This window comes from Corynebacterium phoceense (genome assembly GCF_900092335.1).
GTDB classification, from domain to species: domain Bacteria; phylum Actinomycetota; class Actinomycetes; order Mycobacteriales; family Mycobacteriaceae; genus Corynebacterium; species Corynebacterium phoceense.
Window position 1 is genome coordinate 1,057,663 of the sequence record NZ_LT596208.1, and the last position, 56,886, is coordinate 1,114,548.

Consider the following 56,886-nt stretch of genomic DNA (forward strand, 5'->3'; position numbering starts at 1 on the left):
GCGCCGACGCCCGGCAAGAGCACCGGGCCGCCCAGGGCGTCGAGGACCGGCGGCTGCGCGAGGGTCGCGCCGACGACGACACCGACGTTGCCGGGGCGTCCAACAGCCGCGTGCGGCGCGTTATACGTTGCCGCCTCGTCGACCATGCGCTGGGCGATGGTGCGGCCGTCCGCGTCCGTGATGGACTGCAGCTCGACAGCCTCCGGGTTCGACGTCGCGGCGAGGACGAAGACGCCGCCGCCCACACGCTCGGCCGTCTCGAAGACCGGTGCCAGCGCGCCAATGCCGAGATACGGCGAGACCGTCACCGAATCTGCGCGCAGCGGCGAGGTCTCCCCCAGCCACGCATCCGCGTAGCCGGCCATGGTGCTGCCGATGTCGCCGCGTTTGGCGTCCGCAATCGTGAGGCAGCCCGCGTCGCGCAGGTCCGCGAGCGCGCGCTCGAGAACCGCGAAGCCCTGCGAGCCGAAGCGCTCGAAGAACGCGACCTGCGGCTTGACCACCGCAGCCGTCTCGGCAAACGCCTCGACACACGTCTGCGTGAACGTGCGAAGGCCATCGACGGTGTTGTCGAGGCCCCAGGCCTCGAGCAGGTGAGCGTGTGGGTCAATGCCCACGCACAGACGCCCACGATCGCGGCCGGCGGCGACGAGACGCTCACCGAACGTCGCATCGCTCCGCGTCACCGCGCTGTGCTCGGTGACGGAGTTATTTGGCTGGGGCATGCTCGAGCTCCTGGAGGGAACGCACGGTGAGGTTGCCCTGGCGCAGGGCCTCGATGCCCTGGACCGCGGCCGTAACACCCTGGACCGTGGTCACGCACGGGATGCCAGCCTTGACGGCAGCCGTACGAATCTCGTAGCCGTCGTGGCGAGCGCCTGCCGAACCGGCCGGGGTGTTGAGCACCAGGTCGATGTCGCCGGAGAGGATCTGGTCACGAATGGTGGCCTTGCCCTCGGGGTTCTCGGAGACCTTGACCGCGACCTCGCACTCGACGCCGTTGCGGCGCAGCATCTGGGCGGTACCGCGGGTGGCGACGATTTCGAAGCCCATGAGCGCCAGGCGCTGAATCGGGAAAATGAGCATGCGCTTGTCGTGGTTGGCGACGGAGACGAAGATGGTGCCCTCGGTGGGCAGCGCACCGAACGCGGCGAGCTCGCCCTTGGCGTAAGCCGCGCCGAAGTTGCTGGCCAAGCCCATGACCTCGCCGGTGGACTTCATCTCCGGGCTGAGCAGCGTATCGAGCGGCTGGCCATCCGGGCGACGGAAGCGGTTGAACGGCAGGACGGCTTCCTTGACCGCGATGGGGTGATCGAGCGGCAGCGAGCCGCCGTCGTAGTTCTCCGGCAGCACGCCCTCGGCACGCAGCTCCTTGATGGAGGCGCCCATCATGATGCGCGCGGCGGCCTTCGCCATCTGCACGCCCGTCGCCTTGGAGACGAATGGCACGGTGCGCGAAGCACGCGGGTTGGCCTCGATGACATAGAGGATGTCGTCCTTGAGCGCGTACTGGACGTTCATGAGGCCCTTGACGCCAATGCCGTGGGCCAACTTGCGCGTGGACTCGCGGACGTTCTCAATGTCCTCCGGGCCGAGCGTCATCGGTGGAAGCGCACAGGAAGAGTCGCCGGAGTGAATGCCGGCTTCCTCGATGTGCTCCATAACGCCGCCCAGGTAGACCTCGTCGCCGTCGCACAGCGCGTCGACGTCAATCTCGATGGCGTTATCGAGGAAGCGGTCGACGAGCACCGGGTGGTCCGAGGTGATCTCGGTGGCGCGGTCGATGTAATCCTGCAGGGAGGCCTCGTCGTAGACGATCTCCATGCCGCGGCCGCCCAGGACGTAGGACGGACGCACGAGCACCGGGTAGCCGATTTCCGCGGCGACAGCCTTGGCCTCGTCGAAGGAGGTGGCGGTGCCGAACGCCGGTGCCGGGAGCTCCGCACGGCTAAGCACCTGGCCAAACTCGCCACGATCCTCGGCGAGGTTGATGGCGTCGGCCGTGGTGCCGACAACCGGGACGCCAGCCTCGGTGAGCTTCTCCGCGAGGCCCAGCGGGGTCTGTCCGCCGAGCTGGACGATGACGCCCGCGACGGTGCCGGAGGTAGCCTCGGCGTTGTAGACCTCCATGACGTCTTCGAAGGTCAGCGGCTCGAAGTAGAGGCGGTCGGCCGTGTCGTAGTCGGTGGAGACGGTCTCCGGGTTGCAGTTGACCATGACGGTCTCGTAGCCCGCGCGGGAGAGCTCGAGGGCTGCGTGGACACAGGAGTAGTCGAACTCAATGCCCTGGCCGATGCGGTTCGGGCCGGAGCCCAAGATGATGACCTTTTCGCGGTCGCGCTGCTCGGCAACTTCGGACTCTGCATTCGGGTCGAGCTCGTAGGCCGAGTAGTGGTACGGCGTCTGCGCCTCGAACTCGCCGGCACACGTATCAACCGTCTTGTAGACCGGGCGAATGCCCAGCGACCAACGCAGGCGGCGCACGCCGTCCTCGCCCGCGAACTCGGGGCGCACGGCGGCAATCTGAGCGTCAGACAGGCCCATGTACTTGGCCTCGCGCAGGAGGTCTTCGTCGAGCACGGGGGCATCGGCAAGCCGCTCGCGGAAGTCGACGAGGGCTTTGAGCTCGGCAAGGAACCACGGGTCAATCATGGAGTGCTCGAAGACCTGCTCGACGGTCGCGCCCAGGCGCAGGGCGAGCTCGACGTCGTACATGCGGCCCTCGGTCGGGGTCTCGAGGTCCTTGAGAACGGCCTCGACGTCGGTGGCGCGGTCGCCCGCGAAGTACTCGTCCGGTCGGGTCCAGAAGCCAGCCATCTTGGTTTCCATGGAACGCATGACCTTGTTGAGGCCCGCAATGTAGTTGCGGCCGATACCCATGGCCTCGCCCACGGACTTCATGGTGGTGGTGAGCGTGTCGTCCGCACCCGGGAACTTCTCGAAGGCGAAGCGCGGAGACTTAACGATGACGTAGTCGAGGGTCGGCTCGAAGGCGGCCGGGGTCACGCCGGTGATGTCGTTGGTGACCTCGTCGAGGGTGTAGCCGATGGCGAGCTTGGCAGCGAGCTTCGCGATCGGGAAACCGGTGGCCTTGGACGCCAGCGCGGAGGAACGGGACACGCGCGGGTTCATCTCGATGACGATGATGCGGCCGTCGTTCGGGTTCACGGCGAACTGGATGTTGCAGCCGCCGGTATCGACGCCGACGGCGCGAATGATGGCGATGCCGAGGTCACGCATCTTCTGGTACTCGCGGTCCGTGAGGGTAAGCGCCGGGGCGACCGTGACGGAGTCGCCGGTGTGAACGCCCAGGGCGTCGACGTTTTCGATGGACGCGATGACGACCACGTTGTCGTCACCATCGCGCATAAGCTCGAGCTCGAATTCCTTCCAGCCGAGAATGGACTCCTCGATGAGCACGTTGGCTTCCGGCGAGGCGGCCAAGCCACCGCCGGCGATGCGGTCGAGGTCTTCGTTGTTAAACGCCAGACCGGAGCCCAAGCCACCCATGGTAAACGACGGGCGGACGACGACGGGCAAGCCCAGTTCCTTGACGGTCTCGTGGACTTCGTCCATGTTGTGGCACACGCGGGAGCGCGCGGACTCGCCGCCGACGGAGGCCACGATGTCCTTGAACATCTGGCGGTCCTCGCCGCGCTCGATGGCCGGAATGTCCGCGCCGATGAGCTCGATGCCGTACTTCTCAAGGATGCCAGCACGGTCGAGCTGGATGGCCGCGTTGAGCGCCGTCTGGCCGCCCAAGGTGGCGAGCACGGCGTCGATCTTGTGGCCCTCTTCGATTTCCTTCTGGAAGACCTTCTCGATGTAGGCCGGATCGATGGGCTCGATGTAGGTGTGGTCCGCGAACTCCGGGTCGGTCATGATGGTGGCCGGGTTGGAGTTGATGAGCGTAACGCGCAGGCCTTCTTCTTTGAGGACGCGGCAGGCCTGGGTGCCGGAGTAGTCAAACTCGCAGGCCTGACCAATAACGATCGGGCCAGAACCGATGACCAGGACGTGGTTGATGTCGTTGCGCTTAGGCATGAATTTCTTTCTCTTCCCTTTTCCTGGTTGCTTACTTGTGGTCGTCCATAAGCTGGATGAACTGGTCAAACAGCGGGTTGGCGTCGTGCGGGCCGGCGGCGGATTCCGGGTGGTACTGCACGGAGAAGGCCATGCCGGACTTGAGCGCCACACCCTCAACGACGTCGTCGTTGAGGCAGGTGTGCGTCACGAGAGCCGGGCCGAAGTCGGTGTCGAACTCGGCGCCGCCGGCGGGCTTGCCCTCGCCAGCCGGGTTTTCGAGCGCGAAGCCGTGGTTCTGTGCGGTGATATCGATCTTGCCCGTGAGGTGGTTCTTCACCGGCACGTTGATGCCGCGGTGGCCAAACTTGAGCTTGTACGTGTTCAGCCCAAGTGCGCGGCCCAGAATCTGGTTACCGAAGCAGATGCCGAAGAACGGGGTGCCAGACGCGAGGATGTCGCGGGTGATGGCGACCATCTTGTCTGCGGTGGCTGGGTCACCCGGGCCGTTGGAGACGAACACGCCGTCTGGGTTGTACTGCTTGATGTCCTCGTAGGGCGTATTCGCCGGAACGACGACGGTTTCGATGCCGCGCTTGGCGAAGTTATTCGGCGTCGAGGTCTTAATGCCCATGTCATAGGCGACGACGGTGAACTTCTTCTCCCCCTCCGCCGGGACGGTGTAGGGCTCAGTGGTGGAGACGTCCTCGGCCAGGTCGAGGCCCGCCATAGACGGCTGTGCCTTGACCTCGGCGAGCAGCTCCTCGACGGGGCGCTCGGCAGCCTCGCCGGAGAAGACGCCGGCGGCGATGGAGCCGAAGTTGCGCAGATGGCGCACAAGAGCGCGGGTGTCGATGCCGCGGATGCCGACGATGCCCTGCTTCTCCATCTCCTCAGGCAGCGAGCGCGCCGCACGCCAGTTAGAGACGCGGTGTGCAAGGTCGCGGATAACGAGGCCGGCGACCCAAATCTTCGAGCCGTGCGACTCGTCGTCCTCGTCGTTCCAACCGGTGTTGCCAATCTGCGGCGACGTCGCGACCACGATCTGGCGGTGGTAGGACGGGTCGGTCATGGTCTCCTGGTAACCGGTCATGCCGGTGGTGAACACTGCTTCGCCGAGCGTGGTTCCGGTCTTGCCAAAGCCGAAGCCGCGGAAGACCTTGCCATCGGCAAGAACGAGCACGGCGGGGATAGGAGCAGAAGTCAAGGTTTCATCCTTTGATATTGCGTTCTGTGATGTAGATCGGGTTGTGCTATTCATTATGGTCTGGTTCCGCCTACTCGGCAGCAGATTCGTCAGCAGCCACGTCGTACGTGAGCGTGCCGCGCAGGAAGGTGTGCGTGACGCGGGCGTTGAAGTCCTCGCCGGCGTACGGGTTGTTCTCGGCCTTGGACGCGAGGTGCTCGACGTCCGAGGTCCAGGCGCGCTGCGGGTCGACGATGGTAAGGTTTGCCGGCTCGCCCACCGCGATCGGGCGACCGTGGCCCGGCAGACGGGTGATTTCGGCCGGGCGCTCGGACATGACGCGAGCGACGAAGCGCCAGTCGGCCAGGCCAGACTCGACGAAGACCTTCGCGATGACGGCGAGCGAGGACTCGAGGCCCAGCATGCCGGGCTTGGCGTGCTCGAACTCCACGCACTTGTCTTCCGAGCCGTGCGGCGCGTGGTCCGTGGCGACGCAGTCGATGGTGCCGTCGAGCAGCGCATCGCGCAGTGCGAGGGCATCATGCTCCTCGCGCAACGGCGGGTTGACGCGGAAGAGTCCGTCGTAGTCGGCGATCTTCTCGTCGGTGAGCATGAGGTGGTGCGGGGTGACCTCGGCGGTGAGCGGAATGTCCTGGCCCTTCGCCCACTTGAGCAGCTCCACCGTACCCGTCGTCGAAGCGTGGCAGATGTGCATGCGATTGCCGTAGTCGCGTGCAAGCAGCGCGTCGCGCGCCACGATGGATTCCTCGGCGACGCGCGGCCAGCCACGCAGGCCCAGGCGTGCGGCGACCTCGCCCTCGTGGGCGACAGCCCCCTCGGTCATACGGGAATCCTCGGCGTGCTGCGCGAGCAGGACGTCCTGGCCCTTGGCGTACTCGAGGGCGCGACGCATGATCTGCGGGTCCTGGACGCACTTGCCGTCGTCGGAGAACATGCGGACCTTGGCGTCCGAGTTCTTCATCATGCCGAACTCGGTAATGGTCTTGCCCTCGAGGCCCTTCGTGATGGAGCCCACCGGGTGGACGTCGCACACGCCGAGCGCCTGGCCCTTGGCCCACACAGACTCGGCGATGATGGGCTGATCCATCACCGGCATGGTGTTCGCCATGGTAAACACGGCCGTGAAGCCGCCCTTTGCCGCGGCGCGAGAGCCGGTCTCGATGGTCTCGGTATCCTCGCGGCCCGGCTCGCGCAGGTGCACGTGCATGTCCACGAGGCCCGGCAGAAGCACGTGGCCCTCGCCGTCCACGACGCGGTCTGCACTCGCGTCCGCGTCGGCGTTCACGGACTCGATGAAACCGTCACGCACGAGCACGTTGACGGGCTCGCCCTCGCCGTACGGGCGGACGTTGGTGATAAGCAGCGTGCCGGCGGCGGGTGCGGACAGGCGACCGGTCGCCGGGAAGTTCTCAGGTGAAGTCATAATCTACTGAACGTCTTTCTGTACTCGAACCGGTTAGAATCCAGCATTCTCGCCGTTGGCCAGGAGGGTAAACAGGACGGCCATGCGCACGTGCACGCCGTTGTTGACCTGCTGCAAAACAGCGGAGCGCGGTTGATCCGCGACCGCGTAGTTGATCTCCATGCCGCGCAGCATGGGACCTGGGTGCATGACGATGGCGTGGTCCTGCATCTTCTTCGCACGGTCCTTGGACAGGCCGTAAAGCGCCGCGTATTCGCGGTGGGACGGGAAGAAGCCGCCGTTCATGCGCTCGGCTTGGACGCGCAGCATCATGACCACGTCGGCATCGACAAGCTCGGCGTCGAAGTCATAGGAGACGCGCACCGGCCACTTCTCCACGCCAAACGGCATAAGCGTAGGCGGGGCGACGAGGGTGACCTCGGCGCCGAGCGTGGTGAGCAGGTCGACGTTGGACCGCACGACGCGGGAGTGGAGGCAATCGCCCACGATTTTGACGCGCAAGCCTCGGAAGGAGGCGGCATCGGAAAGCCCGAGACGCTGGCGCATGGTGGTGGCGTCGAGCAGTGCCTGCGTGGGGTGCTGGTGCGCGCCGTCGCCGGCATTGATGACGGACGGGCCGTCGCCATTGGGGGCGACCCAGCCAGCGAGCTGCTTTGCTGCGCCCGAGGACGGGTGGCGAATGATGATGGCGTCCGTGCCAATCGCCGAAATAGTCAAGCCGGTGTCCTTGAGAGACTCGCCTTTCTTCACCGACGAGCTCGCCGCGGAGATATTGATGACGTCCGCGGACATCCACTTGCCGGCCGTCTCGAAGGAAGAACGGGTACGCGTGGAGTTCTCATAGAACAGGGTGTAAACCGTGCGCCCGCGCAGGGTGGGCAGCTTCTTCACTTCGCGGCCATTAATGGCCTCGCGGAAGCGGTCGGCCTCGTCCATGAGCCCCAGGATCTCGTCTGCCGTGAGATCCGCGATATCGATGAGGTGCTTCATTTACTTGTCCTCTTCTGCTTTGCGCGTTAAAACAACCGCATCGCGGCCGTCAATGGCCTCGATGAAGACGGTGACATCCTCGTCGCGGGCCGTGGGAATATTCTTGCCCACGTAATCGGCGCGGATGGGCACCTCGCGGTGGCCACGGTCAACGAGGCAGGCGAGTTGGATGATGTCCGGGCGTCCAATGTCGCGCAGGGCATCGAGTGCTGCGCGGATGGTGCGTCCCGAATACAACACGTCATCGACAAGGATGACCGTGGCGTTATTAATGCCGCCGTCGGGGATCAGCGTGGGGCGCAACGCGCGGTGCGGCTTGCCGCGGAGATCGTCGCGGTACAAGGTGATATCGAGTGCCCCGGCCGGAATTTCCACCCCCGAGAATTCCTTGATTTTTTCAGCCAGGCGCTCCGCCAACGGCACGCCACCAGAGGGAATGCCAAGTAGCACGACACGTGGTGCGTCGGCCGAATCGAGCGCCGTCTTTTCAATGATCTGGTGCGCGATGCGTGCAACGGTGCGCGCGACATCATCCGAGCTGAGCAGCTCAGTTGCGTCCGCGGTAGCGTTATCAACACTCATCGTGACCTCCTTCCCCGCCTCACGGTGCGGTCTTTAAAGGATGCCTATATATGTGTGTCCTCAAATCGAACGACTCCAACTGTAGCACCCACCCGCCGTAATGGGGGTACCTCGACTAGAGTGGACGGAGTTCTCACGGCGCCGCCGCGCGTCCTCCCCGTCCAAGGAAGAATCCACCCCGTTGAGTTTTGAGGCTTCCCACGTCATCGACGCACCCCGCGAGCTCGTGTGGCAATGGCACACTCGCCCCGGCGCCTTAGCGCGTCTTACCCCGCCTTTCTTGCCCGTGACCCCGCGCCGCCAGGCCGAACGGCTCTCCGATGGCACCACGGTCCTCGGCTTTCCTGCGGGTCTCACATGGGTCGCGCGCCACGATCTCTCCCGCTACCAGCGCGGCCGCAGCTTCGCCGACGTGTGTATCAACGCGCCCATGCGCAAGCTCGCGAACTGGCGTCACACCCATACCTTCGCGGACTTTGAGACGGCCAGCGCCGCCCTACGAGGCGAGCGCACACTCATCACCGACACCGTCGACACGCGTATTCCGGCATCGGCGCTGACGCCGATGTTTGCCTACCGCCAGCGCCAGCTCATCGCGGACTTCGACTTCCTCGCGCGAGTGCAGAGTATCAACGGTGCGGCCCGCCCGCTTACCGTCGCTATGACCGGCTCCCGCGGCGCCGTGGGTCGTGCCCTGACGGCACAGCTCACCACCGCCGGTCACACCGTCATCCAGCTCGTGCGTTCCAAGGCCAAAGAGGGCCAACGCGTCTGGAACCCCGCGAATCCTGCGCCCGATCTCCTCGCGGACGCCGACGTCCTTATTCACTTGGCCGGCGAGCCCATTTTCGGCCGCTTCAACGACTCCCACAAGGCGGCCATACGCGACTCCCGCGTGGGTCCCACGCGCAAGCTCGCAGAGCTGGTCTCCCGCACGCAGTCTGTCAAGACCTTCGTCTCCGCCTCCGCCATCGGCTACTACGGCCCTGACCGTGGCGATGAGCTCCTTACGGAGTCCTCGGACTCCGGCGACGGCTTCTTGGCCGAGGTCTGCCGCAACTGGGAGGCCGCCACGGCGCCTGCTGCCGATGCCGCCCGCGTTGTCCAGGTCCGCACCGGCGTCGCGCTCACCGGCAACGCCGGGTTGCTTCCGCTGCTCCGCGCGCTCTTCCACACAGGCCTGGGCGGCACCTTCGGCGACGGCGACTTTTGGCTGAGTTGGATCGCGCACGACGACCTCACCGATATCTATTTCCGTGCCGCGATCGACGACGCGCTCACCGGCCCCGTCAACGCCGTAGGGCCTGAACCCGTTCTCAACCGCGACATGGCGCATCTGCTGGCAAAGGAGCTCGGCCGTCCCGCTATCATCCCCATCCCCACCCTCGGTCCGGCCCTGTTGCTCGGCCGCGAGGGTGCTCAGGAGCTGGCGCTGGCGAACCAGCGCGTCGCGAGCGAGAAGCTCACGCCTGCGAACCACACGTACCGCTTCGAGACGATAGCCGCGGCGCTCGCCCACGAGCTTGGCGGCGAGGAACTCGTCGCGCTGCCTGCCGTCTAAGGCCGCTCGCCACGCCACACGCCCGCATGCCTTAAGCTGGTGGGCGCACTCTATCGACACAAGTTAAGGATTCACGTGACTTCACCCGAGCAGAAGATCCTGCCGGATACCGAGGTATCCCCCGCGACGGTCGCCCGTATCGCGGAGATTTTTGACCAGCAAGGACTGCAGTACCGCACCGAGGAGCACCAGCACGAGGACGGCTCGACCGTCGAGGTCTTCCGCTCCGGCTTCGCGAACACCGCGATTGCCATGCAGGTGCGCGAGGACACCCTCATCATCGACTCCATCTGGCGCGGCCAGGTACCGGTTTCCGAGGGCCCGACCATCCTCACCCACATCAACCAGTGGAACGCCGAGCACTTCGCGCCCACGCTGCGCTTCTACGAAGGCGGCGCGGACGAGAAGGCACTCGTCGTCTCCGCCGTGCGCGAGCTCACCATCTCCGAGGGCGTTTCCCGCAATCAGCTCGGCGCCTTCGTCATGTCCTCGCTCAACTCCATCCTGGAGGCGTGGACCTTCATCGAATCGCAGTACCCGCAGCTCGTGACCTGGGAGGAACACAAGCATGACTAATCAGCAGACCCTCAACCCGGAGGATCCGAATTCGTTGCCCGTCGTGACGCTCGAGCGCGTTATCGACGCCATGGCGACCTTCGACGTCACCCTCGACAAGATCGAGGGCCGCGACGACTCCGCCACGGCGAACCTCAACGGTCTGCCCTGCCTATTCGCAGTGCTCGACTCCGTTCTCATCGTCCGCTGCGACGTGCAAACGGACGCGACCTTCTCGCAGGCGGACGCCGGTCTCTTCCTCGCCGCCAACCAGATCAACTCGGTGCAGATGGGTGCCCGCGCCGCCATCACTGATTTCGACGACTCGCTCGTCGTGCGCACCGAGCGCGACATTCCGGTCGCCGCCGGCATGAACGACACGCAGCTCGCCGCCGCCCTCAAGGCCGCCGTCGACGGCGTCATCGGCGCCCAGAATGCCATGGTCGCCGCCGCAGAGGAGATGGCAAAACTCGGTTCTGAAGCCGCCAACCAGGCTCAGAACGGCGAATAGCAATGGCCTCCAACGCTCCGTCTCACGCGGCCGACACCGAGGTACAGCCCGTCAACATTCACCGCCTCGTGGAGATCTTCGAGCTCCTCGGCGCAGACTACGTGCTCGTCTCGGCGCCCAACGACTCCGAGACTGACCCCGAGACCGACACGGATGCCGATGCTGCGGCCGCCGCGCCGGAGGACGAGCGCATCGTCCTCCAGACCGGCCTGCCGCATCTCACCATCCACTTCGACATTCAGGATGACACCCTGAGCGCCTTTGCGACGTGGGAGGGCCGCCTCGACGCGTCCGCGGAGGAAACTGTCGCGCCCATCATTGCGGACTTCAACTGGCAGATGGTTGCGCCGACGCTGAGCTACGCCTTCAGCGACGGTCAGGGCAAGCACCCCACCGAGCAGATCGTCATCAACGGCAACCGTGCGATGGCCATCGGCGAAGGCCTCAGCCGCAACCAGCTGGGCACGTTCATCCTGAGCGTCTTTGGCAGCTTCTCCGCCGCTTTTGAGGCCGTCGCGCAGGCCTTCCCCCAGGCCGTCACGTGGAACGAGGAGGACTAGTTCATGACTGATGCAACTCAGCAAGCACCAGAGTTCGAGAACCCCTACGAATTCTTCTCCCACACTGACCTTCCCGCCGTCACCCTCGAGCGCGTCATTGCCTCGCTCAACGAGGACGACTTTGGCGCCGTCGCCCACCCCGAGACTCCGAATATGGCCGTCGCTCAGCGCAACGACCTTGACTGGGTGTTTAGCATCACCGACGAGCTCGTGCGCGTCGAATGCGTCCTGCCCACCNAGATGTGAATAAGAGAGGGGGGTGGGGCTCGGGGGGGGAGCCGCCCGCGGCCGGGTCGAGGCCCGCCATAGACGGCTGTGCCTTGACCTCGGCGAGCAGCTCCTCGACGGGGCGCTCGGCAGCCTCGCCGGAGAAGACGCCGGCGGCGATGGAGCCGAAGTTGCGCAGATGGCGCACAAGAGCGCGGGTGTCGATGCCGCGGATGCCGACGATGCCCTGCTTCTCCATCTCCTCAGGCAGCGAGCGCGCCGCACGCCAGTTAGAGACGCGGTGTGCAAGGTCGCGGATAACGAGGCCGGCGACCCAAATCTTCGAGCCGTGCGACTCGTCGTCCTCGTCGTTCCAACCGGTGTTGCCAATCTGCGGCGACGTCGCGACCACGATCTGGCGGTGGTAGGACGGGTCGGTCATGGTCTCCTGGTAACCGGTCATGCCGGTGGTGAACACTGCTTCGCCGAGCGTGGTTCCGGTCTTGCCAAAGCCGAAGCCGCGGAAGACCTTGCCATCGGCAAGAACGAGCACGGCGGGGATAGGAGCAGAAGTCAAGGTTTCATCCTTTGATATTGCGTTCTGTGATGTAGATCGGGTTGTGCTATTCATTATGGTCTGGTTCCGCCTACTCGGCAGCAGATTCGTCAGCAGCCACGTCGTACGTGAGCGTGCCGCGCAGGAAGGTGTGCGTGACGCGGGCGTTGAAGTCCTCGCCGGCGTACGGGTTGTTCTCGGCCTTGGACGCGAGGTGCTCGACGTCCGAGGTCCAGGCGCGCTGCGGGTCGACGATGGTAAGGTTTGCCGGCTCGCCCACCGCGATCGGGCGACCGTGGCCCGGCAGACGGGTGATTTCGGCCGGGCGCTCGGACATGACGCGAGCGACGAAGCGCCAGTCGGCCAGGCCAGACTCGACGAAGACCTTCGCGATGACGGCGAGCGAGGACTCGAGGCCCAGCATGCCGGGCTTGGCGTGCTCGAACTCCACGCACTTGTCTTCCGAGCCGTGCGGCGCGTGGTCCGTGGCGACGCAGTCGATGGTGCCGTCGAGCAGCGCATCGCGCAGTGCGAGGGCATCATGCTCCTCGCGCAACGGCGGGTTGACGCGGAAGAGTCCGTCGTAGTCGGCGATCTTCTCGTCGGTGAGCATGAGGTGGTGCGGGGTGACCTCGGCGGTGAGCGGAATGTCCTGGCCCTTCGCCCACTTGAGCAGCTCCACCGTACCCGTCGTCGAAGCGTGGCAGATGTGCATGCGATTGCCGTAGTCGCGTGCAAGCAGCGCGTCGCGCGCCACGATGGATTCCTCGGCGACGCGCGGCCAGCCACGCAGGCCCAGGCGTGCGGCGACCTCGCCCTCGTGGGCGACAGCCCCCTCGGTCATACGGGAATCCTCGGCGTGCNAGATCGAGGGCCGCGACGACTCCGCCACGGCGAACCTCAACGGTCTGCCCTGCCTATTCGCAGTGCTCGACTCCGTTCTCATCGTCCGCTGCGACGTGCAAACGGACGCGACCTTCTCGCAGGCGGACGCCGGTCTCTTCCTCGCCGCCAACCAGATCAACTCGGTGCAGATGGGTGCCCGCGCCGCCATCACTGATTTCGACGACTCGCTCGTCGTGCGCACCGAGCGCGACATTCCGGTCGCCGCCGGCATGAACGACACGCAGCTCGCCGCCGCCCTCAAGGCCGCCGTCGACGGCGTCATCGGCGCCCAGAATGCCATGGTCGCCGCCGCAGAGGAGATGGCAAAACTCGGTTCTGAAGCCGCCAACCAGGCTCAGAACGGCGAATAGCAATGGCCTCCAACGCTCCGTCTCACGCGGCCGACACCGAGGTACAGCCCGTCAACATTCACCGCCTCGTGGAGATCTTCGAGCTCCTCGGCGCAGACTACGTGCTCGTCTCGGCGCCCAACGACTCCGAGACTGACCCCGAGACCGACACGGATGCCGATGCTGCGGCCGCCGCGCCGGAGGACGAGCGCATCGTCCTCCAGACCGGCCTGCCGCATCTCACCATCCACTTCGACATTCAGGATGACACCCTGAGCGCCTTTGCGACGTGGGAGGGCCGCCTCGACGCGTCCGCGGAGGAAACTGTCGCGCCCATCATTGCGGACTTCAACTGGCAGATGGTTGCGCCGACGCTGAGCTACGCCTTCAGCGACGGTCAGGGCAAGCACCCCACCGAGCAGATCGTCATCAACGGCAACCGTGCGATGGCCATCGGCGAAGGCCTCAGCCGCAACCAGCTGGGCACGTTCATCCTGAGCGTCTTTGGCAGCTTCTCCGCCGCTTTTGAGGCCGTCGCGCAGGCCTTCCCCCAGGCCGTCACGTGGAACGAGGAGGACTAGTTCATGACTGATGCAACTCAGCAAGCACCAGAGTTCGAGAACCCCTACGAATTCTTCTCCCACACTGACCTTCCCGCCGTCACCCTCGAGCGCGTCATTGCCTCGCTCAACGAGGACGACTTTGGCGCCGTCGCCCACCCCGAGACTCCGAATATGGCCGTCGCTCAGCGCAACGACCTTGACTGGGTGTTTAGCATCACCGACGAGCTCGTGCGCGTCGAATGCGTCCTGCCCACCGAACTCGACTTCGCCGAGATCGCCCCGGTCTTCCACGTCATCACCAACGAGCTCAATGCCGCCGCCTTCGACGGCCGCGCGCTCGTGGGCGACGTGGACGGACACGCGGAGCTGCGCGGCGACGCCACGTTCACGGCCGGCCCGGGCATGAACGATGATCAACTCTTCCACGCACTTAACTACGCCGTCTTCGCGGCGCAGGAAGCACTGCTGGGCACGCTCGACAACTTCAACGAATTCGCCCGCACCGTCCAGGAGCGCGACGCCGAGTAATACGCACACCCGCTCACACGCTCATCCAAAAAATCCCTTCAGCACATATAAGCTCTGCCCGCCGCACCGAGCGGGCCCGTTATATGTCCTGAAGGGATATGTACCACCTAAGACTCCTCGATACGCGTGCGCACGGTCTCTGGATCACACTCCGCCGCCGGCCATGGCAGGTCCGGGTGACGCAGCACGTCGACGATGAGGAACATGAGCGCCATGCGCGCGTACTTCTTATTGTCCGTGGGGATGACGCACCACGGCGCGTGGTAGGCATCGGTGCATCGAATGGCGTCCTTATAGGCGGCCATGTAATCATCCCAATAGGCACGTTCCTCGACGTCGGACGGGTCGTACTTCCAGAACTTGTACTCACGCTCGGTGCGCTCGAGGAGGTTCTCTTTCTGCGCCTTCTTCGACAGGTGCAGGAAAACCTTAATGATGTGGACGCCGGACTTGGCGAGCTCACGTTCGTAGTCCTTGATGGCCTCAAAGCGGCGGTCGATCTCGTCTTCATCAACCCATGTGTGGACACGCTGGATCAGCACATCCTCGTAGTGCGATCGGTCAAGCGCGACCACGTGGCCCGGCTTGGGGTCGTGCTTGCGGATGCGCCAGAGAAAGTCGTGCTTCATCCCTTCCTCGGTCGGCTTGCCAAAGCCCACGGAGTCCGTGCCCTGCGGATCAAACGTACTGAACACGTGGCGAATGACACCCCCTTGCCGGAGGTGTCCATGCCCTGCAGAATGACGAGCACCGAGGGGGCCTTCTCCCCGTAGGCACGACCATTGGCGTAGAGCTCCTCGTCGTAGTGACTGGGGCGCGCGGCCAGTTCGTCCTTGTCTCCGTCAAAGCCCGGCGTGGAGCTCGGATCGACGGAGGACAGCTCGACGTTCTTTCCGGCGCGCAGCGCTAGCGCGTCGGCAATCTTAAATGTCGACATTCCCCCACTGTAAGCGTGAGCCCTTCCCTTTTGCCTCGAATCACGCTACTATGTAATACATAGTAGTTGGCACAACAAAGGAGCTTGCATGGCAGATACACAGCTTCGCAAAGGCGTGTTGGAACTCATCGTTCTGCGTTCCCTTCACGTCAGCCCCGGCTACGGAGGCGCGCTTCTCGAGCGGCTCAACGCGCAAGGGCTCGAGGTCTCCTCCGGCACCCTCTACCCGCTCCTCGCGCGTCTAAAGAAAGCCGGATACCTCACCAGCCGCTGGGAGGAATCCCCCAGCGGGCCACCACGCAAGGTCTACGTCGTCACCGACGCGGGCCGCACTCAGCTCGCCGCTCTCACCGCCGAATGGCAGACCCTCACCACGATCGTCGACACCATCCTGAAAGGGCAGTAACCATGAAACTCTACGATCCCACCACCCACCGTTTCCTCGGTATCCCGGCCGACTTCTCGGGCCTTACCAACCCCGCCGCGCGACTCGGCGCCTTCGAACCGGAGAACCCGAAGCTCCTCGTCCCGCGCGCCGCAGGCATCGGCTGGGACTTCAACATCGGCGCCATTGCCAGCCGCCTAGGTCTCATCCGCCCCGACGACTCGCTCCCCGACCTCGAGGCCCACATCCCAGCCACCACGATCGCCGTCCTGCGCGGCGCACCGTGGACGCTCCTCGCCCTGAGCACCGCAGCGGTCCTCCCCGCCATCAAGGACGGTCGCCCGCTTCCCCAGAAGTGGTCAACCACCTTCGCCCCCAAGAAATGGACGAGCCCCGCCCGCGCCATGCTGAGCTCCATCCTCCCCGCCGCAGCCGTCGCTGGCTTCGCCGAGTGGACCACGCGCCGCGACAACAAGCTGGATGTCACCGGCAGCCTTCTCGCGACCAGCCTGGGCGCCATGTCCCTGCTGCTCACTCTCGCCGCCCGCCAGGCTGCCGATGCCCCCGCTACCGCCCGCGCGCTCAGCGCCGCCGGCACGCTCGCCCTCCCCGTCGTCGAGGTCACAGGCTTCGTCGCCGTCATCAAGTCGGCGCTCGCTCAGGTCGACCGCGAGCTCAAGCGCCCAGCATCGTCCGTATCTGCGGCGTAAGGCCCGCGCATTCGACGCGCGCCGCCGGCGTGTAGTCGGCGGCACGCAGCCGTCCGCGTCGCACGGGCCTAGGCTTACCTTCCGGACCGCACGGCATGGTCTCCCCGTCGTCCGGCAGCAGCTCGTAGCCCAGCTTGCGAGACACGCTTTCCGATGCCGCGTTCCCCACGACCCAGCCACTCGCAATGCTCGCCGCTCCCAGGTGGTCAAAGCAGAACTGCGCGACGGCATGGCGCACCAACGTTCCGAAGCCTTGGCCCTGGAACCGGTGGAAGACCCACGAGCCGGTGCTGACCTCGCGCGTATGCGCGAAGTCGCTGCTACGCATGTCGACGATGCCAATAGGCTCGCCGCCTGCGGTCACCAAGAAGTCGAGCGACCACTCTTCGGAGCTCAAGTTCGCACGGTTAAACCAGCGATGCTGCGCCGAAGACTGCGGCGAATTATGGAAAACCCACGGAAACGCGTGTTCGGGCACATCGTCGCCGTAGACGTCGTGGACGCCCACGCCTGCAATACGCGCGACGTCTTCGTCGCGCAGGACGCGCACAGCAATCTCGTGCCGGTCATCGCGCGCCGCAATGCACAATCCAAACGGCGGCCACATGTCCACCAGTGCAGCTTCGGAATCAACAGTCATGCGCAACATCGTACTGCGCGCACCACTACTAAAAGCGAAAACCCACGCCAAGCGGCGTGGGTTCGGCTCACAGCCGGTTACTTCTCAGCATCGTCCTCGTCGAGCGGAGGGAACTCAGGATCCCCGAACTCATCGAGCGGCTGCGCCTCCGCAACCTCGTGGTCTGCTGGGGCTTCGCCTTCTCCGAGACCCGACTCGTTCATTGGGTTCGACAGCGAGCGCGACTGGGCGATGTCGTCGAGGACGGCATGCACGTAGGGTGCCGCCTTGTCTGTCGAGTACTCGCTGGCGAGCTCGACGCCTTCCACGATGGCCGTCGCCGTGGGCACGTCTGGGTTGAACAGCAGCTCCCACGCCGCGACGCGCATGATGGCGCGGTCGACGGCCGGCAGGCGATGGAACTCCCAGTCCTCTGAGAGGAAGCGGGCGATATTCTCGTCGATAATGTCGAGTTCCTCGGCCGCGCCGCGGACGACCTCTGCCGTGTACTCCGCGATGGGAGCCACACCGGACTCCTTGTCGCGGGCAAGCTGAATGCGGTCCTCCACGATCGCGACGGGATCGATATCGCGAGTCTCGGCCTCGAAGAGGATGTCGGCCGCGCGGCGACGCGCGCGGTAACGTGCGGTGTGTCGCTTGTAGTTGATGTCGCGCGACTTCTCTTTATCACTCACAGCGAGGGGGTGCCTTAGTTATTGACGCGGGAGAGGTACTCGCCGGTGCGGGTATCGATCTTGAGGACGTTGCCGATCTCGATAAACAGCGGGACCTGGATCTCAGCACCGGTCTCGAGGGTGGCAGGCTTGGTGCCGCCCGAGGAGCGGTCGCCCTGCAGGCCCGGCTCGGTGTGCTCGACCTTGAGGTCGACGGAGATGGGCAGCTCGCCGAAGAGGATCTCGCCCTCGTGGAAGGAGACCTGGACCTGCATGTTCTCCAGCAGGAACTTGCCAGCGTCACCGAACTTGTCGAACGGAACCTCGAACTGCTCGAAGGTCTTGTCGTCCATGATGACGTAGTTGGAGCCGTCGTTGTACAGGTAGGTCATCGTGCGGCGGTCGACCGTGGCGGTCTCGACCTTGACGCCCGCGTTGAAGGTCTTATCCGTGACCTTACCGGTGACGACGTCCTTGAGCTTGGTGCGCACGAACGCAGGGCCCTTGCCCGGCTTGACGTGCTGGAACTCGATAATCTGCTGCAGCTTGTTGTCCATCTTGAGGACAAGGCCGTTCTTAAAGTCGGTGGTATCAGCCATGGAAGGTTTTTCTCCTGGGTCTTTTACGAATGAATGGGCGTGTGAAAACAGTGTCTAAGCCTACCACCGCGCACGGTCCCTGCTGGAATGGGACCCGCGCACGGGGACGCAGGCATTAAATCTCGCGCATATCCTTCGGGTACTGCGTAATGATCTGCGGCGCGCCCGAGGTGATGATGAGCGTGTCCTCGATGCGCACGCCGCCCTTACCCGGCACGTAGATGCCCGGCTCGATGGTAAGCGTCATGCCCTCGGCCAGCTCGCCCGTGCCGGTCTTCGCAGCGTACGGCCCCTCGTGGACGTCGAGACCCACGCCGTGGCCGGTGGAATGGACGAAATACTCGCCGTAGCCTGCGTCCTCGATGACGGTGCGGCTCGCGGCGTCGACGTCGACGAGCTTCGCGCCCGGCACCGCGGCGCGCACGCCGGCCAGCTGCGACTCGAGCACGACGTTGTAGATTTCCTTGGCGAAGTCGTTGGCCTCGCCCACGACGAAGGTACGCGTGCAGTCCGAGTTGAAGCCTCGGAGGTGCGCGCCGAAGTCGATGGTGACGAGGTCGCCGTTTTCAATAACGCGGTCGTCCGCGCCGTGGTGCGGCTTCGCGGAGTTCGGACCGGAGGCAACGATGGTGTCGAAGGACACGCGCTCCGAGCCGAGGGTGCGCATGCGGTACTCGAGATCCGCGGCGACCTGGCGCTCGGTGCGTCCCGCGGCGAGCTCGCCCGCGTCGATGAGCTGGGTGAGCGCCGTGTTGGCCAGCTCCGCGATCTCGGTGAGGCGGCGCAACTCGTGCTGGTCCTTGACCAGACGGATGTCTTCGATAACACCGGTGACGGGCACGAGCGTGATATCGGAGGGCGCGGCTGCGGTGAGCTTTTCCAGCTGGGAGACGGAGACGTAGTCCGCCTCGTAGCCCACGCGCATGGGGCCGGTGAGGGTCTTGAGCAGCTCCTCGCCTACCGCGCGGCCCAGAATGGCCTTGAGATCCGGGACCTCCTCGGCGATCTGCGTGGTGTAGCGGCCGTCCGTCGCCATCGTCGCCGTGAGATCCTTGCGCAGCAGCAGGCCGCCGTTGGATCCGGAAAAGCCGGACAGGTAGCGCACGTGCGTGAGGTGGGTGACCAGCATGGCGTCGATGCGCTGGCCGGCGAGCTGCGCGGCGAGCTTGCGGCGACGGTTACTAAAACGGGTATCAGCCAGGGCCATGGTGGTCTCCTCTGTCATACAACGGCCGGGACCCCAGCGCGTGACGCGCGGGGTCTCGTGCGGACGAAACGAACGCCCTCTATGGTAGCCCGGTCCACGGCCGGAAATGCTCGATTGGGGGTAATTGACGCCGCGCCGCTGCGCCTACGCCGACTGCGCGAAGTATTCGAGCGCCGCGAGGTAGCCAAAGGTGCCGAGACCCGCGATAACGCCGCGCGCAATCGGTGACAAATACGAGAAGTGACGAAATTCCTCGCGGGCGTGGACGTTGGAGATGTGGACCTCGACGAAGCCCGCGCCGTCAGCAATCTCCGCCAGCGCGTCACGCAAGGCGACCGAGGTGTGGGTAAAGCCGCCGGGGTTGATGATGACGCCCGCCTTCGCGTCCGCCGCGGCGTGGACTCGGTCGATCAAGGCACCCTCGTGGTTGGACTGGAAAAACTCGACCTCCAGGCCCAGCTGGGCGGCGCGGTCGGCGACCATGGCCTCCACGTCCGCGAGCGTCGTCGAGCCGTAAATCTCCGGCTGGCGCTTGCCCAAGCGGTTGAGATTCGGTCCGTTGAGAACGACAATCTTCATGAATTCTCCTTTACTCCGAAATGGCCTCGTACGCCGCACGCATCTCATCCTCGGTGGCGTCTTCAATGCGCGTCGTCGCGCCGATATCCGTGAGCGCGACGAAGCGGATATGGCCGCCGCGGTTCTTCTTATCGTGCGTCATGCCGGCGTAAAGCTCCTCGAAGTGGCCGCCCTCATACGTCGTGGGCAAGCCTATCGCGGTCAAAATAGCGCGGTGCGTTGAGAGCAGCTCAGGCGTAATAAGCCCGCGCGCTGCCGAGAGATTCGCGATAAACATCATGCCCACCGCGACGGCGTTGCCGTGGCGCCAGGTGTAGTGCTCGCGCAGCTCGACCGCGTGGCCGAAGGTGTGGCCGTAGTTGAGGGTTTCGCGCAGGCCCGACTCTTTGAGGTCCTGGCCCACGACGTGGGCCTTAACCGTAATCGAGCGCGTGACCAGCTCGGGCAGGAAACCGTCCACGTCGAGGCACGCAGCCGGATCTACGAGATAACGCTCGATGATGACGGGATCGTGGATGAAACCGGTCTTAATGATTTCCGCTGAGCCGGCGCGCAGCTCGTCTTCCGGCAGCGTGCGCAGGAGGTTGAGATCCACGAAAACGGAGTCCGGCTCATGGAACGCGCCCACGAGGTTCTTGCCTGCTGCGGTGTTGATGCCGGTCTTGCCGCCTACGGCGGCGTCGACCATGGCCAGCAGCGTCGTGGGAGCTTGAATGACCTTGATGCCGCGCATCCAGCCAGAGGCCACGAAGCCGGCGAGGTCCGTCGCCGCGCCGCCGCCCAGGCCGATGAGCGCGTCGGCGCGCGAAAAATTCGCCTCGCCCAGCTGGTCCCACAGCTCGCCGCACACGGCGAGCGTCTTACCCGCCTCCGCGTCCGGGATGGGCAGGAGCACCGGCGTCACATTGAGCGATTCCAACGCCGAAGCGATCTGGCGCGCCGCCGCCGCAAGCGCCGGCTGGTGGACGATGCCCACGTTACGCGCACCGATGGTGCGCACCCGCGCGACGATATCGTCAGACAAATCGTGGCCAATGCTCACCACATAGGGGCACGGGCCGTTGACGGCAACGGTGTCCTGGATCATGTCTTCTCCTTAGAGGCTTTCGAGGAAGCTCAAAATATCGCCCACCACTTGCTGCGGCGAGCGGCCGTCGGTACGCGCGCGGAAGTCCGCGACCTCGCGGTAGTACGCGGCGCGGTCCTCGAGCAGCTGGCGGTAATGCGCGACGGGATCTGCAGCGGCGAGCACCGGCCGGGTGTTCTCGTTGGCCGTGCGGCGCACGCCTTCCTCCGCGCTCACGTCGATGAGTACGACGGTCATCGCCTCGAGCAGATCGCGGTTGGCCTGCGAGATCACGGCGCCACCGCCCAGCGAAACCACGCCATCCGACAGCAGCGCGTTGGCCACGTGCTTTTCTTCCAGCTCACGGAAGGCCGGCTCGCCGAGAGCTGCGAAGACCTCGCCACAGGAGCGGCCCTCGGCGGCCTCGATGAGCGCGTCCGAATCCACGAACTCACAGTTGAGCGCACGAGACAGGCGGCGGCCGATGGTCGACTTTCCCGCCCCCGGCGGGCCCACAAGCACGACGCGCGGACGGTGACCGAAGTGGATGGCCTTCTCGACGGTCTCCGGCCCCGCGGCCGTGACCTCGTCCGCGACAGGCTGCGGGCTATTGAGTCGGTCGGTCATCTACTCCCCCTCCGGAAAGCTCAGGCGTTTAGCGACATACTCCTGGTACGCCGCGATATTGCGCTTCGTCTCGGCGAGCGAATCCCCACCGAACTTCTCCAGGACCGCACGCGCGAGCACGAGCGCCACCATGGCCTCGGCGACCACGCCGCCGGCAGGCACCGCACACACGTCGGAGCGTTGGTGAATACCGCTCGCTGCCTTGCCCGTGGCCATATCCACGGTCTTCAGCGCGCGCGGCACCGTCGAAATCGGCTTGAGCCCCGCGCGCACGCGCAGCGTCTGGCCATTGGTCATGCCACCTTCCAGGCCGCCCGCGCGGTTCGTGAGGCGCGTGACGCCGCCCTCCGCGCGCACCATCTCGTCGTGCGCCTCGGAGCCACGGCGGCGAGCTTCCTCAAAGCCGTCGCCAATCTCTACGCCCTTGACTGACTGGATGCCCATGAGCGCGGCCGCCAGCTGGGCATCCAGGCGATCCTCGCCCGAGATGTGCGAGCCCAGCCCGATGGGCAGGCCGTCCACGATGACCTCCACGATGCCGCCTAGCGTGTCTCCCTGCTTCTTCGCCGCCTCAATCTCGGCGACCATGGACGCCTCCGCGCTTGCCGATGCCGCCCGCACCGGCGAAGCGTCGATACCCTCCAGGTCAGCGAAGGTAGGGGTGGCATCGGAAGGCTCAGACGCCCCGATGGAGATGACGTGGGAAAATACCTCGACGCCGAGGGTCTCGCGCAGGAAATTGCGCGCGACGGTAGCGGCCGCAACGCGGGCGGCGGTCTCGCGTGCAGAGGAACGCTCGAGGATGGGGCGCGCGCCATCGTGGTCATACTTCACCATGCCGGCGAAATCGGCGTGGCCTGGGCGCGGGCGGGTGAGCTTGGCGCCGCGGCCCGACTCCATGCCCTTGGCGACCTCCGGATCGTCCATGTCCAGCGGTGCCGGGGACATAATCGTGGTCCACTTGGGCCACTCGGTGTTGCCGATCTGGATGGCGATGGGGCTGCCAATCGTCTTTCCGTGGAGGATGCCGGCGAGCAGCGTGAGCTCATCCTGTTCAAACTTCATGCGCGCGCCGCGGCCATAACCCAGACGACGGCGGGACAGTTGCAAGGCAATCTCTTCTTCTGTGATGGGAACGCCAGCGGGCATGTGCTCAATCATCGCGATGAGCGCCTGGCCGTGGGATTCTCCGGCAGTAGTCCAACGAAGCATGCGGATTATTATCGCACGCCGCGCGGGCCCATGCTGGCACTAGGTCGCCAGTGCTTTTAAATTCATATGCCGTGCGGCCCCCACATACCCCACGCGAGGACGCTGCCCGCCGCAGCAAGCATGCCAGGGCCATGCGCGGGAGCGGGATCACCTGCGCCAGCCCAGTGCCACCGCGCTGCCTGCGCGACGAGCGTCGCAACGTTCGCGAGGAAGACCGCCGCAAGCACGCCCGGCCACCCCGTTACGTGTGCCACGGCGATGCCCAGCGATAGCGCAAGCTTGATATCCCCNCACGCGGGCAGCCGGCGCTCGCGCACGTCGAAGCGCCACAACGCAGCCGCCCAGGCTACGACGAGTATCCCCACGAGTCCACCCCACATGCCGCCCGATACTAGCGGTCCCGAGCGTGACGCGCAGGCTTAGCCGATCTGCAGCACGCTGCGCAGCTCGGCGAACGCCTCAGGCACGACCGCGTGCGTCACGGTGCGGCCTTCCTTGGTGCGCGTGAGCAGGCCAGCCTCCGTGAGACGTTTGAGGTGGTGGGACACCGTGGGCTGCGTCAATCCGGTGAGAGCAACGAGGTCGCCGACGCTCATGGGCGCACAACCCGCGTCCGCGATTTGTGACAACAGGCGCAAGCGCGTGGGGTCAGCGAGTAGACCGAAGAGAGCGGCAAAGCGCGCGGCGTCGGACTCCTCGAGGAGCCCCTCACCCAGGCTGCAGCACGGTTCAGAGTAATCGCGAAGAGGAATCTCCGGGGACGAATTCATATTCCCATTTTATATTGACGCCATAAACTATGAAAATTAAAATTAATATTTACTTACATCTATACTAATAAATTTGGAGATTCATGCCACGGCTCTCATTCCTTGACCGCTTCCTTCCCCTGTGGATCCTTCTCGCCATGGGTCTCGGGCTGGTGCTCAGTCGCGTCGCACCCGGCCTCGCCGCGTGGCTCGACGGCGCCAAGATAGGCACGATTTCGCTGCCCATCGCGCTCGGCTTGCTCGTCATGATGTATCCGCCGCTGGCGAAAGTGCGCTACGACAAGGCGGGCGGCCTCGTCGCCGATAAGAAGCTCATGACGCTCACCATCGTCCTCAACTGGGTGGCTGGCCCGACCTTCATGTTCGCGTTGGGTTGGATCTTCCTTCCGGACCAGCCAGAGCTGCGCACGGGGCTTATCATCGTCGGTCTCGCGCGCTGCATCGCGATGGTGCTCGTGTGGTCCGACCTCTCCTGCGCTGACCGCGAGGCTACCGCCGTCCTCGTCGCCATGAACTCCCTCTTCCAGGTCCTCTTGTTCGGCGTCCTCGGCTGGTTTTACCTCCAGATTCTGCCGAGCTGGCTGGGATTATCTACCACGTCCGCGGATTTCTCCTTCTGGGCCATTGTGGTCTCCGTGCTCGTCTTCCTGGGCATCCCGCTGCTCGCTGGCATCGCCTCGCGGCTCATCGCCGAGCACACCGCTGGCCGCGAGTGGTACGAAAAGCGCTTTCTGCCCGTCGTCTCTCCTCTTGCGCTGCTCGGGCTGCTCTACACCATCGTCGTGCTCTTCTGTCTCCAGGGCGAGTACGTCATGGCGCAGCCCTGGGCCGTCGCGCGCGTCGCGCTGCCGCTGCTGTGCTACTTCGTGGTGATGTTCGGCGTCGCACTCGTCGCGGCCCGGGCCGCGGGCATGCCCTACGATCGCTCCGCGTCCGTCGCGTTTACGGCGGCGGGCAATAATTTTGAGCTTGCTATCGCCGTGGCCATCGGTACCTTCGGCGCCGAGTCCGGCCAAGCGCTCGCCGGTACGGTGGGCCCACTTGTCGAGGTTCCCGTGCTCGTCGCGCTCGTCTACTTCATGCGTTGGGCAGGGCCCACGCTCTTCCCCGCTGACGCGACGTTGCCACCGGCGCGCGTTTAGTCGCGCTTCTTCAGCGCTTCGAGGAGCGCGTCCACCATCGCTGCGCGCGGCGCCGAGAGCCCGGTGAACTGCTCGAATTGGCTGAAAGACTGGTGCGCCAGCATGATGTGCCCACCCACGGTGGGATAACCGTCCGCCGCAGTGTATGCCATGAGCGGTGTGGGTAGCGTGTCGTAAATGACGTCGAGCACCGGCGCATGGCTGAGCGCCTCGAGGTGGTCCGTGAGTGCAGCGGACGGCACTGTCGAGACGATGACGTCAGCCTGCTTGACGCGCGCCCGCAGATTGTCGGCGTAGCTCACCGGGGTGAGGTTGAGCTCGAGGGCATCGGCAAGCTTGGCAAACTCTGCCATGCGGTCCCGGCGGTTGAGCACATCGATGTCGCGGTAGCCGCGTTGCGCCAAGCCCCACAGTGCCGGGCGGGCCGTGCCACCGGCCCCAATGACCAGTGCCCTGCGGCCCGTGCCAGGCGTGGCCCCCATGAGCTCAGCCAAGGCGCCGGCGATGCCCTCGGTGTCTGTGTTGTCCGCGCGCCAGCCGCCGCCCTCGAGGCGCACGAGCGTATTCGCCGAGCCCATAAGCCGCGCGCGATCGGTGACCTCCGTCGCGAAGTTGAGGGCAGCGAACTTGCCGGGCATCGTCACCGAGAACCCACGGAAGTCGGACTCGGACTCCCCCACGCGCTCCGGCAGCTCCTCGGCGGTGGTCTCGAAGCACTCATAGCTCCAGTCGTCGAGCCCCAAGGCCGCGTAACCCGCATTGTGCAGGACGGGCGAGAGCGAGTGCGCGATGGGTGAACCAAGAACGGCGGCGCGGGGCATGGAAAGGGCCTTTCACTAGGACGAACGTGAGCGGCAGACGGCGGAGGGTCCCGGCGAGAACCTACGGTTCCGTATCCACAGTCTGGATCTTTGCCCATTATATTGGGCAAGAAAATCGGGGTTATCCACAGGCGCACGCACGGGCCATTGCCGCGGTAGTGACGCTGGCCATAGCGTCGCAGGCATGACTATCTCCTATGTTGAAGCGACCACCATTGGCGTCGACTCTCTCCGCGACCTCGTCGGTCTCGAATCCAAAGACCTCCGCGCCCAGGGCGTGCCGAAGACCGATGCCTTCGACGGCGTGAAGCTCGCCCACATCTACTGGGGCCCGACGCACGCGACGCGCTTACAGCGCAAGGCTCGCGATGCTGCGCGCACCCGCAGGCATACCGTGAAAACGTTGAAGAAGATCGAAACCCACGTCAAAAAGGAAAAGAAAACTCCCGACCGGCTGCGCGTGAAACTTTGCGATACGCCCGCCGAGAAAATCGACGAGGTGGCCGCGAAATGGCTGCCCGCGCCGGAGAAGAAGCCAACGGCGCGCCACACGTACCGCAAGGACGGCTGGCACAAGCTCGTCCTCGACACGAACGAGCCGTGGCTCATCGACTTGTTCAATCTTCTGCCCGGAGTCAACGAATCCGGGCCGCAGAATTTCGACAACCTATTAGAAGGATTCAAGGCGCTCACCGAGGGCAAAGCCAAAGACACCGTGCCCGGGCGCGCGGCGCATATCGTCATCACTCTCGATGATGTTGAAGAGATCCTCGATGGAAGGGCGGGCGAGAAGAAGTTTCGCGCCACGGACGGGACGGTGCGCACGGGCAAACAGCTCGTCGAGGAGAAGCTGCTCGGCGCGGGGCTTGTCACGCTGGCCACGCGGTGGAACGAGCCGGTGGATTGCTACCGGGTCACGCCGCTGTTCAATCGGAAGCAGACCGCCATGACGTGGGCGCTATGGCCGCAGTGCATCCACCCGGGTTGCAAGGCGCCTGCCATGAAGTGCCAGCGCGACCATCTCATCGCCTGGGCGAAAGGCGGGATGACGAACGCGTCGAATCTCGTGCCGCTGTGCGCCCACCATAACGGCAAGAAAGCAGATGGGAATTCCTATTTCCGCGACGAAGATGGCGTGCTGTGGTTCGTCACACCGTACGGCAAGCGCATCGAGTGCACGGTGGACTAACACGGCAAGCGCCCCGNGTTTCACACTTTTTGACCCATTGGCGTGCAAATCACGGGGCAAACCGACCACGACTTCCACGACATCGTAGTCCTCGATGAGTTCGAGGATGCGGTCGATGTCGCCTTTGTCGCGGTCCTTGAACCCCGTCTCGCGCGGCACGGTCTCCACGGGCGTGGCGAGCTTCGCGTCACGGTCGGACACGGCGACACCAATGCGCACCGTGCCCACGTCGAGCGCAAGGCGGCGGCCCAGGCCCGGGTCGTCGACGCCGGGCTTATCGGGTTCGACTTTCGCCATTGGCTTAGAGCGACTCGACGTAGCTCTTGAGGGCGGCGAAGCCCTCTTCGATGCCGGCGGCGTTGGAGCCGGAGCCCTGCGCCATGTCCGGCTTGCCGCCGCCCTTGCCGCCGACGAACTCGCCAAAGCGCTTGACGAGGTCGCCGGACTTGACGCCGCGGGCGATGGCGGCATCGGAAGCAGCGGCGATGAACGGCACCTTGGGGCCGTCCTCGGCAGCGAGGAAGATGATGGCAGCCTCGTCGCGGACGCGGTTGCGAATCTCCGTCGCGACGGTGCGCAGGTCCTTGCCGGACGTGCCCTTGGGCAGGCGCGTGGTGAGCACGCGGAAGCCGTTGATGTCACCGGCACCGGCGAGGAACTCCGAAGCCTTCGCTGCGAGCTGGGCGGAACGCAGATGCTCGATTTCCTTCTCCGCGGCCTTAAGCTTCTCTGCCAGCTGGGCGACGCGCTCCGGCAGGTCCTCGGTCTGGACCTTGAGCTCGCGGGAGACGCCCTCGATAAGCGCGGTCTCCTTAGAGTAGTAACGGAAGGCGTCGAGACCCGAGTAGGCCTCGATACGGCGTGCGCCGGAGCCCACGGAGGACTCGCCGAGCACGGAGACCGGACCGATCTGAGCCGTGGCGCCGACGTGCGTACCGCCGCAGAGCTCGAGGGAGAACGGGCCGCCCATCTCAACGACGCGGACCTTCGAGCCGTAGTTTTCGCCGAAGAGCGCCATGGCGCCCATGGCCTTGGCTTCCTCGAGCGAGGTCTTGATGGTGTTGACCTGGAAGTTCGCGTCGACAGCCTGGTTGGTAATCGTCGCGATTTCCTGCAGCTGCTCCGGAGTGAGCTGCTCGGTGTAGTTGAAGTCAAAGCGCAGGTAGCCCGGGCGGTTCATAGAACCGGCCTGGACGGCCGTGGGGCCGAGCACCTGGCGCAGGGCGGCGTGGATGAGGTGCGTGGCGGAGTGCGCCTGGACGGCGCCATGGCGCCACTCTTCGTTGACCTCCGCCGTGACGGACTGGCCGAGGTCCAGGCCGCCAGCCGTGACGGTCGCCTTGTGGACCCACAGCTTCTTGCCGATTTTCTGAACGTCGCCGACCTCAAGCAGGGTCTCGCCCGCAAAGAGGCGACCGCGGTCAGCCATCTGGCCGCCGGCCTCGGCGTAGAGCGGCGTCTGGTCGAGGATGACCTCGACCTCGTCGCCCTCGGAGACCTCGGTGACCTTTTCGCCGCCGCGCAGCAGGCCGATGACCTTTGCGTCGGAGGTGAGCTCCTCGTAACCGGTGAATACGGTCGGGTTATTATCGACCCACTCGCGGTAGATGGACAGGTCCGCATGGCCGTGCTTCTTGGCCTGATTATCGGCCTTAGCGCGGCGACGCTGCTCGCCCATTGCCTCGTTGAAGCCGTCCATGTCGACCTCGAGGCCGGCCTCGTTAGCCATCTCAAGCGTGAGGTCGATCGGGAAGCCGTAGGTGTCGTGCAGCTCGAAGGCCTTGTCGCCAGAAAGGACCTTCGGCGTCTTGGCGCGTGAGGTGTTCTTGAGTTCCTCGACGGCCTCGTCGAAGAGCTTCGTGCCGGACTCGAGGGTCTTGAGGAAGGCCTTCTCCTCGGTGAGGGCGACGCGCAGGATGCGCTCGCGGTTGTCTGCAATTTCCGGGTAGGACGGCGTCATGGTGTCCATGATGGTGTTCATGAACTGCTCCAGCGTGGCGCCCTTGGCACCCAGCAGGCGAGCGGAACGCACGATGCGGCGCAGCAGGCGGCGCAAGATGTAGCCGCGGCCCTCGTTGGACGGGGTGACGCCGTCGAGGATGAGCATCATGCCGGTACGGGAGTGGTCAGCGATGACGCGGAAACGGATATTGTCTTCCTTCGGCGCGCCGTCGCCGTACGTGGAGCCGGTAAGTTTCTCCGCCTCGTCAATGACGGGGCGCAGGAGGTCCGTCTCGTAGACGTTGTCCACGTCTTGGAGGATGCAGGCCACGCGCTCGATGCCTAAGCCGGTATCGATGTTTTTCTTCGGCAGCGGGCCCACGATCTCGAAGTTGCCCTTGCCGATGCCCTCGCCGCGCTCATTCTGCATGAAGACCAGGTTCCAGATCTCCATGTAACGGTTATCGTCAGCAATGGGGCCGCCCTCAGCACCGTACTCCGGGCCACGGTCGTAGTAGATTTCCGAGCACGGGCCGCACGGGCCGGGAATACCCATGGACCAGTAGTTGTCTTCCATGCCTAAACGCTGGATGCGGTCTTCGGGCACGCCAATCTTGTCGCGCCAGATGTCGCGCGCCTCGTCGTCGTCGAGGTACACCGTCACCCACAGCCGCTCCGGGTCGAGGCCGAAGCCGCCGTCCTCGAGCGAGCCGGTGAGCAGCGCCCAGGCGTGCGTGATGGCGCCTTCCTTGAAGTACTGGCCGAACGAGAAGTTGCCGGCCATCTGGAAGAACGTGTTGTGGCGCGTCGTAATACCGACTTCCTCGATGTCGAGGGTGCGCACGCATTTCTGGATGGACGTCGCCGTGCCGTTGGGGAACGGCGGGTTCTGCTGCCCCAGGAAGTAGGGCTTAAACGGCACCATGCCGGCGTTGACGAACAGCAGGTTCGGGTCGTCGAGGATCAGCGAGGCGCTGGGCACGGCCTGGTGGCCGGCTTTGACGAAGTGCTGGGTAAAGCGTTCCCGAATCTCATGGGTTTTCACGTCGCAAACATCCTTATGTGCGGTAGCGTCAGCGGGGCGCAGCGCGCCCCTGGGTTTAACTCGCACAACTTTACCCGCTCCCCGCACATCGGGCGGAACCGGGGCGCCTACGCGCCGCTATTTTTTCCCGCGAATGAGGTTGCGCAGCCGCCCCAGGTAATCGCGGATGCGCGACTCGGCGCCGTGATTAGTGGGCTCGTAGTAGACCGCACCCGCCAGCTCGTCCGGCAGATACTGCTGCGCGACGACGCCGCGCGGGTCATCGTGCGGGTATTTGTAGCCCACCGCGTGGCCGAGCTTTTTCGCGCCTTCGTAGTGGCCGTCGCGCAGGTGGGGCGGGACGTGGCCAATCTTGCCCGCGGCGACGTCCGCCTGCGCCGCAGAAATCGCCGCGATAACCGCGTTCGACTTCGGCGCCGTCGCGAGATGAATGGTCGCCTGCGCGAGCGGAATGCGCGCCTCGGGCAGACCGATAAGCTGCGCCGCCTGCGCGGCCGCAACGGCCGTGTGCAGCGCCGTGGGATCCGCCATGCCGATGTCCTCAGACGCATGCACCATGAGCCGCCGCGCAATAAATCGCGGGTCCTCCCCCGCCTCAATCATGCGCGCGAGGTAATGCAGCGCCGCGTCAACATCCGAGCCNCCGGCGCCTTCGCCCTCGCGCTGCGAGTCGAGAATGCCGGAGTTGATGGCGCGGTCGACGTTGGCCAGGTGCTCATCGTAGTTGTTGCTGAACACCGTGGTGCCCTGCTCGTCGACGGTGACGAAGAACGTCCAGTCGCCCTCAGCCGGGTTCTCCATGGCCTGGATGGCGTCTTCGGATGGCGACGCGATCGGAGTATCCGGCAGACCGTCCTTGGCGTAGGTGTTCCACGGGGTCTCGCGGGCGCGGGCCTCGTCCGTCGTGGCGAGTTCGACGTCCGCGAGGTCATAGTTAACCGTGGAGTCGAACTCGAGGCGCATAGGCTCGGCGAGACGGTTGAGGATGACGCGGGCGACCTTGTCGAACTCGCCGGCTGGCGCCTCGCGCTCGACGAGGGAGGCTGCGGTGAGCAACTCGTAGGGGCTCAGGTTCATCGCCTGCGCGCGCTCCACGATATTGGTCTCGTTGTACTGCTTCGTCGAACGCGTGATGAGGTCGGTGAGGATCTCCTGGGCCGACATATTCGGGTCCAGCACGTACTGGCCAGGGGCGATGAGGCCCTCAAGGCGCTTCGGGTCGTTGCCGCGCGCACGGATAGCGTCGAGTGCCCATTCCGGGGCACCAAGCTCGACCGGGTCGACGTTTGCCGCGACGCGCTCCAGCTCTGCCTTGTCCACGCAGGAACCGTCAGAGCAGGAGACCTTGGAGATCTTCGAGTAAATGCCGTAGCGGATATCGCCGCCGACGACGACCACGTCGCTGAGCGTGAGGCCGCCGGGCACGTCGAGCATGTCCACCTTATTCTCGTCGTTGAGCAACGCGGATACGGCGGACTTCGCGCTCATCTCCTCCTGCAGGCGGAAGAAGCCGGGCTGAATCTGCGAGGCCATCGGGTTGTTGGCGACGGCGGTCTGGAAGGACTCCTCCGAGGCGACGACATTCTTCTCCACGAGCTGGGGTCCCAGCTGCGACATAGAGCTGCCCTCTTCGACTTGTACGAGCTGCGTCACGCCGTTGCCCTCACCTTCGTAGTCCTTAGGCACGCCGAGATCGCGCAGGTTATGCCACGCGACATAGCCGATCGTTCCGACGATCAGCACGATGGACGCGACGAGCACGGCCAAGCCGTTTTGGCGTCGCTTGACGTACTTCGGTTCCATGCGCTTGCCGATGCGCTGTTCGTTACGGCTCACTGAAGCTTCAATCTCCTCGTTTCCGGGGTGCCGCGGCCAGGCGTCGCGCCGAGCCGCGGGCGGGGACTTAGTCCGCCAAGGCGTTAGCGCGGCCGTCTAGCCACGACTGCAAAATCTCTACCGCCGCCGCTTGGTCGATGACCGCGCGGCCCTTGCGCTCGCTCACGCCAGACGCACGCAGTGCATGAGTCGCAGCGACTGTGGTGAGCCGCTCGTCCGCCATGCGTACGGGAGGTAGAACTTTATCCATAGTGGCACCTGCGGCCAGCCTACGGCGGATGCGAAACGCGATTTCTTTAGCATGTTTCACACTTTTTGACCCATTGGCGTGCAAATCACGGGGCAAACCGACCACGACTTCCACGACATCGTAGTCCTCGATGAGTTCGAGGNTCCACGCCAAGGCCCTGCTCATCCGCGACATTCACTACATCGTCACCGACGGCAAGCTGCAGCTTATCGATGCCTCCCGCGGCCTCCAGGTAGGTCAGCGTGCGCCGGGCGTCGCCGCCCGCGAGCAGGACCAGCTGGTCCAGCGCCTCTTCCGTGGCTCCCACGCGCTTGCCGATGCCCCGTTCGTCCTCCAAGGCCCGCCGCGCCAAGGTTTTCAGATCCTCCGGCTCCAACGAGTTGAGCTGGAGCAGCAGCGAGCGCGAGAGCAACGGCGCCACGACCGAGAACGACGGGTTCTCCGTCGTCGCGGCGACGAGCAGCACGGTGCGGTTCTCCACGGCGGCAAGCAGAGCATCTTGCTGCGTCTTGGAGAAACGGTGGACCTCGTCGATAAAGAGCACGGTGCGTCGGCCTTGGATGAGCTCTTGGCGCGCGTGCGTAATGACCTCACGGACTTGTTTTACGCCCGAGTCGAGCGCGGACAGCCCCACGAAGTTCTGGCCCATCGCCGACGCGATGAGCGAGGCGATGGTCGTCTTCCCCGTACCAGGCGGGCCGTAGAGGATGACGGAGGCCTCGCCGGAGCCCTCAACGAGGCGACGCAGCGGCTTACCCTCGCCGAGCAGATGGTCCTGGCCGAGTACCTCGTCGAGCGTGCGCGGGCGCATGCGCGCGGCGAGCGGGCTGCCGGCATGCGTAGCGAAGAGATCGCGGCCGGGGCGGGGCGCTGCGCCGGAGGGGGCATCGGCAGGCGCACCGAAGAGGGATTCCTGTGCCATATCAGTACGTGGATGGCGGGAGAAGGCGTGCGGCGACGTTCTGCGCGAAGACGGAGACGGGCAGGCATTCGTCAGTCTCACATTGTGCAGCGAAACGGCCGAGCGCCTCGAAGGTCTCGAAGAGGTCCTGGCGCACGAGCAGTTCGTCCTCGCTGAAGTGGCCCTCATCCGGGCTGCGGAGGATGGACTCACGGTTTTCCGTGGCGAGGATGTCCTCGCCGCGCGCGAGCGCGAGGATGCCCTCCAAGCTATCGGCGTAGAGCATCGTCACCGAAGACAATGCCCAGCCGATGAGCGAGGAAACAAGCAGGCGGTGGAGCTTATGCTCGTCCGCGTAGCGTGGCCAGGTCTCCGCGATTTCGCGGGCCCACGCGCCGACGAAGACGTCGGCCTCTTCGTTGGAGATGGGGCGCGAGAAGAGGAACTGCGGGAATCCGGCGATGACACACGCGACGTCGAATCCGACGTTGCGGAAACCGGCCCACTCGTAGTCGAGGAAGTAGATCTTGTCGCCGACCACGATATTGTCCGGCGAGAGATCAAAGGGCGTAAACGCGCGGGAGCGGCCGGACTGCTGGATTTCGGTGGCGTGCGTGGCCAGCTCCGTGAATTCAGCGGGCGGCTCGAGACCCGCGTCGCGCAAGAGGTCAAGGCCCATGAGAATAGAGCGCTGCAGTGCATCGTCGCGCTTAGCCTGGTTCGCGCGGTAATCGGGGTGCTTGTGCAGCATCCGCGCGAGCAGCGCCTCATAGCCCTGTTCGCGGCCCGCAGTGCCCGCATGCATGAGGCCGAGCTGCTCGCCGAGCAGGCGCACGATTTTGATGCGCTCCGCGTCATCGGCGGCGCGCAGGCGATCGACGAGGGTGTCGGCATCGCCGATGTCGGTGAGCACGACGATGCGCTGGTCCATGTCATAGGCCAGCAGCACCGGACCAGGGCGCACCTCCTCGGGAAGCGAGGTCGTGAACTGGTACGCAACGACCTCACTCATGAACGCCGAGTCGTCGATGGCGTGGCCTGTGACGGGCATGTGCTTGACCACGACGGAGCGATGCGGAAGGAACGCCGACGAGGACAGCCGCGCGCGGACGACCGTGGCGTTGCCCGAGCCACCCAACAGCTCGACGTCGCCAAGGTCCGGCGTGCCACCAAAGCGCCGCGCCAAGAGGTCGCGGGCGATGGCGACGACGCGATCGACGTCGAGGTCTTCTTGGGGAGCGTGCGGTGCGCCTAACGCGCCGTCTGGCGCGGGACTACCCGTCGCTGCGTCCATGATCTCTACAGCCTCCTGCACGAGTGCGTGCGGCGTCGATGCGCACGCGAAATAGAAAGTCTTGGCGGCGCGGCTGCGTAGGCCGCGCCATGGGCGTGGGCTCAGGCTACCTGCGACCGGTTCGCGTGAAGCACGCCGGTCCGCGGCAGCCGAAGCCTCGACAGGCTCGCCTTAAGCCTGGGCGGCGTCCTTCTTCGCCTTCTCCGGCTTGAAGTCCACGCCGGTCTCCTTGCGCTGCGCGGCCGGAATCGGGGCCGGGGCATCGGTAAGCGGGTCGACGCCGCCGCCGGACTTCGGGAAGGCAATGACGTCGCGAATGGACTCAAAGCCACCGAGCAGGGAGACGATACGGTCCCAGCCGAAGGCGATGCCGCCGTGCGGCGGAGCGCCGTACTGGAAGGCGTCGAGCAGGAAGCCGAACTTCTCCTGGGCTTCCTCTGCGCCAATGCCCATGACGTCGAAGACGCGCTTCTGGACATCATCCTGGTGGATACGGATGGAGCCGCCGCCAATCTCGTTGCCGTTGCAGACAATATCGTAGGCGTAAGCCAGCGCGGAGCCCGGGTCCTTGTCGAAGGAGTCGAGGAACTCCGGCTTCGGCGAGGTGAACGCGTGGTGCACAGCAGTCCACTTGGAGTGGCCGAGCGCGACGTCGCCGGAGGCGGTGGCGTCTGCGGACGGCTCGAACATCGGGGCGTCGACGACCCAGGTAAAGGCCCAGTCGCCGTCCTTGATGAGGTCGAGCTTCTTGGCGATCTCGCCACGCGCGGCGCCGAGCAGCGCGCGGGAAGACTTGGTGTCACCGGCAGCGAAGAAGATCGCGTCGCCCGGCTTCGCGCCGACATGGGCAGCGATGCCCTCGCGCTCAGCGTCGGTGATGTTCTTAGCGACCGGGCCGCCCAGCGTGCCGTCCTCGCCCACCGTGATGTAGGCCAGGCCCTTAGCGCCGCGCTGCTTCGCCCACTCCTGCCACGCGTCGAACTGACGGCGCGGCTGCGAGGCACCGCCTTCCATGACGACGGCGCCGACGTACTCGTTCTGGAACACGCGGAAGGTGGTGTCCTTGAAGAAGTCCGTGCACTCGACGATCTTGATGTCGAAACGCAGATCCGGTTTATCGGAGCCGTAGTACTTCATGGCGTGGTCGTAGGTCATGCGCGGGATCGGCGTGGTGATCTCGTAGCCGATGAGCTGCCATAGCTCGACGAGGATTTCCTCGGCCAGCGCGATGATGTCGTCCTGGTCGACGAAGGACATCTCAACGTCGAGCTGGGTAAACTCCGGCTGGCGGTCAGCGCGGAAGTCCTCATCACGGTAGCAGCGGGCGATCTGGTAATAGCGCTCCATGCCAGCGACCATGAGCAGCTGCTTGAACAGCTGCGGGGACTGCGGCAGGGCGTACCAAGAACCCGGCTTCAGGCGAGCCGGCACGAGGAAGTCGCGGGCGCCTTCCGGCGTGGAACGGGTGAGCGTCGGAGTCTCGATTTCCGTGAAGTCGTGGGAGTCGAGGACCTTGCGCGCAGCACGGTTGGCGGCAGAGCGCAGTCGCAGGGCATCACCTTGGGACTTGCGGCGCAGGTCGAGGTAGCGGTAGCGCAGGCGGGCTTCCTCGCCCACCTCACCGGAGGTGGAGGGGTCATCGATCTGGAACGGCAGCGCAGCAGACTTGTTGAGGACCTCGAGGTCAGACACGTTGACCTCGATCTCGCCCGAGGCGAGGTTCGGGTTGGCCGAGCCCTCCGGGCGCGGCTCGACGACGCCGGTGACCTTGACGCAGTACTCGGATCGCAGATCGTGGGCGCGCTCAGCAACCCCGGACTCGCGGAAGACGACCTGGGCAATACCGGAGCGGTCGCGCAGATCGATAAAGATCACTCCGCCGTGGTCGCGACGGCGGGAAACCCAGCCCGTCAGCGTCACGGTCTCACCGGCCAGCTCCTTGCGAAGCTCGCCTGCCAAATGGGTACGCAGCACTAGTGCTCATTCCTTTCAGATTTTTATTTCTCGGGGCCATCCGCCACGCGTAAACGGCGCGCGCAGTATGACCCACAAGTCGTGTTCCCGCCGAATGGGTCCTCGTTGGCCCCGGGGCGGCACCCCGCCTGGCGGCGTGCTCCGCGGCGCGGCGCACTGTGTCATAAAGGGCGGCCCTCAAGTTTACCCGCCCTCGCCCCACCGGGCAGTGATGAGGTCACCCCCACCCGTCCGGGTGAGTGGCCTGCAGACGCCGGATACACACTCGTCACTTATCTTTTACCCCAACCTGCGGGACGCGCAGTCCGAAACTGTGGTTGGATTGATTTTATGACATTTCGCTCAGGAGCAAATTACGAAGGCAGGCGCGCACGATCGGGTTCAGGCGGTCGCCGCGGCGGAACCATTGCGGCCGGCGGCGGCATTGGCACCCTGCTCCTCATCGGCCTGTTCCTGCTCATGGGCGGCAACCCCGGTGATCTAGGCGGGATGCTTGGCGCGAACGATTCTCAGGGCCAGATCGAGTCCGGCGAATCCACAGACGGAACCGATCCGCTCGCGCACTGCGACTCTGCAGAAGCTGCCAACACGTACGACGACTGCCGCGTCGAGGCGACGGCTCGTTCCGTCGACCAAGTGTGGACGGCCATCCTGCCGGAGCAAGCGGGGCTCGACTACACGGAGCCGGGACTTGTCATCTTCCAAGACGCCACCAATTCCGGCTGCGGCTATGCCAGCGCACAGACCGGCCCCTTCTACTGCCCGGGCGATCAGTCGGCGTACTTCGACACGTCCTTCTTTGACCAGCTCACCCAATTCGGCGCCGAGAACGCTCCGCTTGCGCAGGAGTACATCGTCGCGCACGAGTTCGGTCACCACATCCAGCAGATTGAAGGCACGCTCGGCCTGTCGAACTACAACCAGCCGGGCGAAGACTCCAACGCGGTGAAGATCGAGCTGCAGGCCGACTGCTACGCCGGCATCTGGGCGCACCATGCCTCTGAGCCAGGCGCCAACGGCGAGGAGCCGTACATCGAAAAAATCACGGACGAGCAGGCGCAGTCCGCCATCGATACCGCCCGCGCCGTGGGCGACGACAATATTCAGCGTCGCTCCGGTGGCCAGGTCCGCCCCGACCAGTGGACGCACGGTTCTTCGGAACAGCGTGGCAACGCCTTCCTCACGGGTTACCGTGAGGGCACGATGTCCGCATGCGACTACTTGGAGCGCGGCGCCTACAACTCTTAAACGTCACACTGTGAGAGTCACGCATCATAGGCCCGCGACAACAGTGGGTAATCTCACGTGGTCACGGGCCGTTATGTATACAGTAGCCAACTCCACGCCACTGTCCGTTAACCTCCTGGCAACCTTGATCTTTTAGGTTTGACGGGTCCCGTTCGCGGGCTCTCGACTTAGAAGGAAAGGAAAGCCGTTGTCCCAAGCGATACACGCTGCCGCCCCCGCACCCAACAGTGCGCCGGGCAGCACAAAATCCAATGACTGGATATGGCATCTCTCGTTCGGCTTGCTCACGGCCGTCACGCTCGTCTGGTTTCTGCTGTGGACGAACGGTTACGTGGCCGAAGGCTCCAACAAGCTCGTCTTTATCACCGCCGTCATCTTCGCGATGTTCATGGCGTTTAACATCGGCGGTAACGATGTCGCTAACTCCTTCGGCACCTCCGTGGGTGCTGGCACGCTGACTATGAAGCAGGCGCTCGCCGTCGCCGCCATCTTTGAGGTCTCGGGCGCCATCCTGGCAGGCGGCGAAGTTACAGACACGGTGCGTTCCGGCATCGTGGACCTCGACGCCATCAATGGTCTCGATCCCATGGAGTTTGTCTACATTATGATGGCCGCACTCCTCGGTGCAGCAGCCTGGCTCTTAGTCGCCACGCGCATGGGCTGGCCGGTTTCGACGACACACTCGATCATCGGCGGCATCGTCGGCGCGGCTCTCACCGTCGGCTTCACCACCCACAAGGGCGGCTGGGAGATGGTCCAGTGGGGCGGCATCGGCACCATTGCTATCTCCTGGGTCCTCTCCCCCGTACTCGGCGGTGTGGCGGCCTGGCTGCTTTTTGGCTGGATTAAACGCTCCATCCTCTACTACAACGACGAAGCTGACGCAAAGCTGCGGGAAATTAAGACCCGCCGTTATGAAATGCGCGAAAAGCACAAGTCCAGCTTCGACCGCATGGACGAGCTGCAGAAGATTTCCTACACCAACGCCATGGCCCGCGACGCCGCCCTCGTGGCTGAAGAGAACTTCGACGCTGACCAGCTCGAGTCTGATTACTACCGTGAGCTCTACGCCATCAACATGGAGCAGTCGAGCGTCAACGCGCACNAAGGCGGGGGAAAATAAAGCCCCGCCGTTATGAAATGCGCGAAAAGCACAAGTCCAGCTTCGACCGCATGGACGAGCTGCAGAAGATTTCCTACACCAACGCCATGGCCCGCGACGCCGCCCTCGTGGCTGAAGAGAACTTCGACGCTGACCAGCTCGAGTCTGATTACTACCGTGAGCTCTACGCCATCAACATGGAGCAGTCGAGCGTCAACGCGCACCGCGCCTTGGAAAACTGGGTGCCCATTCTCGCCGCCGCGGGCGCTGTCATCATTTCCGCGATGATGCTCTTCAAGGGCCTCAAGCATGTGGGCCTTGACCTATCCTCGCTCCAAAACTTCCTCATCATGGGCATGGTGGGCGCCGTGGTGTGGATGGCCGTGGCCATCTTCGCGCGCACCCTCAAGCGCCACTCGCTGCAGCGCTCGACTTTCCTGCTCTTTAGCTGGATGCAGGTCTTTACCGCTTCCGCCTTCGCCTTCTCTCACGGCTCCAACGACATCGCCAACGCGATTGGCCCCTTCGTCGCCGTCATCGACGTGCTCAAGACCGGCCAGATTTCGGATGAGGCAGCCGTCCCTCCGGCCGTGATGATCGCGATGGGCATTGCGTTGATCGCCGGACTGTGGTTTATCGGTCGCTTCGTTATCCAGACCGTGGGTTCCGGCTTGACCCAAATGCACCCTTCCTCCGGCTTCGCCGCTGAGCTTTCCGCCGCTGCAGTCGTCATGGCCGCGTCCCTGTTGGGCCTGCCGGTCTCCTCGACCCATATCCTCATCGGCGCCGTCCTCGGTATCGGTATCGTCAACAAGGCAGCCAACTGGAACCTGATGAAGCCCATCGCCTTGGCATGGGTCATCACGCTACCGGCCGCCGCAGGTATCGCCGCTGTGACGGTGTCCATCCTTCGCGTCGTCTTCTAATAATCACCTCAGTCGCCTAAGCCGCCGCCCGGTCACCCGGGCTGGCGGTTCCGTCGTTTTCGCGCGCTGTCAGCGTGTGGTCACGCAGGTAGACTCGGGCACCATGACGCACACCTCCGCAGCCTTCTTCGCCGCATTCAACGACATCGAACAACATCTGCGCTCCCGGCTCAACGCCAAGAATTCAGACTCCTTCTGGTGGATGGCGGACCGCGCCGTAGAGCGGCACATCCTCTCAGGCAAGCAGGCGGAAACGCTCAAGGATTATTCCAACCTGCGCAACGCTATCGCGCATGGCCGCTACTACGACGGCGACCCCATCGCAGAGCCGCACCCGCGCGTCGTCGAAAGCATCGAAGGATTGCGCGACCTGCTTACTAATCCGCCCACGGCCTTGAGAATCCTGGGGGGACAGGACGTTGTCGTGCTGGAACCCAATGCATCCATCTCACAGGCGCTAAGCCTCATCGCCCAACACGACTTTTCGCAAATCCCCATCTATGAGAATGGTTCGTTCCTCCAGCTGCTCACCACCAACGTCATCACGCGGTGGGTCGCCGCGGACCTTGAGGAAAATAGCCAGCTCGACGCCGTGACCGTGCGAGAAGTCCTCGCTTTCGGCGAGCCTGCAGACCGCGCCGTGTTCCTTGACCGCCAGGCCACCGCGCAGGAGGCCATAGACGCATTGACGGATCCCGCGAAGGACGGCACGCACGCATGTGCAGCCGTCATGACGGAGCACGGTAAGAAGAACCAAAGCCCCATTCGCATCATCACCCCCTCTGACCTGTCTGAACTCATCGACGCCGTCGAGTGGGAATAGATGAATTTCCGGTTGTTGTTACGTCATATAGAATTATTCAAGGATTAAACGTAAATAGCGAATGAATTAATTATAGGGAAAGGCCACGGCCATGCAGTTTGGTATTTTCACCATCGGTGACGTCACGAAAGACCCCACCAACGGCACCTCACCCACCGAGGCGCAGCGCATTAAGAACATGACGGAGCTCGCGCTCAAGGCCGAGGAAGTCGGACTTGACGTCTTCGCTACCGGCGAGCACCACAACCCGCCATTCGTGCCATCCTCCCCCACGACGCACCTAGCTTTCATCGCGGCGCAGACGAAGAATATTCAGCTCTCGACGTCTACGACGCTGATTACGACCAACGATCCCGTGAAGATCGCCGAGGATTACGTCTTCCTTCAGCACCTCGCTGGCGGCCGCGTGGATCTCATGATGGGCCGGGGCAATACCGGCCCGGTCTACCCGTGGTTCGGCAAAGATATCCGCCAGGGCATCCCGCTCGCCGTTGAGAATTATCACCTCCTTCGTCGCCTGTGGCGCGAACCCGTCGTCAACTGGCAGGGCAAGTTCCGCAGGCCGCTGCAGTCGTACGTCTCCACCCCGGCCCCGCTCGACGGCGTGCCGCCGTTTGTCTGGCATGGGTCCATCCGCTCCCCACAGATTGCAGAGCAGGCCGCGTATTACGGCGACGGTTTCTTCCACAACAACATCTTCTGGAACAAGGAACACACCGCGAAGATGGTCGCGATGTACCGCCGCCGCTACGAGAAGTACGGCCACGACCGCGCAGATCAGGCCATCGTCGGCCTGGGAGGCCAGGTCTTCATCGCAGACACGGAGCAGGAAGCCAAGGACACCTTCCGTCCTTACTTCGACAACGCGCCGGTCTACGGCCACGGTCCCTCGCTCGAGGACTACACCGCACAGACGCCACTGACCGTCGGCACCGTGGAGCAGGTTATCGATCGCACCATGCAGTTCGCGGACTGGGTGGGCGACTACCAGCGTCAGCTCTTCCTTGTCGACCACGCAGGGCTCCCTCAGGAGCTCGCGCTCAAGCAAGTGGAAATCCTCGGCACTGAGGTCGTGCCCGAGCTGCGCCGCCGCATGGAGGCCCGCCGCCCGGACCACGTCCCGTCCGATCCGCCCACCCACGGCTGGCTCCAGGACCACCGCGACGCCCCGCACTTCCAGGTCGCACCCGCCAAGGAGGAAAACCATGCGTAACCTCGTCGTCATCACCGCCGGCCTGTCTACTCCCTCCTCCACCCGCAAGCTTGCCGATGCCCTCTCCGCAGCCACCGAGTCCACAATCGGCGCCCGCGGCGAGGGCGTTAAGACCACCGTCTTCGAGCTGCGCGAGCTCGCCGGTGAGCTCGCCGAGGCCATGACGAACTGGGGCGCGGTGACCCCGCACCTCGACGAAGCCAAGCGCGCGATCTCCACAGCGGACGGGCTCATCGCCGTGACCCCGGCGTTCCAGGGCAGCTTCTCGGGACTGTTCAAGATGTTCTTCGATACGCTCGACACGCACGCGCTCGACGGATTGCCCACGCTCATTGGCGCCACGGGCGGCTCGACGCGGCATGCGCTCATGCTCGACTACGCCATGCGACCGCTGTTTAACTACCTCCACGCCGTCGTCGTCCCCACGGGCATCTACCAGTCCACGGACTCCTTCGGCTCCGAGGAAGGCGCTCAGACTGCACGCCGCATCGAACGCGCCGCGGCCCAGCTGGCCGACCTCATGGTGGGGCCCTCGGACCGCGTCGGGGGACTCAGCGGCATCGGCAGCAATGATGACTCCTCCCCGCGCCGGAAGACCGGCCTCGACCTCGAGGAAGACTTCGTGCCCTTCGAACAGCTCTTGGGCGGTCATACCGGCGACTAGTCCGTCGCCGCCGCGGCCTTCTGCATTATTGCAGGCGGCCGTAAACTATGCATGAGCTGGGCGAACCTTGCGAATACCCCCATTTAACCCCACTCTCGTGGGCCAGCGCGGCGCGATCGCGGCCACGCGTTAGGATGGGTCGTCATCCCTTTGGCAACCCCGAATTTTCCGAAGGACTCATCTTTCCATGACTATTAGCGTCACCGATATCTTTTCGATCGGCATCGGCCCCTCCTCCTCGCACACCGTCGGTCCCATGCGCGCGGCCAAGGTTTTCGTGGAGTCTCTGCCCGAGTTCCCGGCGAAGGTCCACACACAGCTGCGTGGCTCGCTCGCCGCCACGGGTAAGGGCCACGCGACCGACCGCGCGGTCATCCTGGGACTTGCCGGCTGGGAGCCGCTTACCGTGCCGCTCGACGCCAAGCCCGCACCCGGCTCGATTATCCCCTCCGCCGGCCGCGTCAAGGGCCCGCTGGGCTCGCTCGACTTCTCTATCGGCTTCGACCCGACGCCGGTGCCAGAACACCCCAACTGCCTCATCTTCAGTGCCTGGGACGCGGACGGCAACCTCGTAGCGTCGAACTCCGAGTACTTCTCGGTGGGCGGTGGTTTTATCCTCTCGCGCGCCGAGCTCGACGCCCAGCTGCGCGCCTCGGACGAGGTCCCCGCGGGCATGGCCGCCGCCTCCGTCGATGACGTGGTGCCTTATCCGTTTACCACCGGTGCCGAGCTCCTCGCCCACTGCGAGCGCACCGGCTTGCCGGTGTGGAAGGTCGTCCTCGCTAACGAGGAAAAGCTCCATGCCGACGAGGGTGGCGCCCAAGCCGTACTCGACCATCTCGACCTCGTGTGGGATACCATGCGCGAATGCGTCACCCAGGGCATCGCGACGAAGGGCATCTTGCCCGGCGGCCTCGACGTCACGCGCCGCGCGCCGAAGCTCTACACGCAGCTCCTCAACCGCCAGGATGACGAATCCTGCGGCTTCTCCGCCATGGAATGGGTCAACCTCTACGCACTCGCCGTCAACGAGCAAAATGCCGCGGGGGGCCGCGTCGTCACGGCGCCCACGAACGGCGCGTGCGGCATTATCCCGGCCGTCCTCCACTACGCGCGCGATTTCCAGGCAGGCTTCACGCGCGAGTCTGCTCGCCGCTACCTGCTCACCGCGGGTGCCGTGGGTATGATCATCAAGCAGAACGCGTCGATTTCCGGCGCTGAGGTCGGCTGTCAGGGCGAGGTCGGCTCGGCCTCCTCGATGGCCGCAGCCGGCATGGCCGAGCTCCTCGGCTGCACGCCGCGCCAGGTCGAAAACGCCGCCGAGATCGCCCTCGAGCATAACCTGGGGCTCACGTGCGACCCGGTGGGCGGCCTCGTGCAGATTCCGTGCATCGAGCGTAACGCCATCGGTGCTGTCAAGGCCATCAATGCCGCGCGCCTGGCGAAGATGAGCGACGGCGAACACCGCGTCTCCCTCGATGACGTCGTGGAGACGATGGCGGAGACGGGCCGCGACATGATGGACAAGTACAAGGAGACCTCCATCGGCGGCCTGGCGAAAACGCTCGGCTTCGCCGTCTCTCAGGTCGAGTGCTAAGCAGTCCCGTTCTCACCAGTTTCTCTTCGCGCACACCCCGGAGCTGGGCTGTCGATTATAAACGACACCCCAGCTCAAAGCGGCAGACATCGAGCTGGTCTTAGAAAACATCGTCTTTCAAGAGCTGCGCTGACGCGGATTGTCCGTCACCGTTGGCCAGAGCCCGGCATACGGTGACCACCAGCCCAAGAAATCAACGTCGTCGCCGAACGCGATGGGCAACGTCATTACTACCAGGTCACGGACCTTCTTGCCGCGGAGAGCACACTCGAGCGCGAGTTCGGCGCGCTGCGTGCGGTCCCCGATAACATCCCCAAGACGGATCTGGGCCTCGACGGCACTGAGCACCGCAACCTCGTTGACCTTCTGCTCGGCCTGCTGCCCGATGCCGCCTCCCGCGCACCAACGCAGTGACCAACCGGTAGCGCCCCTGGACCGCGCCGCGTCGTACACTAAACCCGTCTCGTCTATATCTAGAAAGTAGTGTCTCCACATGCGTGCCGATGCCCTCCGCCGCCGCGATGCCCTCATCGACGCCGCCATCGAGCTCTTCCGCACCCAGGGTCCAGAGGTCACCCTTGACCGCGTCGCCGAGCGTGCCGGCGTGGGCATTGCCACGCTCTACCGCAACTTCGCCGACAAGGACGCCCTCGCCATCGCGTGTACCGAGCGCATGGGCCTCGCGTTTCTCGAGCGTCAGCAAGACATCAACCACCGGCTCGAGGACGCGGACGCCGCGGCAGCACAGGCACTCGTGCATGACTACGCCCAGGCCTTGCTCGATATCGGCGCGGCCACACTCGTCCCGGTATTCGGGCTCTTCCGGTTTTAGAGTGCATTGATTTTGTGTCGGATGTTGGCGGCGTGAATCAGGCACCGCAATATGTAGTGGTCGAGGTTGCGGAATCCCAGGGCGATGCCGCGTAGGAATTCCAACCGACCGTTAATCGCTTCGACAGGTCCGTTGGATACTCCGTGGTCGAAGTAGGCGAGGATGTCCTTGCGGCGTTTGTTCATGGTCCTGCCTAGCTGCGCGATCTCAGCGATCCCGGCGTCTTTGATGTCAACAAGCGTGTCAATGAGCGTGCTCATGGCTTTCTTGGCTGCTTGCTTGTTGGGATTGTTGTAGCAGCTTATGACTTGTTGGTAGTAGGTCCAGGTCTCTTGTAGCGGCGCGTAGTCGTCGTCGAAGTCAAACAGTTCCTCAAGCCTCCCGCGCTGCTTGTCGGTGAGCAAGCCCTCGGTGGTCAACAGAGTTTTCCGGTTGCGGTAGAGCGGGTCTTTGCTGCGGCCACGTCGGCCTGTTGTTTCTAACTGGAGCCTGGCGCGGCACTTGGTGAGCTTGTCACCGGCCAGGCGTACAACGTGGAACGGGTCCATGACTTGGGTGGCGTTGGGAATGACTTCGCCAGCGGCGGTGGCATAGCCTTGGAAGCCGTCCATGCTGATGATCTTGACCTGATCGCGGAACTGCTCGCTGTGATTATTCAGCCATGTTCGTAACGCGTCAGCGCTTCTGCCTGGGACAACGTCAAGAAGCCGAGCGGGGCGGATGACGTTTCCATCCTTGTCGTGGTGGTCGGTCATATCAACGATGACGGTGACGTATCCGTCGCGCCATGTGCGTCGGTTGTGCGACCAGCGATGCTCATCAACACCGATGACCTTGACCCCGTCGAGGTAGTGCTCGTCGTTGTAGATCAAGTCCTGGACAGCGGCTAAGGCCAAGGCGTTGGTGGTATCCCACCCCAGGCCTAATGACTTGGCTGCAGCGGCAACGCTCATCCGATCTAGGCAGAGTCGTTGCAGTATCCAGCGGGTCACCCTGTCCGTGGTCTTTGAATTGTCGGGCGCGCAGGTAAGGCCCGCGCGGAAGATCTTCTGCAAGCAGCGCTTGTTGGTGCACCGGTAGCGTGGAAGGCGCACATGAAGGCGTGTTGGGTGGCCGACGATGGGCAGATCGACCAGGCTGCGGATGACGTGGTCGCGGAATACTCCAGGCTGACCGCACGTGGGGCATTCATTGATGGGCTCGACGGGCTCGGCTTCGATGACGGTGACATCGCCGTGTTCTGCGGCCCCGGTGATAGTAACTCCTAGTTCTGCGGTGCGGCAGATGGTATCGACGATGACATTTCCGTTAGGCTGCACAGTAGGTCCTTGGTTTGTACGGATGGATTAGACACCCTTATTCCTACAAAGCCAAGGACCCCAATATCTTGTGCCACGCCCGAACCCCCGGCGAACTAATCAATGCACTCTAAAACCGGAAGAGCCGGTATTCGTCCCCGCGCAACTCTCTGCGCTTGACCCGACGCTGCTTCCCGAGCTGGAGAAGCTCATCGCCGGCGGCGACCGTTTTATCGCACGCGGTCAGGCGGCCGGCGCCATCGGTCCGGGCGTGACCCACCTCGAATTCGTGACGGGACTGCTTGCCCTCACCCGCCCCCGCACGGTGGATCTCGCCGAGTATCAGCCCGACATCGAGGCGCAGATGGTTGACCTCTACCTCGCCGGCGTGCGCGCAGGACACCAAGAATAGGAAAATCCCCGCGCCACGCGGGCGCGGGGAGGACGAGTTGCTAGGCCAGACGCGAAGAAATCTCGGAGGCAACGTCCGCGAGCTGCACGTCGTGCTGCTCGTGGGCCGCGAGGTCCTTGAGCGCCACCGTGCCGTTGGCAAGCTCCTGGGCGCCGAGAACGAGGGCGAAGCGGGCACCGGCGCGGTCCGCGCCCTTCATCGCGCCCTTGAGGCCGCGGTCGCCGAAGGACATATCGGCGGAAATGCCAGCCTTGCGCAGGTCGTTGACGATGAGCGCCATCTTCTTCTTCGCCTCGGCACCCAGCGCCACGCCGAAGACGTCGACGCGGGAGGAAGTGCCCTCGAGCTCAATGCCCTCGGCCTCGAGCGCGAGCAGCGCGCGGTCGACGCCCAGGCCGTAGCCGATGCCGGAAAGCTCCTGGCCGCCCAGTTGCGACATGAGTCCGTCGTAGCGGCCGCCGCCGCCGATGCCCGACTGCGCGCCAAGGAGCGGGTGGACGAACTCAAAGCACGTCTTCGTGTAGTAGTCGAGGCCGCGAACCATGCGCGGATTGATGGTGTACTCCACGCCCATGTCGTCGAGGAGACCCGTGACGGTCTCGAAGTGCTCCTGGCACTCCGGCGACAGGTAGTCAAGCATGAGCGGCGCATCCGCGGTCATCTCCTGCACCTCGGCACGCTTATCGTCGAGCACGCGCAGCGGGTTGATCTCCGCGCGGTGGCGGGTCTCCTCATCGAGCGGCAGCTTGAAGAGGAACGCCTGCAGCTTCTCCCGGTAGGCCGGACGGCACGTGTTATCACCCAGGCTCGTGAGCTCGAGGCGGAACTGAGAGAGACCGAGGGCGCGGAAAGAGCGGTCGGCCAGGGCTACGACCTCAGCGTCGAGCGCCGGATCGTCGACGCCGATGGCCTCGACGCCCACCTGCTGGAGCTGACGGTAACGGCCGGCCTGCGGGCGCTCGTAGCGGAAAAACGGGCCAAAGTAGTTGAGCTTGACCGGAAGCTGGCCGCGGTCCAGGTTGTGCTCGATGACGGCGCGCATGACACCGGCGGTGCCCTCTGGGCGCAGCGTCACGGATCGGTCGCCACGGTCGGCGAAGGTGTACATCTCCTTCGTCACGACGTCCGTGGACTCGCCCACGCCGCGGGCAAAGAGCGCGGTGTCTTCGAAGATGGGCAGCTCGATGTGCTGGAAGCCAGACAGATGCGCCTCGCGCACCATGGTCTCGCGGACCTTGTAGAAAGTAGCCGACTGCGGCGGAACATAATCCGGCACACCCTTCGGCGCGGACAGGGCCTTAAACTGCTTCTTATCACTCACGGCCACTTACATTACCTCCCCAATCTGGATGAGGAACGGATTGGTCGCCCTCTCCGCGCGCATGGTGGACGTGGGCCCGTGGCCAGGCAGAATAGCAAGCTTATCGTCAAGCTCCCACACAGGTCCGCGCAGCGAGGCCTGCATAGCCGCCGGATCCGAACAATAAAGATCCGTGCGGCCGATGGAGCCGCGGAAGAGCACGTCGCCCGTGAGCGCAAAATCCTCGCCGATAATGAGCACGCACCCGGGCGAGTGACCGGGGGCATGGCGGAGGGTAAAGGGGGCATCGGCAAGCTCCAGGGTGGAGCCGGAAAGATAGCGCAGGTCCTTGATGGGGAGCATATTCTCCGCATCGAAGAGCTGGCGGGACTGCTCGGACATGCCCTTGGCCTTGTCGAGGAAGAATTCATCGTCCGGGTGAATATAGACCGGAATATCGAGCTCCGCCGCGAGGTCCCCCGCCTCGCGCGAGTGGTCCACGTGGCCGTGCGTGAGCACAATAGCCTCAAGCGTCAACGAGTGCTCCGCCACGAGATCGAGCACACGCTGGCGCGCATGGAGGCCAGGATCGACAACAAAGGCGCGCGCACCGTTGGCGACAATATAGGTATTCGCTTTGTAGGGGCCGACTCCGAATCCATAAATATCCATGGAGGCGAGCCTACCGCGCGGTGAATAGAGCGCGTCGATGGCTGCGTCGTCATCGGACTGGCGCTCAAACTCAGAGACTGAGCTCCGAATAGGGGTCTATGACCACAACGCCGCTCGCACGCAGGCCGTTCGCCGGCGAAGTAGGGATGGTCTTGCCGCAATCATCACCACACGTGAAGCGGAAGTCCGTCACAACGTTTTCAATATTCTCCGCCGAGCAGAAACGCGCCAGCGCGAACGGCAGGTGATTCGATATACACCTCCATGCAGGCCGCGCGCTCATTCAACTCGCGTACAGAGGAACTGCACGCTTCCGTATCAATCAACGGGAAGATGGACAGCACCAGGCGCTTGCCAGCGAAGCCCGAGTCCTTACATCGGCTTGAAGCGAGCGCCCACGAGCTCGAACGGGAGAAGACTTCGGCACCTCGCCATTCGGCGCTGCGGAGCTCTCGTAAAAGTGATTGCGGCAATCCAAAAGGGCAATACAGTAATTGTTAATCCAGCGATAAGGGATGATCAGCGTGCCCACGTGTGAAACCGTGGACACCGCGTCGCGTAAGATAATGGCGCTAGCTTCCTCACGCCGCGGGCCCCACCGCACGCGGCGCGAACGGAGGCCCCGAAACGTGCCCGTTACCTACAGAAAGCGTAGAACTCCAGTGGCTGATAACTCCCAGCGCGGCGCAGAGGCGCTCAACCAGCTTGAGCGCGAGCTCAAGTCCCGCGACCGCAAAGAAAAGGCCCGCCCGCTCGGCGTCGTGCTCGCCTCCCTCCTCGCGATTCTCGCCATCGGCGGCGGCATTACGTACATGGCCACCCGCAGCAACGACGACGCAGCGTCGGTCGCCGAGTCCTCCCAGGCCGCCACCACGACCGCCACCCCGGAGGCCGTCGCCCTTACCGGAAAGCGCGCCACGCCGCTGGAAAAGACCGTGGAGTGCACCTACAACGAGTCCCAGGGTTCCGACAACAACGGCGCCAAGGTTCCAGACGGCAAGGACATCTCCACCGAGGGCACCGCCAAGGTCACGTTCAAGACCAACCAGGGCGATATCCCCATGGAGCTCGATCGCGCGCTCGCACCGTGCACCGTCAACGCCATTACCTCCCTGGCCAAGCAGGGCTACTACGATGACTCGGTCTGCCACCGCATGACCTCGTCTGGCATTTTCGTCATCCAGTGTGGCGACCCCACCGGCACCGGCTCCGGCGGCCCAGGCTTCCAGTTCGCTAACGAGTACCCCACCGATGAGATCGAGGATCAGTCCTCCCCAGTGACCTACCCCAAGGGCTCGCTCGCCATGGCGAACAGCGGTCTGGACACCAACGGCTCGCAGTTCTTCATTAACTACGCCGATTCCCCGCTGGCTCCGGCCTACACCTACTTCGGCACCGTGACTGACAAAGGCATGGAGACCGTGGACAAGATCGCCCGCCTCGGCATTCAAGACGGCGCCACCGATGGCGCCCCCGCCAAGGAAGTCAAGATCGAGTCCGTCTCGGTCGCCTAATACTGCTATCCCAGCCCGCCCTCACCGGGGCGGGCTTTCTTCGTTTTCCCTAGCTTTCCGATGCCCCCTTCACCCACCGTCGCACGCGCCGGCGTTCTGAAAGCCTCTCCTCCACTTAATATTCACCTCAAGCCAGCTGTGACGGTCGACACAAAATTACACCCGCGTCATTTAATTTCTGGCGACAAAACTTAAAACTCTCAGGTAAGTGCCCAGCTCATAGACCTAACAGGCACATTCCACCCAACTTTCAAGCTCACAGGGAAATAACAGGTTGGGGTTGATCATCAAAAAGCGCTTGCAAAGCTATAACGACACCGTTACTATCAGACGCGTCTGTAACACCGCGACTTCTTTTTAAGGATTCACAACATGAAGTTCTTCTCCCGCAAGGCGCTCATTGCCTCCGCTACCGCCGTTGCCGTTGCTTTCGGTGGCGCTTCCGTTGCCTCCGCTCAGGACAACACCCCCAGCGCAACCGCCACTCCCACGGCAACCGCAACCGCCACCCCCACTCCTTCCAAGGATGGCTCCAAGGATGCAGACGACTCCAAGAAGCCTAAGACCACCACAGACGCAAATGACAAGAAGGACGAGGGTTCCTCCATCAGCGACATGGAGCCGAAGGAGATCCGCGACTGGATCGCCGTCTTCACCGCCGTCATCGGCGCCCTGGGCACCCTGCTTGCATTCCTGGGCAAGTACTTCGACCTTCCGTTCTAAGAAGAAGTCAGAGCGCACCGCGCATTTCTTGACTGAAGAATAGATAGCCGCCCTCCACCTTTTCTAGTTGCGAGGGCGGTTTCGTCTAAGCGTTCCGTCTCACCAGCCTACTTATCCCCACCCCATCACCCTGAATCAAAGGAACTTCCATGCAGCACTCCATCCGTAAGACCCTCGTTGCTGGTGCGACCGCCATCGCCCTCACCTTCGCCGGCACCGGCTTCGCCGCCGCTGAGGACGACGTCACCGCTACCGAGTCTGGCTCGAGCGACAGCTTCTTCGCTGGCTCTTCCGACGATGACGAAGAGGTGAGCCCGGGCGAGATCCGCGACTGGATCTCCATCTTCACCTCCATCATCAAGGCGCTCGACAGCGCCATGTCTTTCGCTGCGTAGTCTCTACCTGCGAACGCACCAACGCCCCGGCGGCGACTCCTAGATTCTGGAGTCCACCGCCGGGGCGTTTCTCATGTGCTCCGACGAATCCGCGCTAGTTCGAATCCTTAGGGGGATTCGCCGGGTTGAGGTCGAGCGTCGGCGGATTCGCTGGTTGCTGAGCCGTGCCCCTGCTTTCAACCCGCGTCTCTCCCCCGCTGGATTCTTCAGCTGCGGCAGCTTCTGCTTCGCGTTGTTCGGCCTCGATCTGTTCACAAAGCTCCACGGCGCCGCGTGCGTCGGCGAGAATGGCGTTGTCGAGCGGTTGGCCCGATTTCACGATGGATATCTGGCCGGTAGGCTCAAGAACCATAGCCTGCACATCTTGGAAGCGTCCCAAGCCGGCCTTGCGTATGGCCGAGATGATGTCCGAATTACTGATGTGCGCAAACTGCATGTTCTCCACGTGCTTGCGGCCCTTGTACATGAGGAGGACAGGACGGCGGTCGATGAAACGCGACCAGCCCACGTAGCGACGCACGGTACCAAAGGCGGCCTCGAGCGCCATAAGGGTTGCCAGGCCGACAACGCCCGCGGCGAGCGTGGGTGGATTACCCACGATGACACGGCCTGAGACGGCACCGAACATAATGATGATGACGGCATCAGACGCGGACATGGACGTGAGCACTCGCGAACCGAAGAGTTTAACCAGAATCATAAAGGCCAAATAGATCCCCACGGTCGCGACAACAACGACGATGATGCGATGGGGTTCGATGCCGAGTTGGTACACGAGCTCATTGCCTAGAACTTTCACGTCTTCGACCCTACTATCCGCAGCAACACGAAAGCGGGGCGCCCCTGCCGTTTCTGGTGGGAACGCCCCGCTGAGTGCGGTTGGCAGCGCTAGAACTTCAATGTTAGATCTTCAGCTGAGCGCGCAGCTGCGCGATGATGGAGCGCACCGGCTCCGGCAGCGCGTTGCCCGCCATGGCGAGCGCGCCAGCAACCGCGGCGATGACGGCCACGAGAGCCGCAATGCCGCCGCCGATGGAGGAACCGTCGGCGCTGGAATCCTTGTTGCTGGAGCCGTTATCGCTCGAACCCTTGTCGCTCGAGCCGTCGCCCTTGTCGTCGCCGCCGAAGTCGAACGGCAGCGCGACGTTGGTGCCCGCGTCGGTGGTGATCTTCAGCTCCTGCGCACCGGTGATGCCTTCCGGAACAGTGAGCTTGACGGAGGCGCGGCCGCGCTCGCCGTGCTGGGCGTCGCCTTCCAGCGCCGCGTTGTCGATGTCCGCGGTAACCTTTGCGTCGCCGAGCTGCACGGTGACGGTCTTCGCCATCGGCTCGCCCTCGGTCGAGTAGTTGAGGGAGGACAGGTTGACCGTGATCTCCTTGCCCGGGACAACCTCGCCGTCGATGTGGACGCCCACGTCGGACTGGCCAGCGCGGACCTTGGCGTCGCCCGCCTTGATGTAGTCGATCATGGCCTGGGTATCCATGTAGCCCAGGTCAGTCACGTCCTTGATAGCTCCCTCGGCGAAGAAGCCGTCGCCACCGCCGATGAGGAACGTGGACAGCGCGATGGTGTAGTCCTTCTCAGCCTCAACCTGCTTGCCGTCGATGGTGACGGACTGGACGCGCATGCCTTGCTCCGCCGTCTGATCGTAGACAACCGAGACGTTGTCCGAGACACCCAGGGACAGGCGCGGGCGGGAATTGCCCGGCTGCCACTGGTTCTCAAAAGCCTGGATGAGGTCCTTGCCCGAAATCTTGCCGTACGCGACCGAGTTGCCGAAGGGCTGGACGGTGAAGACTTCCTCGTAGGTGGTCTCGCCCTTGTCGAGGTCTGCGCGCACGCCGCCGGCGTTCATGACACCCAAGTCGATGGTCTTGCCGGTGGCCTTGGCCACGGAGTCACGCTGTGCCTGCGCAATGAAGTTATTGAGGGTGGACTCGACGCCGCGGTTGGAGCCGGAACCCTTGCCCTCGTCAGAGCCGCGGAACATGGCCTGCTCGGTCGTGCCGACGACATCCTTGCCCAGCTCCTCGGCCTTGGTCTTTGCCTCGGCGACGATCTGCGCGATGGCCTCGTCCTCGGTCAGCTCCGCGGCAGCGGTGGCATCGTACTGGGTGAGCTTGATGTCAGTGATCTTGTCCGCATCGCGGTCGAAGGTGATGTCCACGTCGTTGAGCAGCTTGCCATACTCCCAGCCCTGTGCCCACTGCAGCGGCAGCGCGCCCTCGCGCTCCACGGTGCCTTGGGTCTTCAGGTGGGTGTCGCCACCGAAGAGAACGTCAACATCCTTGTTAAAGCCCTTGGCGTACTCTTGAGCGTCCTCGTGGAACAGCGCGATGACAACGTCAGCCTCGCCGGACTCCTTGAGGCGGGTAGCCTCCTTGTTGGTGGCCTCGACCGGGTCGCCAAACTCCACGCCCTCGATGAGCGACGGAGCAACCTTGTTCTCGGTGTTCTTCGTGACGGAGCCGACGAAGCCGACCTTGACGCCGTCGATCTCCTTGACCACGGAGGCATCGAGAAGCGGCTTGCCGTCCTTCGTGATGTTGGCGCCAAGGATCGGGAAGTCCGAGCTCGCGTCGATGCGGCCCATGAGGTCCTCGGTGCCCTTGTCGAACTCGTGGTTGCCGACTGCCGATGCCGCCACGCCCATGGCGTTGAGCGCGTCCATCGTGTACTCATCGCCGGAGATGGCGGAAATGTAGGCGGAGCCGCCGACGTTGTCACCGGAGGTGGTGAGCGCGTAGTTCTGGCCCTCGTTGACCTTCTTGATGAGCGACTGCAGCAGAGCGACGCCCATCTCGTCGCCCTCCTGTGCGCCTTCTTCGGTGTTGAGGCCATTGGCGATGTGGCCGTGCAGGTCCGTGATGTTGGAGACGGAGAAAGTCACGGAATCCTCGGCGAAGGCGGCGGGTGCGCCGGTGAGGACGGTAGCGGTGACGGTCGTGGCCGCGAGCAGCTGGCCAAAGCGACGGAAGTTGGTCATGGAAGCTCCAAAAGAGAAAAGAGGGATGATCACTACGACGGTTCTTTATAGCGCCAATTCCCACCGCGCGCAGCGCGAATCCCCACGAATGAACAGGAGCTTTACCCGACTGGCCCGCGAAATTCATCAAGGCTTCACCATGATGTCGCGCCGCGTTTCTTTACCGGCATGCGAAACGCCCCGCAGAAGAATCTGCGGGGCGAAGGGCGGCGGGGCGGCGCGGCTAGGCCGTGACGCGGTAGACGTCGAAGACGCCTTCCGTGTTGCGCAGCGAGGTCATGAGCTGACCCAGCTGCTTGATGTCGGAGACGGAGAATGTAAAGCGGATGGTCGCGATGTTGTCGTCGCCGCGGTTGGAGCTCATGTTGAGCACGTTGAGCTTCTGGTCGCTGAAGATCCGGGTGAGCTCGAAGAGCAGGCCTTGACGGTCGAGCGCCTCGAGCTGCACGGTGGCGGCAAAGGCGCCATCGGAAGGCGTGCTCGTCGCCCACTCCACGCGCATCATGCGCTCAGGCTCAGAGCGGAGCTTCTCGGCGTTCGTGCAGTCCGCGCGGTGGACGGACACGCCGCCGCCGCGGGTGACGAAGCCAAAGATTTCGTCACCGGGCACCGGCTGGCAGCACTTCGCGAGCTTCGCCATGACGTCCGGGTTGCCCTCCACGAGGACGCCCGTCGCCGAGTGCGAATCCGCGGTGTGTACCTTGGCGGTGGCCTCGAGCTCGGACAGCGAGGTGCGCGACGCGAGGGCATCGACAGCGTCGTCCTGGTCGCCAAAGAGCGCCATGAGCTGGTTGGCGACATGCTGCGCGGAGACGTGGCCCGCGCCGATGGCAGTGTAGAGCGCGTCCACGTCGGTAAAGTGCAACTGCTGCACGACCTGCTTCATGGACTGCGCGGTAAACAGGCGGTGCATGGGCAGACCGCCGCGCTGGACCTCGGCGGCGAGCGCGTCACGGCCGGCCTCAAGGTGCTCCTCGCGGCGCTCCTTGGCGAACCACTGGCGCACCTTCGCCTTGGCGCGCGGCGAGACGAGGAACTCCTGCCAATCGCGGGACGGGCCGGCGTTCTCGTCCTTGGAGGTGAAGATCTCCACCTTGTCGCCAGATTTCAGGGTCGATTCGAGGGCGACGAGCTTGCCGTTGACCTTCGCGCCGATGCAGCGGTGGCCAACCTCCGTGTGGACGGCGTAGGCGAAGTCCACGGGCGTAGAGCCGGCGGGCAGGTTGACCACGTCACCCTTGGGCGTAAAGGCAAAGATCTGCTGGCTCGTGAGGTCATAGCGCAGCGAATCAAGGAACTCGTTGGGGTCCGCGGCTTCCTTCTGCCAGTCGAGAAGCTGGCGCATCCACGCCATCTGGTCGACTTCCTCGTTTGAGTGGCCGTTCTTGCCTTTCATCTCCTTGTAGCGCCAGTGCGCCGCTACGCCGAACTCCGCGTTGTAGTGCATCTCGTGCGTGCGGACCTGAACCTCGAGGGTCTGGCCGCCAGCAGCCATCACGGTGGTGTGCAGGGACTGATAGACGCCAAAGCGCGGCGAGGAGATGTAGTCTTTGAAGCGGCCCGGCAGCGCCGAGTACAAGGAGTGGACCACGCCGATACCCGCGTAACAGGAGTTCACGTCGTCCACGAGGATGCGGATGCCCACGAGGTCAAAGATCTCAGCGAACTCGTGTCCGCGGACGATCATCTTTTGGTAAATCGACCAGTAGTGCTTCGGGCGGCCCATGACCTCGGCGTCGATGCCATTTTCGCGTAGTGCGCGCGAGACTTCGTCGATGATTTCTTTCAGCGCCTTATCGCGCGAGGGCGCGCGGTCAGCGACCATGCGCACGATCTCGTCGTACTTCTTGGGGTACAAAATCGCGAAGGCGAGGTCCTCGAGTTCCCACTTCACGCTCGCCATGCCCAGGCGGTGCGCGAGCGGTGCGATGACGTCGAGCGTCTGGCGGGCCTTCTTCGCCTGCTTCTCCGGCGGAAGGAACCGCATCGTCCGCATGTTGTGGAGACGGTCGCAGACCTTGATGACGAGGACGCGCGGGTCCGTGGCCATGGCGACGACCATCTTGCGGATGGTCTCGGCCTCCGCCGCCGCGCCGAGGGCCACCTTGTCGAGCTTCGTCACCCCGTCGACCAGGCGCATGACCTCCGGACCAAAGTCGCGGGTTAAGTCATCAAGCGAGTAATCCGTATCTTCCACCGTGTCGTGGAGTAGGGCCGCGACGACGGTGGTGGTGTCCATGCCGATCTCCGCAGCAATGGTCGCCACGGCGAGCGGGTGTGTGATGTACGGGTCGCCCGACTTGCGGAACACGCCCTCGTGCAGGCGCTCGGCGGTCGTGTACGCACGGTTGAGCAGGGCCACGTCGGCGCGGGGGTGAAACTTCTTGTGGATGGACAGCAAGGGGTCAAGGACCGGGTTGACCTTGACGCGGCCACCGCCCGTGAGCGACCGCGCCAGGCGGGCCGACATGCTGCGCATGCCCGAGCCGGAGGAACGTTTGGTGCCGCGGTCGTTAGTCATATGCGCGCCCACTTTCTTGCTCGAAGGCTCCCCCACGCCGGGAATTAGGCCGCGGCACGGGGAACAGTGCTAGGACTTCTCAGTCTAGTCTGTGTTCCCCAACACAACGAGCGGGGGTCCCGCTAGGCGCTCACGCCCGCCCAATCCCTTCACTTCGATGATGACGACGTTGCCCACGACCTCGGCGCCGGCCTTCTCCAGGAGCAGCTTCGCGCCGTAGAGCGTGCCGCCGGTGGCGAGCACGTCGTCGACGAGGGCAATCTTCTTGCCCTTGAGCTCCGAGCTATCGGCGGGGATTTCCAGGGCCGCGTGGCCATACTCGAGCGAGTAATCCTGGTGCAGGACCGGCGGCGGAAGCTTGCCGGCCTTACGAATGGCGA

The 56,886-nt window shown here is 64.3% G+C and carries 47 protein-coding genes and 9 pseudogenes (1 of these 56 only partly in view); 22 read left to right on the top strand and 34 right to left on the bottom strand.

The window, feature by feature from the left end; genetic code table 11:
• The 6 genes from pyrF to pyrR all read right to left on the bottom strand — a co-directional run.
• Positions 1-725: orotidine-5'-phosphate decarboxylase (gene pyrF, locus BN9444_RS09085; protein WP_068802184.1), on the bottom strand; the 725-nt coding region annotated here is incomplete at its 3' end.
• On the bottom strand, positions 709-4,044 hold the full coding sequence (carB, locus tag BN9444_RS09090) for a carbamoyl-phosphate synthase large subunit (protein WP_066493161.1): 3,336 nt from the start codon (positions 4,042-4,044) through the stop codon (positions 709-711). The genes pyrF and carB, both read right to left, overlap by 17 nt.
• Before the next feature lie 31 nt (positions 4,045-4,075).
• Complete coding sequence (carA, locus tag BN9444_RS09095; protein ID WP_068801800.1) at positions 4,076-5,284, bottom strand: glutamine-hydrolyzing carbamoyl-phosphate synthase small subunit; 1,209 nt, start codon at positions 5,282-5,284, stop codon at positions 4,076-4,078.
• 16 nt (positions 5,285-5,300) lie between these two features.
• The gene (locus BN9444_RS09100) at positions 5,301-6,653 is read right to left on the bottom strand and encodes a dihydroorotase (RefSeq protein ID WP_068801801.1); all 1,353 of its coding nucleotides are present in this window, start codon (positions 6,651-6,653) and stop codon (positions 5,301-5,303) included.
• A gap of 33 nt (positions 6,654-6,686) precedes the next feature.
• The gene (locus BN9444_RS09105) at positions 6,687-7,643 is read right to left on the bottom strand and encodes an aspartate carbamoyltransferase catalytic subunit (protein WP_066493151.1); all 957 of its coding nucleotides are present in this window, start codon (positions 7,641-7,643) and stop codon (positions 6,687-6,689) included.
• Positions 7,644-8,225, bottom strand: a complete 582-nt coding sequence (gene pyrR / locus BN9444_RS09110) for a bifunctional pyr operon transcriptional regulator/uracil phosphoribosyltransferase PyrR (RefSeq protein WP_066493149.1) — start codon at positions 8,223-8,225, stop codon at positions 7,644-7,646. It abuts the gene before it with no gap.
• A 181-nt stretch (positions 8,226-8,406) separates the two neighbouring features.
• Between pyrR and BN9444_RS09115 the strand changes: the two genes are divergently transcribed.
• The 4 genes from BN9444_RS09115 (at position 8,407) to BN9444_RS09130 (ending at position 11,412) form a co-directional block, all read left to right on the top strand.
• Complete coding sequence (locus BN9444_RS09115; RefSeq protein ID WP_066513365.1) at positions 8,407-9,786, top strand: TIGR01777 family oxidoreductase; 1,380 nt, start codon at positions 8,407-8,409, stop codon at positions 9,784-9,786.
• Positions 9,787-9,861: 75 nt separating this feature from the next.
• Positions 9,862-10,362, top strand: a complete 501-nt coding sequence (locus tag BN9444_RS09120) for a YbjN domain-containing protein (protein WP_066493144.1) — start codon at positions 9,862-9,864, stop codon at positions 10,360-10,362.
• Positions 10,355-10,852, top strand: a complete 498-nt coding sequence (locus BN9444_RS09125; protein WP_066493143.1) for a YbjN domain-containing protein — start codon at positions 10,355-10,357, stop codon at positions 10,850-10,852. The genes BN9444_RS09120 and BN9444_RS09125 overlap by 8 nt, the downstream gene beginning before the upstream one ends.
• A 2-nt stretch (positions 10,853-10,854) precedes the next feature.
• Positions 10,855-11,412 carry a hypothetical protein gene (locus BN9444_RS09130; protein ID WP_066493138.1) on the top strand — a complete coding sequence of 186 codons (558 nt, stop codon included), beginning with the start codon at positions 10,855-10,857 and terminating at the stop codon, positions 11,410-11,412.
• Between the two features lie 259 nt (positions 11,413-11,671).
• On the opposite strand, the pseudogene BN9444_RS09140 reads toward BN9444_RS09130, so the two are convergent.
• Both BN9444_RS09140 and BN9444_RS09145 read right to left on the bottom strand, forming a co-directional pair.
• Positions 11,672-12,250: pseudogene (locus BN9444_RS09140) on the bottom strand (carbamoyl-phosphate synthase domain-containing protein); the annotation flags it as partial.
• 16 nt (positions 12,251-12,266) lie between these two features.
• Positions 12,267-13,037 (bottom strand): annotated as a pseudogene (locus BN9444_RS09145) (dihydroorotase); the annotation flags it as partial.
• 4 nt (positions 13,038-13,041) lie between these two features.
• On the opposite strand from BN9444_RS09145, the pseudogene BN9444_RS09150 reads away from it, so the two are divergent.
• From BN9444_RS09150 to BN9444_RS09160, 3 genes and pseudogenes are all read left to right on the top strand, one after another.
• A pseudogene (locus BN9444_RS09150) lies at positions 13,042-13,431 on the top strand (YbjN domain-containing protein); the annotation flags it as partial.
• Between the two features lie 2 nt (positions 13,432-13,433).
• Positions 13,434-13,991 carry a hypothetical protein gene (locus tag BN9444_RS09155; protein WP_066493138.1) on the top strand — a complete coding sequence of 186 codons (558 nt, stop codon included), beginning with the start codon at positions 13,434-13,436 and terminating at the stop codon, positions 13,989-13,991.
• A gap of 3 nt (positions 13,992-13,994) precedes the next feature.
• Positions 13,995-14,501, top strand: a complete 507-nt coding sequence (locus tag BN9444_RS09160; RefSeq protein ID WP_066513369.1) for a hypothetical protein — start codon at positions 13,995-13,997, stop codon at positions 14,499-14,501.
• A 107-nt stretch (positions 14,502-14,608) separates the two neighbouring features.
• Here the strand turns inward: BN9444_RS09160 and BN9444_RS09165 are convergent.
• Positions 14,609-15,438 (bottom strand): annotated as a pseudogene (locus tag BN9444_RS09165) (PPK2 family polyphosphate kinase).
• Between the two features lie 88 nt (positions 15,439-15,526).
• Between BN9444_RS09165 and BN9444_RS09170 the strand changes: the two are divergent.
• Positions 15,527-15,844, top strand: a complete 318-nt coding sequence (locus tag BN9444_RS09170; RefSeq protein ID WP_066493136.1) for a PadR family transcriptional regulator — start codon at positions 15,527-15,529, stop codon at positions 15,842-15,844.
• A gap of 2 nt (positions 15,845-15,846) precedes the next feature.
• A complete protein-coding gene (locus BN9444_RS09175) occupies positions 15,847-16,533 on the top strand; it encodes a DUF5808 domain-containing protein (protein WP_084759292.1) in 687 nt (228 codons plus the stop codon).
• Here BN9444_RS09175 and BN9444_RS09180 read toward each other — a convergent pair.
• The 9 genes from BN9444_RS09180 to BN9444_RS09225 all read right to left on the bottom strand — a co-directional run bounded on the left by BN9444_RS09180 (position 16,499) and on the right by BN9444_RS09225 (position 23,886).
• The gene (locus BN9444_RS09180; RefSeq protein ID WP_199872860.1) at positions 16,499-17,173 is read right to left on the bottom strand and encodes a GNAT family N-acetyltransferase; all 675 of its coding nucleotides are present in this window, start codon (positions 17,171-17,173) and stop codon (positions 16,499-16,501) included. The two genes, BN9444_RS09175 and BN9444_RS09180, sit on opposite strands and share 35 nt — an antisense overlap.
• 77 nt (positions 17,174-17,250) lie before the next feature.
• The gene (nusB, locus tag BN9444_RS09185; protein ID WP_068801803.1) at positions 17,251-17,847 is read right to left on the bottom strand and encodes a transcription antitermination factor NusB; all 597 of its coding nucleotides are present in this window, start codon (positions 17,845-17,847) and stop codon (positions 17,251-17,253) included.
• 14 nt (positions 17,848-17,861) lie between these two features.
• On the bottom strand, positions 17,862-18,425 hold the full coding sequence (gene efp / locus BN9444_RS09190; RefSeq protein ID WP_066493128.1) for an elongation factor P: 564 nt from the start codon (positions 18,423-18,425) through the stop codon (positions 17,862-17,864).
• Between the two features lie 115 nt (positions 18,426-18,540).
• Positions 18,541-19,632 carry a M24 family metallopeptidase gene (locus BN9444_RS09195; RefSeq protein WP_066493125.1) on the bottom strand — a complete coding sequence of 364 codons (1,092 nt, stop codon included), beginning with the start codon at positions 19,630-19,632 and terminating at the stop codon, positions 18,541-18,543.
• Positions 19,633-19,776: 144 nt separating this feature from the next.
• Entirely contained in the window at positions 19,777-20,211 is a 435-nt protein-coding gene (gene aroQ, locus BN9444_RS09200; protein ID WP_066493119.1) for a type II 3-dehydroquinate dehydratase, read from the bottom strand.
• Positions 20,212-20,221: 10 nt separating this feature from the next.
• On the bottom strand, positions 20,222-21,298 hold the full coding sequence (aroB, locus tag BN9444_RS09205; RefSeq protein ID WP_066513376.1) for a 3-dehydroquinate synthase: 1,077 nt from the start codon (positions 21,296-21,298) through the stop codon (positions 20,222-20,224).
• 9 nt (positions 21,299-21,307) lie between these two features.
• Complete coding sequence (locus tag BN9444_RS09210) at positions 21,308-21,904, bottom strand: shikimate kinase (protein WP_082723333.1); 597 nt, start codon at positions 21,902-21,904, stop codon at positions 21,308-21,310.
• Positions 21,905-23,116, bottom strand: a complete 1,212-nt coding sequence (aroC, locus tag BN9444_RS09215; protein ID WP_066513377.1) for a chorismate synthase — start codon at positions 23,114-23,116, stop codon at positions 21,905-21,907.
• Positions 23,117-23,535: 419 nt separating this feature from the next.
• Complete coding sequence (locus tag BN9444_RS09225) at positions 23,536-23,886, bottom strand: ArsR/SmtB family transcription factor (protein WP_066513380.1); 351 nt, start codon at positions 23,884-23,886, stop codon at positions 23,536-23,538.
• Between the two features lie 83 nt (positions 23,887-23,969).
• On the opposite strand from BN9444_RS09225, the gene arsB reads away from it, so the two are divergent.
• On the top strand, positions 23,970-25,028 hold the full coding sequence (gene arsB / locus BN9444_RS09230; protein ID WP_066513381.1) for an ACR3 family arsenite efflux transporter: 1,059 nt from the start codon (positions 23,970-23,972) through the stop codon (positions 25,026-25,028).
• Here arsB and BN9444_RS09235 read toward each other — a convergent pair.
• A complete protein-coding gene (locus BN9444_RS09235) occupies positions 25,025-25,849 on the bottom strand; it encodes a shikimate dehydrogenase (protein WP_068801805.1) in 825 nt (274 codons plus the stop codon). The genes arsB and BN9444_RS09235 overlap by 4 nt on opposite strands.
• Before the next feature lie 946 nt (positions 25,850-26,795).
• On the opposite strand from BN9444_RS09235, the gene BN9444_RS15575 reads away from it, so the two are divergent.
• Positions 26,796-27,038, top strand: coding sequence for an HNH endonuclease signature motif containing protein (locus BN9444_RS15575; RefSeq protein WP_420888721.1), 243 nt, complete (start codon positions 26,796-26,798; stop codon positions 27,036-27,038).
• On the opposite strand, the pseudogene ruvX (BN9444_RS14305) reads toward BN9444_RS15575, so the two are convergent.
• From ruvX (BN9444_RS14305) to aspS, 7 genes and pseudogenes are all read right to left on the bottom strand, one after another.
• Positions 26,967-27,335, bottom strand: a pseudogene (ruvX, locus tag BN9444_RS14305) (Holliday junction resolvase RuvX); the annotation flags it as partial. The gene BN9444_RS15575 and the pseudogene ruvX (BN9444_RS14305) sit on opposite strands and share 72 nt — an antisense overlap.
• Positions 27,336-27,339: 4 nt before the next feature.
• Positions 27,340-30,024: an alanine--tRNA ligase gene (gene alaS / locus BN9444_RS09250; RefSeq protein ID WP_066493100.1), complete on the bottom strand. Its 2,685-nt coding sequence runs from the start codon at positions 30,022-30,024 to the stop codon at positions 27,340-27,342.
• A 117-nt stretch (positions 30,025-30,141) separates the two neighbouring features.
• On the bottom strand, positions 30,142-31,827 hold the full coding sequence (gene mltG / locus BN9444_RS09255; RefSeq protein ID WP_077210122.1) for an endolytic transglycosylase MltG: 1,686 nt from the start codon (positions 31,825-31,827) through the stop codon (positions 30,142-30,144).
• A gap of 100 nt (positions 31,828-31,927) precedes the next feature.
• Positions 31,928-32,251, bottom strand: a pseudogene (gene ruvX / locus BN9444_RS09260) (Holliday junction resolvase RuvX); the annotation flags it as partial.
• Between the two features lie 79 nt (positions 32,252-32,330).
• Positions 32,331-33,032: pseudogene (locus BN9444_RS09265) on the bottom strand (AAA family ATPase); the annotation flags it as partial.
• Position 33,033: 1 nt separating this feature from the next.
• Complete coding sequence (locus tag BN9444_RS09270) at positions 33,034-34,305, bottom strand: phosphotransferase family protein (RefSeq protein WP_233423571.1); 1,272 nt, start codon at positions 34,303-34,305, stop codon at positions 33,034-33,036.
• Positions 34,306-34,476: 171 nt separating this feature from the next.
• Entirely contained in the window at positions 34,477-36,279 is a 1,803-nt protein-coding gene (gene aspS, locus BN9444_RS09275; protein ID WP_068801808.1) for an aspartate--tRNA ligase, read from the bottom strand.
• A gap of 330 nt (positions 36,280-36,609) precedes the next feature.
• On the opposite strand from aspS, the gene ypfJ reads away from it, so the two are divergent.
• From ypfJ to BN9444_RS09310, 6 genes and pseudogenes are all read left to right on the top strand, one after another.
• A complete protein-coding gene (ypfJ, locus tag BN9444_RS09280) occupies positions 36,610-37,527 on the top strand; it encodes a KPN_02809 family neutral zinc metallopeptidase (RefSeq protein ID WP_066493091.1) in 918 nt (305 codons plus the stop codon).
• Positions 37,528-37,788: 261 nt separating this feature from the next.
• Positions 37,789-39,555: pseudogene (locus tag BN9444_RS15580) on the top strand (inorganic phosphate transporter); the annotation flags it as partial.
• 103 nt (positions 39,556-39,658) lie between these two features.
• Complete coding sequence (locus tag BN9444_RS09295) at positions 39,659-40,378, top strand: CBS domain-containing protein (protein WP_068801809.1); 720 nt, start codon at positions 39,659-39,661, stop codon at positions 40,376-40,378.
• A 91-nt stretch (positions 40,379-40,469) separates the two neighbouring features.
• Positions 40,470-41,591, top strand: a complete 1,122-nt coding sequence (locus tag BN9444_RS09300) for an LLM class flavin-dependent oxidoreductase (RefSeq protein ID WP_068801810.1) — start codon at positions 40,470-40,472, stop codon at positions 41,589-41,591.
• The gene (locus tag BN9444_RS09305) at positions 41,584-42,255 is read left to right on the top strand and encodes an FMN reductase (RefSeq protein WP_068801811.1); all 672 of its coding nucleotides are present in this window, start codon (positions 41,584-41,586) and stop codon (positions 42,253-42,255) included. Before BN9444_RS09300 ends, BN9444_RS09305 begins: the two co-directional genes overlap by 8 nt.
• Positions 42,256-42,442: 187 nt before the next feature.
• Entirely contained in the window at positions 42,443-43,852 is a 1,410-nt protein-coding gene (locus BN9444_RS09310) for an L-serine ammonia-lyase (RefSeq protein WP_066493081.1), read from the top strand.
• A 117-nt stretch (positions 43,853-43,969) separates the two neighbouring features.
• On the opposite strand, the gene BN9444_RS09315 is transcribed toward BN9444_RS09310, so the two are convergent.
• Positions 43,970-44,347, bottom strand: coding sequence for a hypothetical protein (locus BN9444_RS09315; RefSeq protein ID WP_068801812.1), 378 nt, complete (start codon positions 44,345-44,347; stop codon positions 43,970-43,972).
• Between BN9444_RS09315 and BN9444_RS15485 the strand changes: the two genes are divergently transcribed.
• Positions 44,346-44,684 carry a TetR family transcriptional regulator gene (locus tag BN9444_RS15485; protein ID WP_068801813.1) on the top strand — a complete coding sequence of 113 codons (339 nt, stop codon included), beginning with the start codon at positions 44,346-44,348 and terminating at the stop codon, positions 44,682-44,684. The two genes, BN9444_RS09315 and BN9444_RS15485, sit on opposite strands and share 2 nt — an antisense overlap.
• On the opposite strand, the gene BN9444_RS09325 is transcribed toward BN9444_RS15485, so the two are convergent.
• Positions 44,681-46,003: an ISL3 family transposase gene (locus BN9444_RS09325; protein WP_066509688.1), complete on the bottom strand. Its 1,323-nt coding sequence runs from the start codon at positions 46,001-46,003 to the stop codon at positions 44,681-44,683. The genes BN9444_RS15485 and BN9444_RS09325 overlap by 4 nt on opposite strands.
• Positions 46,004-46,073: 70 nt before the next feature.
• Here BN9444_RS09325 and BN9444_RS09330 point away from each other — a divergent pair, with 70 nt between their 5' ends.
• Positions 46,074-46,394 (top strand): SbtR family transcriptional regulator, encoded by a 321-nt coding sequence (locus BN9444_RS09330; RefSeq protein ID WP_068801814.1) that lies wholly within the window; start codon positions 46,074-46,076, stop codon positions 46,392-46,394.
• Positions 46,395-46,434: 40 nt separating this feature from the next.
• On the opposite strand, the gene hisS is transcribed toward BN9444_RS09330, so the two are convergent.
• On the bottom strand, positions 46,435-47,715 hold the full coding sequence (gene hisS / locus BN9444_RS09335) for a histidine--tRNA ligase (protein ID WP_068802189.1): 1,281 nt from the start codon (positions 47,713-47,715) through the stop codon (positions 46,435-46,437).
• Between the two features lie 6 nt (positions 47,716-47,721).
• Positions 47,722-48,366: an MBL fold metallo-hydrolase gene (locus BN9444_RS09340; RefSeq protein ID WP_068801815.1), complete on the bottom strand. Its 645-nt coding sequence runs from the start codon at positions 48,364-48,366 to the stop codon at positions 47,722-47,724.
• A gap of 662 nt (positions 48,367-49,028) precedes the next feature.
• Here BN9444_RS09340 and BN9444_RS09345 point away from each other — a divergent pair.
• The 3 genes from BN9444_RS09345 (at position 49,029) to BN9444_RS09355 (ending at position 50,998) form a co-directional block, all read left to right on the top strand.
• A complete protein-coding gene (locus BN9444_RS09345; protein ID WP_066513407.1) occupies positions 49,029-49,880 on the top strand; it encodes a peptidylprolyl isomerase in 852 nt (283 codons plus the stop codon).
• 372 nt (positions 49,881-50,252) lie between these two features.
• Positions 50,253-50,603, top strand: a complete 351-nt coding sequence (locus tag BN9444_RS09350; RefSeq protein WP_066513408.1) for a hypothetical protein — start codon at positions 50,253-50,255, stop codon at positions 50,601-50,603.
• Between the two features lie 149 nt (positions 50,604-50,752).
• Positions 50,753-50,998: a hypothetical protein gene (locus BN9444_RS09355; RefSeq protein WP_066513410.1), complete on the top strand. Its 246-nt coding sequence runs from the start codon at positions 50,753-50,755 to the stop codon at positions 50,996-50,998.
• 250 nt (positions 50,999-51,248) lie between these two features.
• Here BN9444_RS09355 and BN9444_RS09360 read toward each other — a convergent pair.
• From BN9444_RS09360 to BN9444_RS09375, 4 genes and pseudogenes are all read right to left on the bottom strand, one after another.
• A pseudogene (locus tag BN9444_RS09360) lies at positions 51,249-51,773 on the bottom strand (DUF421 domain-containing protein); the annotation flags it as partial.
• Between the two features lie 127 nt (positions 51,774-51,900).
• The gene (locus BN9444_RS09365; protein ID WP_066513482.1) at positions 51,901-53,985 is read right to left on the bottom strand and encodes a bifunctional metallophosphatase/5'-nucleotidase; all 2,085 of its coding nucleotides are present in this window, start codon (positions 53,983-53,985) and stop codon (positions 51,901-51,903) included.
• 223 nt (positions 53,986-54,208) lie between these two features.
• The gene (locus BN9444_RS09370) at positions 54,209-56,506 is read right to left on the bottom strand and encodes a RelA/SpoT family protein (protein ID WP_068801816.1); all 2,298 of its coding nucleotides are present in this window, start codon (positions 56,504-56,506) and stop codon (positions 54,209-54,211) included.
• Positions 56,507-56,590: 84 nt separating this feature from the next.
• A protein-coding gene (locus tag BN9444_RS09375) for an adenine phosphoribosyltransferase (RefSeq protein ID WP_066513415.1) crosses the window boundary here: on the bottom strand, positions 56,591-56,886 show its 3' portion. It continues 250 nt past the right edge of the window; 296 of the gene's 546 nt are visible here — the last part of the coding sequence; the start codon falls outside the window, past its right edge — the gene reads right to left on this strand; it ends in the stop codon at positions 56,591-56,593.

What these genes read in the sequence shown, in the direction of transcription:
- carB (WP_066493161.1), bottom strand. Translation starts at nt 4,044, where the DNA reads ATGCCTAAGCGCAACGACATCAACCACGTCCTGGTCATCGGTTCTGGC.
- carA (WP_068801800.1), bottom strand. Translation starts at nt 5,284, where the DNA reads ATGAATAGCACAACCCGATCTACATCACAGAACGCAATATCAAAGGAT.
- BN9444_RS09100 (WP_068801801.1), bottom strand. Translation starts at nt 6,653, where the DNA reads ATGACTTCACCTGAGAACTTCCCGGCGACCGGTCGCCTGTCCGCACCC.
- BN9444_RS09105 (WP_066493151.1), bottom strand. Translation starts at nt 7,643, where the DNA reads ATGAAGCACCTCATCGATATCGCGGATCTCACGGCAGACGAGATCCTG.
- pyrR (WP_066493149.1), bottom strand. Translation starts at nt 8,225, where the DNA reads ATGAGTGTTGATAACGCTACCGCGGACGCAACTGAGCTGCTCAGCTCG.
- BN9444_RS09125 (WP_066493143.1), top strand. Translation starts at nt 10,355, where the DNA reads ATGACTAATCAGCAGACCCTCAACCCGGAGGATCCGAATTCGTTGCCC.
- BN9444_RS09130 (WP_066493138.1), top strand. Translation starts at nt 10,855, where the DNA reads ATGGCCTCCAACGCTCCGTCTCACGCGGCCGACACCGAGGTACAGCCC.
- BN9444_RS09155 (WP_066493138.1), top strand. Translation starts at nt 13,434, where the DNA reads ATGGCCTCCAACGCTCCGTCTCACGCGGCCGACACCGAGGTACAGCCC.
- BN9444_RS09160 (WP_066513369.1), top strand. Translation starts at nt 13,995, where the DNA reads ATGACTGATGCAACTCAGCAAGCACCAGAGTTCGAGAACCCCTACGAA.
- BN9444_RS09170 (WP_066493136.1), top strand. Translation starts at nt 15,527, where the DNA reads ATGGCAGATACACAGCTTCGCAAAGGCGTGTTGGAACTCATCGTTCTG.
- BN9444_RS09175 (WP_084759292.1), top strand. Translation starts at nt 15,847, where the DNA reads ATGAAACTCTACGATCCCACCACCCACCGTTTCCTCGGTATCCCGGCC.
- BN9444_RS09180 (WP_199872860.1), bottom strand. Translation starts at nt 17,173, where the DNA reads ATGACTGTTGATTCCGAAGCTGCACTGGTGGACATGTGGCCGCCGTTT.
- efp (WP_066493128.1), bottom strand. Translation starts at nt 18,425, where the DNA reads ATGGCTGATACCACCGACTTTAAGAACGGCCTTGTCCTCAAGATGGAC.
- BN9444_RS09195 (WP_066493125.1), bottom strand. Translation starts at nt 19,632, where the DNA reads ATGGCCCTGGCTGATACCCGTTTTAGTAACCGTCGCCGCAAGCTCGCC.
- aroQ (WP_066493119.1), bottom strand. Translation starts at nt 20,211, where the DNA reads ATGAAGATTGTCGTTCTCAACGGACCGAATCTCAACCGCTTGGGCAAG.
- aroB (WP_066513376.1), bottom strand. Translation starts at nt 21,298, where the DNA reads ATGATCCAGGACACCGTTGCCGTCAACGGCCCGTGCCCCTATGTGGTG.
- BN9444_RS09210 (WP_082723333.1), bottom strand. Translation starts at nt 21,904, where the DNA reads ATGACCGACCGACTCAATAGCCCGCAGCCTGTCGCGGACGAGGTCACG.
- aroC (WP_066513377.1), bottom strand. Translation starts at nt 23,116, where the DNA reads ATGCTTCGTTGGACTACTGCCGGAGAATCCCACGGCCAGGCGCTCATC.
- BN9444_RS09225 (WP_066513380.1), bottom strand. Translation starts at nt 23,886, where the DNA reads ATGAATTCGTCCCCGGAGATTCCTCTTCGCGATTACTCTGAACCGTGC.
- arsB (WP_066513381.1), top strand. Translation starts at nt 23,970, where the DNA reads ATGCCACGGCTCTCATTCCTTGACCGCTTCCTTCCCCTGTGGATCCTT.
- BN9444_RS09235 (WP_068801805.1), bottom strand. Translation starts at nt 25,849, where the DNA reads ATGCCCCGCGCCGCCGTTCTTGGTTCACCCATCGCGCACTCGCTCTCG.
- BN9444_RS15575 (WP_420888721.1), top strand. Translation starts at nt 26,796, where the DNA reads ATGACGTGGGCGCTATGGCCGCAGTGCATCCACCCGGGTTGCAAGGCG.
- BN9444_RS09270 (WP_233423571.1), bottom strand. Translation starts at nt 34,305, where the DNA reads ATGGACGCAGCGACGGGTAGTCCCGCGCCAGACGGCGCGTTAGGCGCA.
- ypfJ (WP_066493091.1), top strand. Translation starts at nt 36,610, where the DNA reads ATGACATTTCGCTCAGGAGCAAATTACGAAGGCAGGCGCGCACGATCG.
- BN9444_RS09295 (WP_068801809.1), top strand. Translation starts at nt 39,659, where the DNA reads ATGACGCACACCTCCGCAGCCTTCTTCGCCGCATTCAACGACATCGAA.
- BN9444_RS09300 (WP_068801810.1), top strand. Translation starts at nt 40,470, where the DNA reads ATGCAGTTTGGTATTTTCACCATCGGTGACGTCACGAAAGACCCCACC.
- BN9444_RS09305 (WP_068801811.1), top strand. Translation starts at nt 41,584, where the DNA reads ATGCGTAACCTCGTCGTCATCACCGCCGGCCTGTCTACTCCCTCCTCC.
- BN9444_RS09310 (WP_066493081.1), top strand. Translation starts at nt 42,443, where the DNA reads ATGACTATTAGCGTCACCGATATCTTTTCGATCGGCATCGGCCCCTCC.
- BN9444_RS15485 (WP_068801813.1), top strand. Translation starts at nt 44,346, where the DNA reads ATGCGTGCCGATGCCCTCCGCCGCCGCGATGCCCTCATCGACGCCGCC.
- BN9444_RS09315 (WP_068801812.1), bottom strand. Translation starts at nt 44,347, where the DNA reads ATGTGGAGACACTACTTTCTAGATATAGACGAGACGGGTTTAGTGTAC.
- BN9444_RS09340 (WP_068801815.1), bottom strand. Translation starts at nt 48,366, where the DNA reads ATGGATATTTATGGATTCGGAGTCGGCCCCTACAAAGCGAATACCTAT.
- BN9444_RS09350 (WP_066513408.1), top strand. Translation starts at nt 50,253, where the DNA reads ATGAAGTTCTTCTCCCGCAAGGCGCTCATTGCCTCCGCTACCGCCGTT.
- BN9444_RS09355 (WP_066513410.1), top strand. Translation starts at nt 50,753, where the DNA reads ATGCAGCACTCCATCCGTAAGACCCTCGTTGCTGGTGCGACCGCCATC.
- BN9444_RS09365 (WP_066513482.1), bottom strand. Translation starts at nt 53,985, where the DNA reads ATGACCAACTTCCGTCGCTTTGGCCAGCTGCTCGCGGCCACGACCGTC.
- BN9444_RS09370 (WP_068801816.1), bottom strand. Translation starts at nt 56,506, where the DNA reads ATGACTAACGACCGCGGCACCAAACGTTCCTCCGGCTCGGGCATGCGC.